This window comes from Njordella calcicola, from assembly GCF_056494125.1.
On sequence record NZ_CM151396.1, the window covers coordinates 6,170,850 to 6,228,520 of the forward strand.

Consider the following 57,671-nt stretch of genomic DNA (forward strand, 5'->3'; position numbering starts at 1 on the left):
GCGTTTTTGTGGCGGCACACGGAGTGTGCCTACTACTTTGGGTTGGCTTAAATGATACCAGGTTGCGAAACGTTGATACCTTTGAGCGACATCTTGAGTGCTTCGGGGTTCGGGGCGACTTCGAACGCTGTTGGGCGGTCGATCAACCCATCGTCAATCAACTGCTTGAGACTCATTGTAAAGTCCTGCATGCCATCGGCCGCACCGATCCGAATCGCGTCGGCCAACTTTTCATCCTTGCCTTCCAGAACCAGTTTTTTGATCATTGGGCTAAACGACATGACTTCGCAAGTCGGTACGCGTGAGACGCCTTCCTTGATCGATTTGAGTAGTTTCTGCGCGATGATGCCCTTCATGTTAAAGGCCATCGCATTGCGGATCGCGGTATGCATCTCTTCGGGGAACAAGTCCAAGATACGGCCAATCGTGGTCGGAGCACTGGAGGCGTGGATAGTACCGAAAACCAAGTGACCTGTTTCTGCCGCATGGATCGCGGTCATAAAGGTCTCTTGGTCACGCATTTCACCGACCAAGATAATGTCCGGGTCTTCGCGAACAGCGTGCTTCATCGCAATCTCAAAGTCTTTGACGTCCACGCCGACTTCCCGTTGGTTGATCAAGCACTTATCTTCGCTGTAAACGAATTCGATGGGATCTTCTAGCGTGAGAATGTGTTTGCGATAGTTGCGGTTAATCCAGTTCAACATTGACGCGATCGTGGTACTTTTGCCCGAACCAGTCACACCAGCGAGTAACACCATCCCTTGGTCGAACTTGCAGAAGCTCTCCATCACCGGTGGCAGATAGAGCCCTTCGAAGTTTGGGATGAAGTTATTGATACGACGAGCGACTAAGCCTGGGCGACCAAGCTGCTTGAGCATGTTGACGCGGAATCGCCAGTTCTCGCCTTCGACTTCAACGGTGTACGAAAAGTCCGCGCCGCCTTCTTCTTCAAAAATACGTCGGTTGCGTTCATCCAGCATGGGGATCAACAAACGCACCATCTCTTCGACATCAATGGCCGGTCGATTCAGCGGACGCAGGTCCCCTTTGACACGAACGATTGGCGGAGATCCGACTTTCAAGTGCAAATCGCTGGCCTCGGTCTTCACCGCAGCACGAAATAGTTTATCGACCTCCAGTTCCTTTTTGGTCTGGAGCAATTGACTGGCCAGACGGTCGGCGGCGGAAATTTGCGGACGAGATGCCTCGATTGTTGCCATTGGTTAGCTTCTACTCCGTGAACGCGAAAGGATAGATAAACGGCGGAACGAAAGGGTCGCAAGGATGAGTCGACTTCGGAATCATTGTAGACAACGAGCGAGAATTCGCCCAGATTTTCCGTGAAATCCTATGTCATAAAACAAACTTCGGTTCAGTTTGGCGCGGCAAAAGCTGCCTTAAAGTGCCAAGTTGGCCTTCCAAGGGCTCTATAACTGCGAAAACAAAACCAAACCAGCCGCTGGACATTTGCAGCGGCTGGCAGGAATGGTTGGGTTAAGCATCGAAAGGGCTTGAAAATCAGGCCGACAATTTCTCGCGGACCTTTTCAAGCAGTTTCTTGGTGGCCATGATCCCTTCATAAGAATCTCCCGGCCCCTCAAATTCAACCCCGACGTAACCACGGTAGCCCGCGTCGACCACAATTTTCATGATCTTTTCAAAGTCGGTGGCGGTCTCATTGCCCTGGTCGTCGAAGTTGTACGACTTGGCACTCACACCCTTGGCAAATGGCATCAGCTCGGAGGTGCCAAGGTAGCGGTCATACTCTTTGGACTCGCGACCGCGAGCGATAAAGAAGTTGCCGAAGTCGGGAAGCGTGCCGCAACGTGGATGATCGACTGTTTCCATGACCGTGGCCAACCAACGGCCATGGCTGGAAAGTCCACCGTGGTTTTCGACGATGACATTCAAGTCATAGGTATCGCCGATCTCCGCCAAACGACGCAGGCCATCAGAGGCCAGCTTGATTTGCTCATCATAACTGCCGCTGGACGACGCATTGACGCGAATCGAATGGCAGCCTAATTCCGCGGCCCACTCCAACCACTTGATGTGATTGCGAACCGCCGTGATTCGCTTCTTGGTGTCGGGATCGCCCAAGTTGCCTTCACCATCACACATGATCAAAACATTCTTGACGCCTGCGTCCGAAGCCTTCTTCTTCAAATCGGACAAATAAGCCTGATCGCGGACAACACCTTTGTAGAACTGGTTGACGTATTCAACCGCTTCGATGCCGAATTTTTCTTTGCTGATGATAGCGAAATCTTTTGGATCCAGCTTTTCTACATCGCCTCCACGCCCTGAACCTAGGAACGCAAAGAATTGGCGATTGAGCGACCATTGTGCGAGCGAGATATCGTAGAGCTTTTCACTCTTCTTCTCTTCTTGGGCCATTCCATGCCGTGCCATGGCCAAACCAGCGGTTGCCAGGGCGGCACCTTGCAAAAAGAATCGGCGATCTAATTGGGGATTCATAGGAGAGGTGGTACCTATCATTAAGGAAGGATGGAATTTGAGGCGAACAGGAAAGTTCGACGGTATGCGCCTAAGGCGTGTATTGTAGTACGAACGATTGCCGCGGCTAGCTTGGCGAAAAAATTAAGCAGGCGGGACGCCCGCGCACCGAAAGACGCCCACGTATCTACGGGGTTTCGGTCTTTTCTTCCGTAGCTGGTTCGGTCGTAGCTGGTTCGGCAGCGGCCTGGGCAGCAGGCGGTGCTGGCGATCGCTTCCTCGCCCGTGTCGTATCGCCCCCCATGATGCAGTGCAAGCCTGTAACCTCGCCGGATTCGTCGGATTGGAAACGCAGCGTCGCCGCCGTATAAGGAAGCTGGAATTCCAGATCGGAATGGGGCACCAAAGCAAAATCGTTGCCGTTAAAGTTCAGCTTCAATGTCCGACCCTCGCGACTGATCTTATATCGCTGCCATTGCCCGCTGCCATACTCGCCTACCAAGCGTTCCAGTTGCTCGGTCGACGGAACAAAGCTCACTGCATCGTAAGGCTGCGTCGGTGGCGGATAAGGGTAATCGGTTAGCTCGCGGACCCAAATGTTTCGATATCGCACAGGATTGCCATGGTCTTGCAAACTAAGCGGAGCTTTGGGGCCAATGTCGCGATAGGCTTGATGCTGAATCCAACTGGTCGGCCCCAGCGGTTGCGTGTGGTCTTGGACCAAAACACCGTTATGCAAGACCGTGATGGTCGCTTTCTCACGCAAGTCACCTCGAGCATCAAATTTCGCCCGGTGGAAGATAATGTCATACGATTGCCACTCGCCAGGCTTGCGCGACGCGTTGACCAGCGGCGGATACTGACCATACACCGATCCCGCTTGGCCATCGGCGTAGGTGCGGTTATCAAAGGAGTCCAGAACTTGAACTTCAAACAAGCCCATCAAAAATACGCCGCTGTTTCCACGGCCTTGGCTTTTGCCTTCTACCTTACTAGGCGCTGCCCACTCAATATGCAATTGCATGTCCCCGAACGCTTGGCGGGTAAAGATATAGCCGCTGCCCGGCACCGATTCCATCACTCCATCGACAATCTTCCATTGCGACGATTGTCCTTCGTTATCGCACCAAGCGTCCAAGCTCTGGCCGTCAAACAAAACGATTGCATCGGATGGAGCGGCCGCTGGAAGATTGGACTCTCCAGGCGTGACTACCGCGGGGGTGGGGCGATCCCAGTCATGGGCCTTCCAGCCAGTGACCAGTTGGCCGTAGACGCCGTGAGTCAATCCAATCGACAAAGCGATGGCAAGGAGTTTCGTTGAGTAATTCATCAATTGATCCGAAAATGGAGAGAACCGTTGCAAAATGGGAGCCGATGGGGCAAAAGCCAAATTCGTGACCCTTGCCCTCCGTACACTATCAGCTCGAACTGGGTCCTGATTGTAATTCGCAACAGGTGCGGTAGAAACAGGAGCTAGCGTTTTGTAATAGTTGGGTTTCGAGGTAAGGGGAGGAAATCGTCATGATGATGGAAGATGTGCTCAAGGCACTGGCGCGGATCGCCCCGCTGCATCTGGCTGAAACTTGGGACAACGTTGGCTTGCTGTTGGGCTGGCGAAACAGCCAAATCGACCGCGTCACGACGACGCTGGATATCACCGATGCTACGTTGCAGGAAGCGGTTGATCGCCAAGCGGACCTTATCGTTACGCATCACCCGCTACCGTTCCGACCAATTCAAAAGATCACCAATCAGGATCTGACCGGTCGATTGATCTGCGAAGCTTTGCAGAATGGCATTTCTGTGTACTCGCCGCACACGGCTTGGGACAACGCGGAAGGTGGCATCAATGACCAGTTAGCCCGGGCAATCGAGCTGGTCGACTGCCAAGCCTTGTCGCCTCGCTCGCAAGATGATCCATTCACCGGTTCGGCTCGCGTTGGCCGGCTTCCTGAACCGGCGACCATCCAGGAACTGTTGGATCGATTGGTAGCTACGACTGGCGTTATCGATGCGCCACGTTCGAACTATGGTCTGCATCACCCTGTCCGCCGCGTTGCGATCTGTTGTGGCAGTGGTGGCTCGATGCTACCGCAAGCCATCGCGATGGGCGCCGATGCGCTGCTGACTGGCGAGGCCACTTACCATCAATGTTTGCAAGCGACCGCCTGCGGAGTTGCGATGGTCATGATCGGGCATCACCGCAGCGAAGCGTTCTCGATGCACACGTTGGCTGATCGAATTGCAGCGGAAATTGAACTGAAAGAAGTCTGGGCCTGCCAAGCCGATCGAAATCGTTTGTAAAGGCTTTATGCGATCTCAACGCTAGTGCTATAACTGCACGACGTCCCTCCTATTGCATCCGATGGCGCAAGGCTGATCGGATGCAACACAAGGGTGACCTGCTGGCAGGACTCACTTAAACAACGGCCGTTTCGCCAAGGACTTCAGCGTCACATTTTCGTTTTTGCAATCTTCGTCGCAGAGCCACTAAACCCAGGCCCGCTGCAACGAGTCCCGTGGTGGTTGGTTCTGGGACGGCGGTGACGCTTAGATTAAAGGTTCCCAAGCTGGTGACTGGTGCACCCAGGCTATCTAGGCCTTGGATGTTGAACACCAAGTCGTACTGGCCCAATTCCGAGAAACCGTAAATGTAGTGGGCATGGGCATAGTTCCCGAAATCAGCGCTGAAGTCTGAAGCGGCTGTTTCGAATTGCATGACAGGATTGTTGAAGGCATCGCGTCGGAAAAGCGCAAACTCGCTTCCCAACGGCTTGGTTGATGCGTCCCAGTCCAACGTCATGCGAAGGGTTGCAAACTGATCGACGGCGACAGTTTGGTTTTGATCGTTTACGACATTCTCGCGGAATCGCATTCGGACTCCCAAGTCGGGGCGTCCAGGTCCTGCAGAAGGTCCAATCGTGAAATAAGTTTGGCTGTTGGCAGAGTCTAGTTGCGGTTGAGTTACTAGCAGGTTTAGGCTGGTGAACGCCCGGTCGTTAGAACTGCCGCCAACACCACCGGGAGGCGAACCGTATGGTGTCCCGCCGGTCCAACCTTGGCCTTCAAGATTGTTGCTCGACGGCCGAAAAACTACGTCAAAAGAATCTGCGGTACTGTTGTAATAAAACGTCAGGTCAGCGCCTCCGCCGAAAAAATTGATGGTATCGGCGAAACCCACCGAAGGCGGAAGAATCGCCGTCGCCAGTATCGCCAAGGTCAGAATGTATCTCGTCATTTAGATTCTCCGCTGGAGGTAGGATAAATGGATGCAGCATGCCACTGCTGTCACTCGAAAAACCAAAAGAGTGCAAATGCATGCCGTATGCACATACTAGAAAGTTGTTTTTCGGTGTCAACTAGTGTGGGGGCCAGAAATCGGCGATTGTGATCAGGCCTAGGACTCGTCCCCGCTTTGTTTCCTACGTGCCGGTTTTGCTGCTACTTGGCAGTTCGGAAAACCGCTCAGGGGGAGCGGAAATCCGAAGACTGTGCTTTTTTGTGCAATAAAGTCCGTGTCAATGGCAATACAAGGAGTAGGTTTTTCTCAGGAGTGCAGCAGCAAAAGCACTTTTCGCCCAATCGGTAAGAACCTCCGCGAGGAAGATGAATGGTACTCGACGAAAACATTGCCGTAGGGCGAGTGCGAGCTGGTGCTGTTCTCGGGCAGGACGTCATCACCGATGACAACCAGATTTTGCTGCGGGCCGGCAGCCAGTTGACCAAAGACGACATCAAGTCGCTTCGGATGCACGGCATTACCGAGGTGGTAATTGCGGATCCTGCGTCCGACCAAGTGGTGGGCGGGGAGGGTTTGCTGCGACGAACGCGGCCAGGAGATGGCACGCGTCATCTTGAAGACGCCTTTCAGCCTGACGCACTTGGTAGCGACCAAGCGGCGGAACTGCTCCAGCAGTATTCTGACGAATCGATCGAGCAGGCTGAAAAGTCGCTGGACGCCGCAAGCGATGCACTGGCACGCGTCATCCATCGGTTATCTTGTAAACTGCCAGTACCAGCGGCAAGTCTAAGTGCGATTTGGATGGACTTCCAGCAAGTGGCACGTGCCGATTCGGCCGTTGCGTTGAGCACTCTGGCGTCGCGCAATATTGATCTGCAGTTGGAATCTCCCAGTAAAGCAATTTTGTCGCAGAGCGTTTTGCGAGCGGGCATTGCATCGGTGATCGCCAGCGAGTCAGGCTTGGATAATACGACCTGCTCGTCGATCGCGACAGCCGCAATGATGCACGACATTTCGCTGCTGGAAGAGATGCGGCCGGTGGTCGAGTCTTTAGCAGCGAACAAATTGTCTTATGCCATGTTGCAACGTGAGCATCCGCTATTGAGCGCTCACTTGTTCTCGGAAATTGACGGTATCAGCGCTTCGGTCCTGACCATGATCCGAGAAGTCCACGAGCAGATCGACGGCAGTGGGTATCCCGGCAAATTGTGTGCGGAGCAGATCAGTTTTGGCGGACGCATTTTGAACGTAGCGGATGCCTATGTGCGTTTGATTTCCGATCCGCACGAAGACCCTTACTTTCCAGCCGACGTCCTAGCGCACTTGGTATACCACACCAAGCAAGGGGCCTTTGATCGCGAAGTTGTTTGTCATTTGTTATCGGCATCCTCGATGTATCCCGTAGGCACCCCCGTCGTTCTTGACGATGATACGGGAGCAACTGTTTATCGCAGTTTAGGGAGCGATTTTACAAGTCCAGTGGTGATGAAGCATGACGGTAATTCGGAAATTGTGAATTTGCGAAACGTTGGCCAGCAGATCATCAAACCTTTGCAAGACGCTCGTCAATTGCGATCGCGCCGGATAAAGATGTCGACGATGTCGAATCGTTTATGGATTCCGGAAGCATGCTTGGTTTAGGCGTCCGGTAGCGGTTGGGTTATCGGCCGGGGATACATCCAAGCGGTTGAATTGGAGTACAATGGGAAGATGTCCTAAGTGAACATTTCTCGTTCACTTGGCCTGAACCAACCGATCCAAACTCCCGCTCACTTTCCAAGAACTGCCATCCATGACCCATTCACGGCGCAACTTTCTTGTCACTTCGGCTGCCCTCTCTGCCTCGGTGGCCTTGCCTTCACCAACGGTACTATCGCAGGCTCAGGCACCCAACTCGCCGGGCAGTCAGCCTGCCAGCAAGGCGAAATTCAAGCTAGGTTATGCTCCGCATGAAGGCATGTTTAAGAATTTGGCAGGCAATGATGTAATCGACCAAATCAAGTTCGCCGCTGATCAAGGTTTTACGGCTTGGGAAGATAATGGACTGCCCAATCGCGAAGTTTCGCTGCAGGAAAAAATCGGAAAGACATTGGACGATCTCAACATGCAAATGGGAGTCTTCGTCGCTTTCGGAAGCTTTGATAAGCCTCTATTCGTAAGACCTGACGAAACTTCGACGGCCATGATTTTAGAAACCATGCGCAAGTCCGTGGAGATCGCTAAACGAGTCAATGCAAAATGGATGACCGTAGTTCCAGGTTCGGTAGACCAGCAGCATGCCGATTCGACTTGGAACAGGTACGGTGGCGGGCGTATCGCTGAGGGATACCAAACAGCCAATGCGATCGATATGTTACGGCGCTGTGCCGAAATCTTGGAGCCACACGAATTGGTCATGGTGCTTGAGCCATTGAACTGGTATGCCAATCATGGCGGCGTATTCTTGCAACGCAGCGATCAAGCGTTTGCGATTTGCCGCGCGGTAAACAGCCCTGCTTGCAAGATCTTGTTTGACATTTACCATCAGCAAATCACCGAAGGCAACTTGATTCCGAACATCGACGCTTGTTGGAGCGAGATTGCTTACTTCCAATCGGGCGATAACCCTGGGCGCAAAGAGCCGGGGACAGGTGAGATCAACTATCGCAAAGTCTTTCAGCACCTGCATGCGAAAGGCTATCAGGGCGTCGTTGGGATGGAGCACGGCAATAGCCAGAAGGGTGCCGCTGGTGACCAAGCCGTCATTGATGCCTATCGTGCAGCAGATAGCTTTTGATAGCCAGATATATTGAGTGACTGGCAGATCAGAAAGGCCATCAATCAGTCCACCGCCCAAGTGAACTATTACGAACGAACATCGAGACCGATTTTGATTTTACCCGACCGACGACTTGGCAGCAGCGATCTTTTTGTAAGCCCAATTGCATTAGGCTTGTGGCCGATTGCGGGGATCACTTCCTTGGGAGCCACCGACGCGGCGAGTATTGCCACGATACAGCAGGCTCGGATCTGCGGCATCAATCATTTCGACACGGCATACAGCTATGGCTTGGATGGGCGCAGCGATCGTGTGTTGCGAGCGGCGCTCGATGGCGACTATCGCGATGTGGTAGTGGCCTCGAAGGTTGGCATGTATTACGACGAGCGAGGCGAGCGACGTTTGGATACGCGACCGGCAACGCTGCGCAGACATACCTGCGAGATCTTGGAGCGACTGGGCACAGATCGGCTAGACCTACTTTATTTGCACTGCGTGGACGCGGTGACGCCGATTGAGGAAAGTGCAGCATGTCTGGCTGATCTACAGCGAGAAGGTTTAGCTCGACATATCGGCGTGTCCAACGTCAACCAAATGGAGTTGGAAAGGTTCACCAAATTTGTTCAACCGGTCGCGTTGCAGTTACCGCTGAACATGCTGCAGCAGGAGGTTTATCGATCGATGGCACCGACACTGGCCAGCGGTCAGATTTCGTATGTCGCGTATTGGGCTTTGATGAAGGGCTTGCTAGCTGGTTCGATGGCGCGGGATCATCAGTTGCTCGAGCACGATCGTCGTCGCAGCTATCCGATTTACCAAGGGCAGGCATGGGAAAAATGCCAGGATTTCTTGGATGTTCTGCGGTCTATTTCGCAGGACAGCGGCTGGCCCGTCGCGAGGCTGGTCTTGGCGTGGACGATTGCGCAGGACGGCATTGGTTCGGTTTTGTGTGGAGCCAAGACACCAGAGCAAATTGCGGAGACAGCGTTGGCCATGGCTGCGCCTTTACCCGTGGATCTGCGAACTAGGATTGACCAAGCACTTGCAGAACATGCGGCTTAAGCTAAAACCAGCACCACAAACTTCACCCACAAGCTTGCTTACTTGCTTGCTCAATTTCCTGTCCGCCCCATCCAATAAGACGTTGCTTTCGAATGAACCTAGCCGACATGCTGCCTATTGCTTCGAAGGTGGCCGGTGTATTGATGGTGATGTTGGCAGGTGCGATAGCTGTTTATTTTGGCTGGTTAGATCGCCATGTGGACAAGTCGTTGGCGTCGGTAATCGCGAACGTACTTTTTCCGGCGTACTTTATTCAGAAGATAGCGGCCGGAGCACCGCTGGGCTCGCTCAATGAGATCTGGTATCCACCGGTGATTGGTTTTGCGACCACTTGTGTCGGTTTTGCGATGGCGTGGTTTGTGATTCGTATGATTGGGCCATGGTTTGGAATCACCAGTCCATTGGTTCAGCGAACCTTTGCCTTGACGACAGGTATCGCCAATTACGGTTACTTTCCGATTCCGCTCTCTGAGCAATTTTTCCCTGATGCATTCCATCCGCTTCTGATCCACAACATCGGCGTCGACATAGCGCTCTGGAGTGTTGGTCTGTTGGTGATCAGTGGCGAGATTCGGCAAGGATTAAAGCGGCTTGTTGGGTCGCTGCCGCTGTGGACCATGATCTTGGGATTAGCTGTCCAGCAGTTAGGTTGGGGGAACTACATTCCCGCGCCGGTGATGCAAACGTGCAATCTATTAGGTCCTTGTGCGATCCCTGTGGGCTTGATGTTGGGCGGCGCGATCATTGCGGAGAATTTCAGTGCCGTGAATTGGCGGCAGCGAGCTTCGATTTTAGGGCTGGCCTCGGTCGTGCGTTTGTTGGTCTTACCTATCCTGTTTTTGCTGACGGCGCGTTACGTTCCGATGACGAATGCATTGGATCAAGTCCTTTTGTTGCAGGCGGCCATGCCGGTAGCCACATTCCCGATTGTCATGACGCGATTATATGGCGGGGATATCGACACATCATTGCGGGTGGTGCTGGGTACATCAGCACTTGGAATCGTGACGATCCCGATTTGGATTGCGGTTGGCTGCTGGTATTTGGGGGTGCAGCTTAGTTAGTGTCGAAAACGCACGTTTCAAGGCAACTTGTCGGAAAACTCGATTGAATACGTTGACGACTCGCTATTGGACTGTTTCTTCGGCAAGCAAGAGGTGATAGGATAGTAGGTGTAGGCGGCAAAAATCAAAGCTTGGAAATGGGAGTTCGCTCCTCTATTTGAACATCAGAATATGGTGAGGCATTAGAGCGGGACTTCCAGTTTGGACAACGACAACCTCGAACTGACCGAAATCGATGAAGCCGCCTAAAGATACTGAAAGCATTCATCTGTGGCTGCGCGCCGCAGGCATGATCGATCTCGTGCAAGGCGAGACCTACTTTCTGGCGTTTCAGAGTTTGCCGCTGGATGCAGAAGTCTATGCCCAGCTATGCCAGCGGCTGCCACCGATCTTGGCATCACTCAGCGATTCACTGGGAAGCTTTCGAGCGTTTCAAGCGTACGTGGCGAGGCATGTGGATGATGCGGCCGAGTTGTCGGAGCTACTCAATGAATTCCGTCGGCTGGAGAAGCTGCTGCGAGCGTTTGATTTAGGTTCGGTCGTTCAAAACTGGCTGATCCAGCAAGAGGTAACACTTCGACGAGCCGACGGATTGCCTGCTCTGGCGGACTTTACTGTGCAGGTGGAAGCGGCCATAGAAGCGGCAGCCGCTGGTGATGCCGGGCGCGGTTCGGCCGCTCGGAAAGTGCTGCAGATCCAGCGTTCAATGCTTATCGATATCGCCATGGAGCAACTTTACCAGGGCGTATCGATCGAGCTATCTTTGCAGCGGATCTCGTTGCTTGCCGACACTATTATTCGATGGTGTTATGATCGCTGCTATCAGTCGCTTATCCAACGTTTTGGAGTACCGCAACGAGAAGATCGCAGTGTGGCTCGAGCCGCATTGATGGGTGGTTTAGAGCTAGGTGGCCAAGAGCTAAATCTTGATACGCCGATTCAACTGATGTTGTTGGCAGATTGCGCAGGAAAAACCAATGCCGCACGATCGATCAGCAACCGACAATTCTTCGAGCGATTGGTACACGACATCGACGACATGCTGGGCGGCCCTGATCAACGCAATCGGTTGTATGCTCTCCGCTGGACGGTCTTGCCCAATGCATTTAAATCGATGGTGCAAGATTTCGATGGAGCATCTCAGTACTACGATACGAAAGGTCGGACTTGGGAACGACAAGCATCGATCCAGTTGCGTACCATCGCTGGCGATAACGAGGCTGGTGCGGCGTTTGTCAGTTCGTTGTATCCGTGGATCTATCGTCGATACATTGTCGCAGCGGATGAGGCTGGCGTCGGCGTGTTGACACGTAAAATCTTGCGACAACTTTCGGGCCGCGAGTACTTGCGCTGGGATGATGCGAACCCTGCTCAGGGCGTGCAATTGATTTCCAAGACGGTGCATCTGTTGCTATTGACCTATGGGCATCAAACCGACGCTCTGCGGACGTTGAATACCTTCGATGCCATCAGAAGTTTACAGCAGCATAAGAAGCTGACGGATCAACAGGCGTTGTCGCTGCAGGAGAATCTACGAGCCTTTAATCAGCTAGTTTTGGAATCGAATTTGGACAAACGCCCCAGTAAAGAAGGTCGTTTCCATTATCGTCGCCAACGCAATGCTAAAACGTTTGAAGCCACAAAGAACACACTGTTCGATGTCTTGCTGGACGAGCAACCAGCGGCTAGTTGGCCAGCGGAAGAATCCGATTTGATCATGGACCCCTCGCCTCCTAAAGCGTGGGTGGCTCACGTCTTGCGAGAGTATAACATCGATGATCCGCAAGCGACGTACGATTTGTTATCGCAAATGGGGGAAGAGGAGCTATTCTGTCTTTCAACTCGTCAGTGTCGCTATCAGTTTGCGCAGATTGCGCCCGCGCTACTAAAAGTGGTTTCCGCCACGCCGGCACCGCTCAGCACACTGCATAACCTGAATCGAATCGCTCAATCATTGGGCGGTAAAGCGGTCCTGTGGCAACTGTTCCTCAAGATCCCGGCGACGATGAATGCCATGGTGCGATTGTCTGCCAGCAGCCCTTACTTGACCAATCAGTTGACACAATCGCCAGGGATGATCGATGAGCTGGTCGATTCGCTCTTGCTGGGGCGTTTACCATCGCATGCTGAGGTCCACGGCACGTTAGGCAAGCTGGCTAAACGCGAAAGCAACACCCAAACGATCGCGGAATTCAAACGCGCTTTTATGCTTCGAATTGGAATCCGGCATTTATTGAATAAGTCAGATTCCAAAGAAACGCAACTTGCTTTGTCGGAGGTTGCCGATGCGATCGTAACGAAGCTGTCAACGAATTACTGGAGTGAAAACGACGGCGTAAAAGTCGCTTCAATGCACTCGAGATTGGCCGGGCGCTATGCCATCTTTGCGATTGGTCGTTATGGCGCACGGCGCTTGAATTTTCGAGATCGATTGCCAATGCTATTGGTCTATCGCGCTGATGATTCTGGGTCGATCAATGACAGTGGTTTGATGGTACAGCATGTTTACGACAAGCTGGGTCAGTCGATTTTGCAGCAGATTCAATCCACCTCGGTAGGAGATCGCATGTACGAAGCGCAGTTTCGTTGGGGGCCCATGCAAGGGCGATCCCAATTAGCGCTTTCGCGACAAGATTTGATGACGATCTTCAAAGAGGCCTCGATTGTCGACAAAAGTGCGACAAGAACCATGCGGTTGATTGCAGGTGATATCGGGTTTGCCGAGTTGGTTATGACAAACCTCGATTCCCTGTGGACAAGCGCTGATTGGTCGGCGGTCGTCGATGCGTTGAAGTCGGCTCGCGATCGAATGCGGCGACGTTCGGCCGACGATCGCAAATCGATCGCTATTGAGCAACGTCTGGCAGAATGCAGTGAGTTGCTGATTCAGTTGCGAGCTTTTGGGAAGGAGCGAACGGAATATGCCACCGAACAAGTCGCCGTAGAGTTAAAGGTAGGCGAACTGGAAGTCGCATTGCAGCTAGTTTGCAAGTCTTCATCGACTGAGCTTCGCAAAGATGTCGATAGCCAGCGGCGATTGGCTTACTTTTTATCCGACAAGGACTGGAATGCGGTATTGGATCGCGTGGAAGGCATCGAAAACGACGTCGTCAAGCTGTTGGATAGTTTTCTTTCTGGCGCTGTGCGTCAAGTTCAAATGCCGGTCTCTCAAACGGGTTCTCGCGATAGTAATCTTTGCCTTTGAGCATCAGCCACAGCGACGATAGCAGATAAGCGGGCACGAAAAAGATTCCCCAACGTTCGTACTGACGAACATGCACCATTTCATGTTCAAAGGTCCGCTGGAATGTGCTTTGGTCGGTCGCCAGAATAACATGGCCAAACGTGATCGCAGCCGCACCTCCGGCAATCGGTGCCCATCTGAGCAAGCGCTGGACCTGGGGCCCATAGCACCCCAACACGCCTTGTTGAATGACAATTCTCGCGCCGCTAGCGCGAGCGAGACTTACCACCCCCAGCGCAAGCAACGACCAGGGACTTGCCCAGAAATAAGCCAAGCCGCGGAGAACCAGACGTACCACAAGCAGCTACCTGAAGAGGAAAACAGAACCATCGAAGTCGCGATTATGCCTGTTGTGACACGGATTTGTCGAGCCACACGGATTGGAATTCAAGCGAACGCGGGCTTTTTCGTTTTCGGCCCGCGGAAAATGGTCTAGAATATTGGGATAGTTTTGACGGAATCCGAAACCTTCCTTCCTCCTGACTAGGCGGTCATTTGAATCCGATCCGAGTGCCGTGCTCCAGTTGCGGCGGAAAGCTTGTCATTCGCTCCGAGAAATTTCTGGGGCAAGTCGTCACATGCCCTCGTTGCAAAGGGCCCGTGCAAGTCCCTTCGTCGTTGGATGCCAAAGCGTCCCCTGCGAGTTTGCCGTTAGACTCCCAAGCGTTGACATCGGTCGATCTCGACTCGCTCAATCCCGACCCACCAGCGGCTGCGTTGGGGGGCACTGACCGTGAAGCTCCGCCCGTCTTTTCGGAAGCGCTAACGCGGGAATTCGATGGCGTCGATGAAGCGCTGAGTGCGGCGTCCGGTTTTGCTCCTGAGCAGTTCAGTGCGAGCCGCCAAGAGGCTGCAGGCGATGTCGCTGCGACGCCGTCGGCGATCGAAATGGGAGATGTTTCCGCAGCCGATCCAAGTCAAGTCTGGCAAACGCCTGCATCTCAGCGCCGCCAGGTTTACTTACTAGCCGGTTTAGCGATCTGTATCTTTGCAATTTCTGCAGTCGTGTTGATTGCCTTTTTGAGTTCAATGCGAAGCAGCACTCAGCCGGTGGTTGCTCAAAACGATCAAGCTCCCGATCCTGCCGCAGAAGTGGCCACACCGCCAGCAACAAGTTTGCCAGAGAACCCGCCAGCCAACAGTGAAACTGCGGCTGGTGCAATCGAGCCCGCGACTCCTGCTGCGGACGTGGCCACGCAAACTCAACTGGACGCTAGCCCCACTGCGACCAGTGGTGAGGAAACGTTGGCTCCGGGTACTGTGGGCAACGACAGCCTTGACGTCCAAACGCAAACGCAAACGCAAACGACGTCGCCGGCAGTCACGACGGGACAAAGCTTAGATCAACTGCCAGCCGATGATCCTTTGAAATTCTTGTTGGGCCCCAAGCTTGATCTCAACGTTGACCCAACCGCAGCTCCACCATCGCCGGAGAATCAAGCCGCAGTGAGCCAAGACGTGCCTGAGGAGCTGAAGAAGTATGCGGGCCTGTTTGACTTGGGCAGTTTGCCGATGCTGCCAGAGACAACGATCTTGAAGCCAGACGAAGTCGATGGTGGCAAAGTCGGAATGGAGCAAGTTGAGATTGGTGCCTTGTATCATCCTGATCCAGCAGTCATGCCCATTTGGGACGAGATCAAGGGGACACAGATCATTCGCCTGAGGATTCCAGAGCTGCCGTTGCTTGAGACCCTCACCACGCTAGAGAGTGCCTTCGGTGCACCCTGCGATTGGGACTTGGCGGCCATTCGCATGCACCACATCGACTTTGCAAAGCGTGTTTCGGGACAGTACGAAAACACCACGTTGGAAGCGGTCTATTTGGATTTGTTGAGTCAATATGATTTGACGTTGAATTCATTACCGGGCTTGCTCCCCAGAATCGTACCGCTGGCAAGTCCGACTGATACGCTGCTAAACAAGATCGACTTGGCACCATGGTTGGCCAACGACGCAACAGCGGAAGCGTGGCTGAAATTCTTCCAAGCGTTATTTCCAGAGGCATCGCAGCAGCTCAGCCTGCAAAACAGCGAGTTGACCATTTCGGACGATCTGAGCGGTGAAATTCATCGCGAGGTTTTGGACGTCATCGCTCAGATAAAAGGTTTGCGGATTCCTGAAACGCAAGCAAGTGGGGAAGACCAAGCTGTCCCGCTGGATGATTCACCCAGCTTGGCGATTGTCGCCCAATCGTTGCAGAAGCTAGGCCAACAGCATTTTGCGCGACGTCGGCCGGTGCCTTTGGTCTTAACTAAAGCGGCGGAAGAGTTCGGTTTGTCGATGATTATTGACTGGAATGAGTGTTGGCAGCATGGATTGACGCCGCAGGCATCCACGGTGGTGCTTACAAAAAATCGCACTTTTGCACAGGTGAGTCGTTTTATCTTGGATGAATACGCGTTGACCGTAGTTGTCGATACTCTGGGGCGGTTGGTGCTAACAACGCCGACGGCTCAGCGGCAGATGATCCATTACCAGTTGATCAAGATGCCCGATGAAAGCAACGTTGCAAAAGTGCGGCAATCGCTGCTGCCCCTGTCACCGATGGATGACCAGGGCCGAGCGACGCTCAAGGTCATCGCGCTGCCTGGTCAGCGATATTCGCAATACTGTGTCGCGAGGATTTGTGCTCCCTCGGTGGCTCAACTTTCCGATCCTAATTTGTCCGCAGCCTTGAATCTTTCTATTGCCGATTGAAGCAAATGCAAGAATAGATCATCATTCTCAAGTTGTTTGTCGTCTTCTTTTTACGCTAACTAGTAATTGTCAGGTTTGCCTAGTGTCCAGTCCGTCACGTAGCGGTGTTTTTGAACAAGCCACAGACCAACGCTTGATCGCCTACGGCGAAAGCATCTCATTTGACTATCGGCTTTATCGGCAGGACATTCGAGGCTCCATTGCGCACGCACGGATGTTGTGGAAGACGGGAATTTTGCAAGAGTCGGAATTCGTTGCGATCGAGAAAAACTTGCTAGAGATTCAAGCGGAGATTGATGCTGGCAAGATGGAATTTCGAGCCGAACTGGAAGACATTCACATGCATATCGAACAAGCGTTGATAGATCGCTTGGGAGATGTGGGACGCAAGCTTCATACGGCGCGAAGTCGTAATGATCAAATTAGTACAGATATTCGCTTATGGGTACGTGAACAATTCGACTTTGTTGATAAACTATTGCGAGAGTTGCAGCTTGCGTTCCTGCATCGATGCGAGAAAGACCATGATGTGGTCTTGCCCGCATATACGCATCTGCAACGAGCTCAACCGGTATTGGCTTCCCATTACTGGTTAGCTTATATAGAAAAGTTCGCGCGAGATCGAAGTCGGCTTGCCGATTGTCGTCGACGATTAAATGAGTGTCCGTTGGGAGGAGCAGCCGTGGCCGGTACCTCCCTTCCAATCGATCGACGACAAACGGCTGCCGAACTCGGCTTTGCCGCGATTGCTGCCAACAGCATCGACATCAGCAGCGATCGCGACTTTGCTGTAGAAGCGGCGTTTGTGTTGGCGATGATTGCGGAGCATCTCAGCACTTGGAGCGAAGAGTGGATTATCTGGTCCACGGTCGAGTTCAATTTTATTCGCATGCCACATCAGTTCTGCACGGGCAGTTCTATCATGCCGCAAAAGGTCAACCCCGATACCTTGGAGTTGACACGAGGCAAAGCGGCCCGTGTGATCGGCAACTTGCAAACATTGTTGATCCTCATCAAATCCTTGCCGCTGGCTTACAACCGCGATCTCCAAGAAGACAAGCCGCCGTTGTTCAATTCGTTTGACACCGTCATTGCCGCGCTCGAGCTAGCGGAGCCGATCGTTCGTCAGTCGGAATTGCAGCGAGAATCGATCGCCGCGCGTTTAGAGGAAGGTTTTCTCGACGCCACTACGCTGATGGAACAACTGATCAAGTTGGGCATGCCGCAACGGACAGCTCACCATCATGTCGGCTCCCTGGTCGGTTTAGCCAAAAAGCGGGGAGTCCGGCTGGTCGACTTGACGGATGAGGAGTTTTTGTCGGTTGAGCCGAATTTGCGGCCTGGAGACCTGCGGAATTCGCTTGGCGTACGCGGGGCGGTTCAAGCGTATCAGTCGCTGGGCAGTTCGAATCCGCAGCAGGTGCAGGAACAAATCGCTCGTTGGACAAATTTATTGACCAAGCCGGATTTGGTTAACTACAATTTGACGTAAACGATCTGCAGTGGCGGGTTTGGCTGGATGAACGTTGGTTGATTGGAACGATAAATACCAATAGCCCAGCCGCGCTTGTTTCTTGCCAGCTCGTCAGACTTCCACGCTCTCAATTTTTGCCTGCCATGCAAGACCGCTGTAATTCGCAAAATGGTTTCAATTTACTCCGGTTCTCCGAGGCTTTTTTGCCGAAGCGATGGCTGAGGCTGTGCGGCTGCTCGGCGTTGGCCGCTGGGCTGTTGAGCTTTCATGCTGCCGCGCAGGCTCAGGACGATCCGTTTGGTTCCGGGGATGCCTTCGGCGCTCCGACCGATTTTGACGCGGGCTTTGATGCCGCCCAGCCTAGCCCCCCACCCACCCCCAGCGGTTCGGCCAATCAAGCCGCGCTTCCGGCCAACGCAAATATCGTCGTTCGCATGTTGCGAGAAGATCCGCCGCAAGGACTGATGGAAATTGCGCGAGCGGTGCAGTTGACATCTCGCCTGAAAGAATGGGGAGAAGTGGCTCGCTACATGGACCAACTTGCTCCATTGGTAACCTCCGCCGCTCAAGCCGAAGCGCTGACGGAATCCTATGGCAGCGATCTGTGGTTGAAGCTAGCGGTCGAGCGAGCATTGACGCAACCGCAACGCGACTTAGCCGTTCGCATCCTGGAACTGGTCAGCCAAACGCGCACCGCGCCGCAGACCATCTCGCAAGCACTTGCTGGCTTAACAGACTCTGCTGCCGTGGAACGCAAACGTGCGGCCATGCGGCTGCAACAAGCGGGCGTTACTGGCCTGGATGCGGTTATTAGCGCCGTGGGGGCAGGCCAATTGACGCCCAGCCCAATCGTCGTGGATTTGATCGATTCCTTTGGTCAATCCGGAGTCAACGCTTTATCCGCTGCACTGAACACAAACGACCAAGCTCAACGCAATCGGCTACTGTTTGCCTCTACCGCATTCATCGGTAAAGGCATGTTGCCTCAGTTGTCACTGGCAATCCATGATCCCGCCGTCAATCCCGAGGTGCAGTCGGCGATCGAGGACCTGATACGGTCTAAAGGGCGACCTGTCCCCAGCGTCAACCAAGCCCGCAGCTATGTGGGGCAAGAGATCGGACGCTACTTGAATTTATCCAAGACAGTTCCCAACGATGGTGTGACCGAAGACCTAACGCCTTTGTGGTTGCTTGATCCGAAAGGACAAAAGTTGCAGTTGGCACAAGCGAACCCAGCGGTCTATTACCTTCAGAAGGCCGCTGAAAAATCGGTCGCACTGTTGCGTATGGAAGACGTGGTCGACGATGCCGCCGTCATTGCGGCCGTTGCGCTGCTTCAACGTGATTATGCTGTCCAGCAGTACGTGCGACTAGATTCGATCAATCTGAGATCGGCCTCGCCGCTCGGAGAGCGAGCCGAAATGTTTGCCACACGTCAGACCGATCGGGCTTATTGGGTCAGCGTCTATCGAACAGCCGTCGTGAATGGCTTCCATGCCGCCGAACTGCGAGCGTTGCAGCAGTTAGGCACCATGTCCGCCGAGAGCCATCTGCATGGCGATGTCACCAGTGTACTGCTGGAAGCTGCCGCGTCGACGGTACCAGCGGTTCGCTATGCGGCTCTGGAGATACTGCTTCAATCCAAGCCGCTTCAGACGCAACCGCAAGTCGTCCACACCTTGGCGAAAGCAAGGCAAAAACAAACGCAATTTGTGGGCTTTCCCACCGCCCTGGTGGTGGGAGGGTCGCCGGAACTGCGACAAATCGCAATCGATCAACTGTTAGAGATGGGAATTGAGTCGCTGGAAGCGTCCAGTGGCCGCGAAGCTGTACGTCAGATCCAGCGGTTTATGCCGCTGGAATTCGTGCTGGTCGTTGACCGTGTGTACGACATGTCGCTTTCGGAAACCGTCCAGCGAATCGCCGCTTACCCCGCGACGGCTTCCATACCGTTGGCGATCTTAACCCCAAATTTGACGGATACAGAGTTGGTCGTGCTAAATCAATCACCAGGTTTGGTGTATGGCACCTTGACTCGGTCTGAAAATTACATGGCTAGCGTAATTAAACGAATGAATTCGCTGGCAGATATTCCCCTGCCAAGCCGATCCGATAGACTAGTGTGGACTGGTATGCTCAGCGAGCCACAGGCGGAATAAGGAAAACGGCTGGCAGAGCGACCGGTCGCCCAAGTAGAACAGGGCAAGTCAGTTATTGAATCCAGGTCAATCAGCCGTTGAGCGTTAGCTCACGGTTTCCAAGAGAACCGATGCTAACGCATTCCGGCTAATCGCGCAGACTGAAAAACTGACTTGCCCTGCCAAGTAGATCCAGCCCCGAGGCGGAGCTTTGTTTCAAGCTTCGCATTCGTATTCCGCGATTTCGTGTTCCTCAGTTGAAGTTGACGCTTGCGTGCCTAACCACGGTTCCTTCGATAACGATTCTCATCAAGGGAGTCCCATTGCGGGGATCATCGGTAATAGCCCCGCGATGCAGGATATCTACCGACTGACGCGCCGCGTGGCCCAGACCAATGCCAACGTCTTACTGTTGGGTGAAACAGGGACCGGCAAAGAGTTGATTGCCAACGCCATCCATTGTCTGGGGAATCGCGCTGGCGGACCTTTTGTGAAAGTGAACTGTGGTGCGCTAAGCGAAAGCTTGTTGGAAAGCGAACTATTCGGCCACGTGAGAGGTGCCTTTACCGGAGCGGTCAATCATCGAGCGGGTCGCTTCGAAGCTGCCCACAGTGGCACAATATTCTTAGACGAAATCAATAGCACATCGTTGCATCTTCAAGTCAAACTGCTGCGAGTGTTGCAACAAAAGCAATTTGAACGCGTCGGCGATACCACAACCATCACCGTCGATACACGCGTCGTGGCCGCCAGCAATCGCGATTTGATGGAAGAAACGCGAGCCGAACGTTTTCGCGAAGATTTGTACTGGCGTTTGAACGTCGTCCCGATCGAAATCCCGCCGCTGCGCAAGCGCCGCGAAGACATCCCGCTGCTGGTCGCGTATTTTTTAAAGTATTACAGCGAACTAAATCGCTGCTACGTGGTCCATATCCAGGAAGAAGCCCGCCGAGTGCTTCAGGATTATCACTGGCCCGGGAATGTCCGCGAACTGCAGAACTACGTCGAACGAGCGGTCGTCATGGCCGATTCCGACGAGTTGACGGTCGATCTGTTACCGCCCTACGTCTTGGGAGGCAATCAGAAACCTGCGATGACTTCCATGCGAGCGATGGACTTGGACACACTGACCACCGAACTGGTCAACGAAGGCATTCGAACCAGCCCGACCGACGCGGAAGACCTTCACCCGCGAGTGGTCAATCGGGTGGAACGAGAGCTAATCTTGCAAGTACTGCAGCAAACCGGCTACGTGCAAACCAAAGCGGCCACGCGTTTGGGGATTAACCGCAATACCCTACACAAGAAAATGAAAGAATACGGGATCGAGGACAACGGACCACCTGAATCGTGAAAAGTGCCCCGTGCCGCTGCCGAATTTCCGTGATTGTCACTTTGGTTTCTGCGGGAAGTCGACTAAATTTAAGGCAACTCGTTTAACCGTCCGCTGTAGGCGTACGCGACCGGCAACTCGTTTAACCGTCAGGCGTACGCGACCGGCAACTCGTTTAACCGTCAGCCGTAGGCGTACGCGTCCTCCATTACAACTCGCGTTTTCCTTGCAGGATACTCGCGGATTACTAACCCCCTCGCTCCTTTAGATTTAACCCACAATGGCTCAATACGACCTGCCCTTCGACGCTTCCGCACTCCAACGTATCGCACAAGACCACCCCACGCCATTCCATGTGTACTGGGAACCGGGAATTCGCCAGCGCGTGCGAGATCTGCAGCAGGCCTTTCATTGGAACGAAGGTTTCCAACAGTATTTCGCCGTAAAAGCGACTCCCAATCCGAACATCGTCGCAATCATGTTAGAAGAAGGTTGCGGCACCGATTGCTCCAGCGTCGCAGAGTTAGTGATCAGCGAGCGGCTGGGGATTTCCGGTCACGACATTATGTTTACTTCGAACAATACGACCTACGAAGAGTTTGCGGAAGCGACCAAGCTAGGCGCGATTATCAATCTGGATTCGCCAGTTCATATCGACGACATTGCACGCTTGCCGGAACTGCCCAGTTTGATTTCCTTCCGTTACAACCCCGGTGCTGAACGCCGTGGCAACGTCATTATCGGCGACCCACAAGCGTCTAAGTTCGGCAGTACCCGCGAGCAGATCTTTGAAGGTTACGCACGATGCAAGGAGCTGGGCATCGAACGCTTCGGCCTGCATGCCATGATCGTCAGCAACGAATTAGAAGTGGGCTCATTGCTGGATACCGCCAGCATGTTGTTCAAACTTGCCGTTGAAATTTACGAGAAGACGGGCGTCAAAGTAGAACTGATCAACTTGGGTGGTGGCATCGGCGTGCCTTATCGTCCTGGCCAGCAGCCTGTGGATCTGAATGCTTTCGGCAGTGGCGTCAAAGAGCTGTACGAGCAGATTTTGGTTCCTGCCGGATTGGCACCGCTACGCATCTTGATGGAAAATGGTCGAGCGATGACGGGTCCGTTTGGATATTTGGTCTCACGCGTGATCAACAGCAAGCAGACTTACAAGGGCTATGTCGGCGTAGATGCATGCATGTCGAACTTGATGCGTCCTGGCATGTATGGAGCTTATCATCACATCACGGTTTTAGGCAAAGAGAATGCGGCCCATGACCACGTGTGTGATGTCGTAGGCTCTTTGTGTGAGAACAATGACAAGTTCGCCATTGACCGTCCTATGCCGCAGGTAGATCGGGATGATCTGGTGATCATCCACGATGCGGGTGCTCACGGACATTCGATGGGTTTCCAATACAATGGTCGTCTGCGATCGGCCGAATTCTTGTTGCAAGAAGATGGCAGCTACCGTCAGATACGACGTGCAGAAACCTTAGACGATTACTTTGCAACCGTCGAATTCCCTGCACCGGTTGAAGCTCGCTCCACCGCATCGGCTTGCTGATCTTGCTATCACGGTTTCTGGGCTGTGAATTGATTAGCCGCTGGGCGTTAGCCCCGGTTATTCAAGGAAACCGGGGCTAACGCCCGTCGGCTAATGGTGCTTAGGTTAGTTAACCAATAAACTCACCGCCTTTCCGCGTAGATCCCAAGTGTATATTTCAAATCGCTAGGGTTTGATGTGAGAAGTATGCATCGAACAACCGAGTTGCGATTTAAGACTACTTCCATTTCTCCATCAGGGTTTCGACCAGAATTTCGCGTTTCAAAGCGATGCTTTCGAACTCAGGCCACTGCAGCTCATCTTCATTGAATTGATGCCAGTGAAACTCGACTGTTTCGTCGGTATCTTGGAGACTCCAGTCTTTCGTAAGCGGAACCTGTTGTCTGTGGAAATTCTTTCGCACTATTTTTTTGGGGCGGTCCACGAGTCGATAATCGTCAAAGGTGGTTTCGCTAAATAAACGCGTGGTGACTATGCCGTTTGCCTCGGCATGCAAGTTGCCTCGAAATGATAGAGTTCGACCGGGAGCGATTAACGTCTCGCTGTTAATGTTTCCAAAAGCCGATGATTGCCTCGTGAGCACCAAGACACCATCAGGTCGGCGGCGGATAGACTGGGAACTGGGGATAGCGTGCTGTTTTGCTTGTTCAAGGTATGCTGAGCTTGACAGTTTACTCGTGCGCGGAAAATAGTCAGTTGCAAACTCGACACGCGGAACTTCGGACACGTCTAAGAATCTCCAGAACTCGTAAGGTCCACTGACGGGTTTTCCATCGTAGATAACCGTCGCCGTTCCGTCTATTTGATTTGCCGCATGCTCGACCAGCAATTGATCAGATAGGGCTTCGCGAAATGCGCTACGAACTCTATTATTGCCTTCGCCTGCCGGTATAAGAAACGCTGGATCAAGTTTATCGTTTGGGTCTCGGCTGCGCACTATTCGTCGCAAGATAGTGCATCGCTCTGCATCGTAATCGAGCCAAATGCGATAGAACGTTTTTTGCTCGAGGATAGTCTGAGTATTACTGTCTCCTTCTGGTGTTGTAAGAACCGTCGCCCGATGACGGATGCTGACCTCAAAATTCCGATACGAAAGCATCATGGCTTCGCTTCCTCTAGCAAGACTCTCCTCGATATCAGATTTATCAACCTGAGCATGAATTGGTCGTATTGATGATAAAAACATGCAAACCGCTAAAAGAGCAATTGAGCGCATGACTAGCCTCATACCACATTTCGTGAGTTACAAATACGGATCAACAACGAAGAGTTACTGCAAAGCGCAGGCGAAAGTGAGCGTTAACTCGTCAAAAAAATAGAACCCCAACATTCACTCGATACACTTGACCATCGACGTTCACGACAACGACGCCCTCCTTTCCCAGCTCGTGCCTCTTGATTTCCTTATTCAAACTGACAAACAAACGATAGATACTGCGATTGACATGGACCGCCTTCACCTCGACATCGGCCTTCGCCAGCCCCTTTAATTCCACGTCTGCCGATACCGCTGGCAGCAAAGTGCGATCCTGCTTCTTGAGGCCAGCCATGGCCTGAAATTTGTCGCTAGCAAACTGCAGATCCATGATGGCATAACTTTCAAACTTCTTGGTGGACTCATCGAACTGGAACACCAATTCCAAGGGCGATATCTTGATGGGTTCGTCTCTGACAATGTCGACAATTACTTTCTGCTGCGGTTGGCCCTTATAAGGCGAATGCAATATCAGCTCACCCACACAGCCTTCGGCTGGAATCTTTTCCACGTCAATGGACAGTTTAACCACTGGACTCCCTTTCGAATCTTTGGCTATCTCGGCGATCGTGACGGGCAACGTCTCCGAGGTCTCGATGCGTACTTGATTGAGCAACTGCATATCGCTCAACAAGAACGCTAACTCTTTCACTTTATTTGAGCCTCCGTCGCTATTCTTCGGCACTCCGATTCGATAATTGCTGGCTGGAAATTTTGCGACTCGCCCGAACGAAAGGGAGCAATTGACATAGATCTCCTCGTAGGCACCGCGGCATTGAATGGGCAACACAATCGTCTGCGTCAGCGATTCTGCTTTCAGCTCCGTCAATTTGATTTTTACTTTACCAAACTCGCCAGGTTTAATCGGGGCACGCGGCAACTGCACATCCCGGCACTTGCAACCCGTGACGGCGGTGACCAGATGAAGTTCCTGAGGACAACGATTTTCGAGAATCAAATCAATCTCCGCTGGGTGATCCAAAGAGACATCGGTGAGATCAACCGAAGCATTAAAGACGAGATTGTCTGAAGGAAAAACAATCACCGATGCACGGTGTTGTTCATAGGACTCTGAAGCATCATCGGTGGGCGTTTCGGCCAGCAGCACTGGCGTTAGTGCGCTTTGCCCACACCACAACGTCATCGCCATCGCAAATCTTCCAGTCCATCTCAGCAGCATGATTGCACCTCACCGAGCTAAAAGAGACGCAATCCAAATGAGGCTGCGTGAGGCAGACACGATATGTTCTACCCGCCTTGCATTATAAAGTGTGTGTGTGTGTGTGTGTGTGTCAACAACTTTTTTCACGTTTTTCGGAAGGCCCGCTCAGCCTGGTTCTCTTCAATCGACCAACGCTGTCGGTAAGATCCAGCACTTACGCTTGATCGACCTGTCTTCACGAAAACGCTGGTAAAAAACTTCGGCGCTCATAAACTGCAGTGGTTCATGAACTCGCTGGAGCAATTACTACGCTGCCAGATTTTAGCCTATACTCATGACGAGCATAAATATCGGAATTCGAACATAACGCGTTTTAGACGGAGGCGATGATGGTGCGCTGGGTGTTGTTTCTTGTGCTGTTGTGTTGGACTTCCCGTCATGTATCTAATGCGCAAGGCCTTATCTTCATCGACACATCTTTCGAGAACGCATCGCCATTACATTACCAGATTCAAGACGATGGTGTCGTCCAAGTCTACTTGATGTATGACCACGAGCGGAACTCTACCAATCGCGCCGCTGGCCATTGGCATTTTGGTGTAGAAGGAACCCCTAATACGACATTGACGCTGGTTCTCAACAACTTTTACAACGTGTGGAACGGCACTCCGGGATTTCCCATCTCGGATAAGACCATTATGTTCCATTCGACAGACGGCCAGCAGTGGACCGCCGCCGACACCGAGTTGCTGGACGGTAAGGATCGAGTTCAATTGGAAGTTCCGATTGGCCCCACGGGCAAAACTTATGTCGCCAGATTACCGCCCTACCGCATTTCCGATCTTGACAAGTTGCTGCAGGAGATTGCCACGCATCCTCAGGTGAAAATCACTGACATTGGCCATACGGTTCAGCACCGCCGGTTGGAGATCATCCAAGTTGGTCCCGATGATGCGCCTCATAAGATATTCCTGCGAGCTCGAGCTCATCCTTGGGAGCCCGGCGGCAATTGGGTGCTGGAAGGCATGGTGCGCCACCTACTAGAATCTTCGCCTCAAACTGACTACTTCGAACGCTTTGCGTTATACATTTTGCCGATGGCCAACAAGGACGGTGTTGCCAGCGGTCGAACTCGCTTCAACATGCTTGGTCGTGACCTGAATCGCAATTGGGATGTCCCCGCGGATAAAGCCCTATGCCCTGAGAATTACTACCTAGAGCAATGGCTGAACAAGACGCTAACGGACGGTAAACGGCTCAAGCTGGCAATTGAATTACATAATGATGAACGAGGCTTGTTGCATATCAGTCGCCCCAGCGGGATTGATTTGGAATCATATCTAGCACGCATGAACCGCTTCGAAACTTTGCTTCGTGATAAGACTTGGTTCCGCGAAGGTTCAACACAAGCGAGCTTTAGCAATCCGGGCTCTTTAGGCGAAGGCTGGCTGGCTCGATTCGGCACTGACGCTGTGGTCCACGAGCTCAATTGCAATTGGATCGAAGGCTTACAAGCTCATCCATCCAATGAAAATTGGAAGCTTTATGGACGGCAGCTATGCGATGTTTTCTATGAGTACTGCGAATGGTAGGAACGTTCCTTGCTTGCAGCGGCAGGACTCATGCGGTTAGCAACCAATCCCATTGCGAAGACTGGGCACAAGGCCCAGTTTCGCGTCTCAGTCTGCATTTTGGGAGGAATCCACTCATGGCTTCGGACGGAAGCAGCCCAAGCATTTTAGAAAATCAGTTGTTGTCCTGTAGGCCGGAAAAACAAACAAATCCTCTGCTGGTACGTCGGCAACCTGGAAGTCAAAAGGCTGCGATTATTCAAACGGTAGTATCATCTGACTCATGTGTGAGTCCTCGTCGATCGAATCACCTTTCGAATTGCGTTTTGCAAGTTTCGCTGGTTTGGATTTTGCCAGAGCTTGGACCACAAGTTCGGCTCGAATCGCTCGCTCTGCCAGCAACGCCGCAACGCTGGCTGGTGTCGTACTGTTGACCGTGCGTTCCAGTAATTGTTGCGTGGGTCGCATCCGGTATACTTTCTTGGCATTTTCATAAGCCAATTCGCACCATCGGTCATGCTCCATCATTTGCACCAGTTTGAGCCAGTTACCGCTGCTTTTCTGAAAACCAAATCCCTTTAAGCTGAGTTCCGGGAAGAGGCGATGCATCGTTTGGGCCAATCTTGAGATGTCGATGTACTCTTCATTAGTGACTTCGATCATACGCATCGACCATGAGATTGCATCCAACAAGCGATCGGCCAAATGTATTGCATCGCTGGAGATTGGCACTTTCGCCAGCGTCTCCTTCGGAACTCGAGAATTCGCGATCTGCCCCCTGGCCGCTTCACTGTTGGAGCCAGCGATCGGCGACGGCGTTGCTTTCCGCTTAACTTCTCCAGCGGCCGGCGACGAGCCCAGCAGGATCAGATCGTCACAGGATGCCCGCAGCAGTGCACTTGCGCTGCTTTGCTTGGCGACGAAGACGACTTGGCGATTGAGTTCACGCAGTCTGGACGCCAACTGTACAAAGTCGCTATCGCCAGAGACCAACACAAAAGTTGAGATGTAGTTCTTGGTAAACGCAATCTCCATGGCATCGACGACCAAACGTATATCCGCTCGATTCTTTCCGCGTGGTGCCGACGGTAACTCAATCAAGTCGATTCCAAGCCGCAAAAGATCATGTTTAGCGGCAGAAAATCGGCTCCAGTCACCGTACGCTCGCTTGATCAAGATTCGCCCGCGAGCAGAGAGCGCTGCAAACAAGTCACTGATCGCGATGTCCGCTGAATGGACATTCTCATGATCGATTAAGACCGCTATTCCTTGCTCATCTGACACTGAAACGTCCATGTCTGCATCTCGCGCTTTGAGCCCATCCAAAAAGGGGTCTGACTCTTTCGCCTCTAAAGGGTCAGACCCCTTCTCAGTTGGGCGTTTAATATGATTGAAAGAATTCACGAATCACTGGCAGTAAATCTTCGTGGATAAGTCCATTGGTGGCAAGCAGACTGCTGGGACAATGACAAGAAATCGTATCGCCAACACAATCGGTTGCCGTGCCGCCAGCTTCTTTCACCATCAAAAGACCGGCTGCCATATCCCACGGCTGCAATTCAAATTCAAAAAATGCGCCATAGCTACCGTCAGCGACAGCGGCCAAGTCCAGAGCGGCTGCTCCAAAACGCCTGATGCCGTGAATGTGGTGCCGCATGAGCGTTTCAATACAGCGCAGGGTAGCCGCCATCGCTTTGTCGCGGTCGTAAAAAAATCCGAAACAGAAAAGCGAGTCTTGAAACTTCGTTTCACTGGACACTCGCATCTTCAGGTGTCCGTTGTAAGCTCCCTGTCCGGCAACGGCGAAATACCAGCTATCGGTAACCGGATTATGAACGACACCCAGTTCCGTCACATCGTCTCGTTGATAGCCGATCGAGACTGCAAATTGCGGTACATGGTGTAAAAAATTAGTCGTACCATCCAGCGGATCTACAATCCATAGTCGCTCGCATGGCGAGGTCGCAGCAAAGGACTCTTCCGACATCAATTCAGAACCAGGATCCGCTTCCAATAACATTTCATGCAGGATTCGCTCGCTAGCCAAATCCGCTTCACTGACAAAATTTGCCCGCCCCTTGTCAGTTACCCTCATATCGCGGCGAAAATACTTCATCAACTCCTGCCCGGCAGTCTGCGCCGCTTTCACAGCCTCCTCAAGCATTGGATGGTCCAAACCGGATGGAATCTTGGGGGTCGTCATGATCAATTTCACTTGCGTACGAGGAGCGGCTAATCCATTGCTACCAAGTCTGAGCCTTTTGCGATGGAAAGTCAACCGGCGAACGTCTGGCAAGGACTTCTATCGCCCTGAAGACAAACCCCCATGCATCGGAGTATACTGATCAAAGTGCACTGTGCTCCCGCCCGCCAACAATCCTCCCGTATCTACTTCCCAATCTGCGAGTGTTTATGCGAAAACCTCTGCCCGCCGCGATCACGGCATCACTCTTGTCGATTATTTTTCTTGCCACACAAGCTCAAGCCCAACGGTTGGAGATTCCTCGTCGACACGACCGACCACCAGGGCCTGCTATCAGCGCTGCCCAAGCTGCCTTAAAAATGTCGGTGCCCGCAGGCTTCCATGTCGAAATCGTGGCCGAAGAACCAGACGTCATCAATCCTGTCGCTATGGCCATCGATGAGAAAGGAAGATTTTGGATCACTGAAAGTTTTGAGTATCCACGCACGTCCCCTGGCGTAGGTCGCGATCGAATCAAAGTGCTCGAAGATACCGACGGCGATGGCAAAGTCGACAAGGTGACCATCTTTGCAGAGGGCTTGAATATCCCATCGGGCATTGCAGTTGGCCATGGTGGCGTCTGGGTTGCCAATGCACCTGATCTACTTTTTCTGGAAGACACCGATGGCGACCTGAAGGCCGACAAGATCACGACTTTATTAACGGGCTTTGGCCGCACCGACACACACGAATTGCCTAACGCGTTTACTTGGGGCCCCGACGGTTGGCTGTATGGACTGAACGGTGTCTTCAATTATTGCGATGTACATTACACAACAGACAATCCCAACTACCGCGACGATCATCCAGGATGGAAGTTCACGTGCGCAATGTGGCGTATCAATCCATGGACCAAAGAGTTCCAAATATTCGCTGAAGGCACAAGCAACCCCTGGGGCATTGCGATGAACAACGTGGGCGACTTTTTTATCTCGGCCTGCGTGATCGATCACCTGTGGCATATTACCGAGGGCGCATACTATATTCGCCAAGGTGGCCCATATCCGCCACACACATGGCCCTTACGCTCCATTGTAAATCATGCGCATCAGAAAGCAGCTTACTGTGGCATCACCTACTATGACAGTGATGCTTACCCTGCAGATTACCGGAATGTCTTATACATGGGCAACATCCACGGCGGTTGCTTAAACGCCGACGTTGTTGAAGCGAAAGGCAGTAGCTACTTTGGAAAACCCAAACCCGACTTTCTCACCGCCAATGACGCTTGGTTTATGCCAGTCGCTCAGTTAACAGGACCTGATGGTTGTTTGTATGTGCTAGACTGGTACGACCAATACCACTGTTATCAGGATGCAAACGCGGACCCTGAAGGCGTCGAACGCGCCAAGGGGCGATTATATAAAGTAGTCTATGACGGCAAAGATCCGTCGGCTAAACGTACTAGGCTGGCACCGCGCGATTTAAGTTCACTGTCTGATGTCCAATTGACTGAATTGCTGGGCAGCGAGAATGGTTTCGAACGCTGGACCGCCCAGCGTCTTTTGGCCGAACGTTCGAATGACGCTTCGCTACAGCCGCTGCAAGAGATCGTGGCTGATCGGAATTTGCTGGAGCGAACGCGGTTGCATGCGCTATGGTCGATCGGTGGCATGAAACCCACCCAGGCTAGCTTACAAACCATCGCCGCTATTGCGGATGCCAGCGAGCCCAGTTTGGCGATTTGGGCCATGCGATTGCTCGGAGATTCCGCATCACAACCGACCAGTCAACACCAGATTGCAGGCTTGGCTGCAGCCAACTCTACCGCTTTTCAAAAGGCACAAAAAGATCCCAAAGTTTGCTTGGAGATGATGACCACTCTGGCGAAAGCTCACAGCCTTTCTCGCCAGCAACAAGTCAGCGGAATTGCCACCCTGGCAGCCTTCCATGCCCACGACGAGACAATCCAACACGTCGCTTATAACCGCCTGCGTCAATTGGCCGATGACCCACAAGCCTTTGCAACGTTGGTCTCGATATACAGCCAAGCTGACGATCTTGGGCCTTATGCCAAGCAATGGGCCGTACGTTTGGTTGAATGGAGTCAAGCGGCTAGCGACATCCCAGCCGAGCAAACCGTCGATTTGGTCAGCGTGCTGTTGAATCATTCAGCGAGCAACACCGAACTTGGCGAGTCCGCTTTGCGTTGGATTCACAAGCTTGCGCTCACGGGGCAACGCGACCAAGCGTTGTTTACTGCGATACAATCACGCTGCTTGAATCAGATCCAAGCTTTGGCCGACAAGAACCGCAGCCTGCAGACAACAGCAACATTAGCCCTCGCCAGTTTAGGCGATGAGGGCGCACTTGAGCGAGTAGAGCAGATCGCGATGAATACTCAGTCCAGTGGTAACAATCGTGTCGACGCTGTGCGTACGCTGATTTCGACTCAGCCCCAGCGCGTCAGCGAGTTGATTCCCTCGATCTTGAACAACCGGGAAATTCCTGTCGAAGATCGCGCCTCAATCATCGACACTCTGGGCACGATGCAAACCAATCAAGCGGCTCAATGGCTAGCGTCAAACTTTGCCGATTTGGAAGGCAACTTGCAACCGCGAGTTATCGAAGTGCTCACCCAGCGGCCGACCTGGGCTAGTCTCCTGCTGCAGCAAGTGGCCGCTGACCGCGTTCCCAAAGATCGCTTCAACCTCAATCAACTGCGCCGATTAGCTACTTTTCAAGATAAAGAGTTACAAAGCCAAGTTGCTAGCTTGTTCGGCAGCATTCGCGAAGGTAACTCCGATCAACGCAATCAAGTGGTCAATCGCATGCGTGATATGCTGGGCGGTATGCCCGGTGATCCATTTGCTGGTCGAGCGGTCTTCAAACGAGTGTGTTCGCAATGTCATGTTATCTACGGCGAAGGCTACAACGTAGGCCCTGATATCACTCGCAATGGACGCAACAATTGGCAGCAGTTGATCCAAAACATTTTTGACCCATCTGCCGTGATTGGGCCAGGCTATCAAGCTGTTCTTGTAATGACGGAAGATGGTCGGGTGCTGACTGGGTTACCAACCGAAGAGACGGAACAATCCATCTCACTGAAGATGCAGGGCGGCAAAATCGAAACGATCAATCGCATGGACATCGAAGAACTCAAACGCAGCGACGTGTCGCTGATGCCGGAACAAATCGAGAACCAGATGACCAGCCAAGAGATCGCGGATTTGTTCGCGTTTCTTGCACTCGACAAGCCACCCGAGGACGACTCTGCAATTCTACTTTCCGGCGCGCCACCTCATCGAATTCGTGAAACGAGCAAGCCTTGAGTTCCACCGGCAAGGGATCGCATCCGATTGGTCTGACATCGGCCACTTTTTTAGTGGTCGCCAATATGATTGGCGCTGGAGTTTTTACGACTTCGGGATTCTCGCTCGCCAGCCTCGGGTCGCCGGTCTATGTGTGGCTAGCCTGGTTGGTTGGAGGAGTGGTTGCGATTTGCGGCGCGATCAGTTACGGAGCCTTGGGAAAGTATTTCCGCCAGTCGGGGGGCGAATATTTGTTTTTGTCGCGGGCGATTCATCCAGCCGCAGGTTTTATTGCAGGTTGGGTTAGCTTGCTGGCGGGATTCACGGGAGCAATCGCGTTTGCAGCAAAGACCTTCCCGACATATTGTCTGCCGCTATTCAATGCGGAACTAAACTACCAAACGCATCGCCCACTGTATGTCGCGGTGTCGATTGCGATGATCGCGGTGGCAGCGAGCGTCCATTCACTGCAGTTCAAGTTCGGTTTACTCACACAGAATACGCTGGTTGCGATCAAGCTAGGGCTGTTGGCATTGTTGATCAGTCTGGCTGTCTTTGTCCCCACCGTCGAATACTCCTCGGGCACGTTGGATGTGGGGGCCTTTGCGGTCGCTGTTATGTGGATTTCTCTGAGCTACACTGGCTATAACGCAGTGATCTATGCAGCATCGGAGGTCAAGGATGTCGAGCGAACGTTGCCGCGAGCAACGATGCTTGGCACGTTGTTGGTGACTGCGATTTATCTGCTGCTCAATTATGTGTTTGTCTTCAAGGTCCCTGGAGCGATCGTAAGTGGTCAAGCCGACATTGCCGCGTTATCGGCAAAGCATATTGGAGGGGTTTGGTTAGAGATATTGACGCGCGGAGTGATTTCGTTGGCCACATTGACGTCGATCTTTGCGATGGTCATGCTGGGACCGCGTGTTTATTCGTTGATGGCCTATGACGGTTGGTTGCCGCGTGTCTTGCGACGGGCATCGAGCCCAGTGGCGATTTGGTTTCAAGCGTTGCTGGCGATCGCGATTGTTCCATTTGTTTCATTCCAAGATTTGCTGAGCTATCTAGGATTGACACTCTCGCTGTGCGCGGCGCTTAGTGTTTGTTCGATCTTTGTGCTGCGTTATCGTGGCGAGCAAGTATATGTACCGCTGTGGCCCTTGCCGCCCTTCTTGTTTATTGTCGCAACCGTCGTGTTCACGACGACTTCGGCTACCGTCAACCCTATCCAAGTCCTTGCGGCTCTGGGCACCATAGCGGTGGGGCTCATCACGTATCAATTGATCGTCAAACTGCGGCCAACCCCGGCGGCAAATGAGTCGCCGTCTGAGCCGAAATAGTGTTTGCTAGTACTGCGGCAACCCCTTGTTGTTCTGCAAAATCAAGCCGCTTTTTCTGGCAATTGAGCGACACATGCATGCAACTGGGTGTTCAACTCGTTATAGTTTAAGGTTGTTCCAATCGCTACGAGGCAAGCTTTGTGTTTGGTATAGGCATGATTCCATCGAGACTTGATCCGACTACTCACGCATTTAATCTTCGTGGTCTGTTCGCACTTTGGGTGGCTAGTGCTTGTCTATGCTTCGGTCTGTTTAGCAACGGTTTCGCGGCGACGTTCCAAGAAGCCGAGCTGCTTTTCCAAGCGGGTAAGTACGAAGAGTGTGCGGAGATCTGCCAAAGCGAAGTCGACCAGCGGACATGGAATTCGCGTTGGACGTTGCTGCTGGTTCGCTGCAAAATGGAAGTTGGCCAATATGAAAAGGCGCTCGCAATCTACGAAGTGGGTCTTGAACGATTCGGCGATGATTTGCGAATCCGGCTTTTGGGTCGCGATGTTTATAACTTCAACAACCGGCCGCTGGATGCCAGGAAGCAGATCAATCAGATCACGGAGTTGGTCCAGCGGATGCCGTGGCGTTATAACGGCAGCGACGATCTTGTGGCATTAGGTCAGTTGCTGGTCATACAAGGCGAAGATGCAAGGCAAGTCTTAGAGCTATGCTACGACCGCGCTTTGAAGCAAAACCCATCCAATCTGGAGGCTCTCATCGCGAGTACGCAATTGGCATTGGACAAGGCTGATTATTCAGTCGCTGCACAAACGATCGAGAAAGCGATCAAAGTCCAACCCAATTTCGCAGAACTCTATTACATGAAGGCTCGCGCCTGGGAAGAAACGGACAGCAAGCAAGCGGAAGCCGCGTTGCGCAAGGCCATCGAGCTAAACCCGCGACTGGTGGAAGCACTATTGATGGCGGCCGAAGGGCTGATCGACGGGGAACAATTGGATGAGGCGGAAGAGATCATCGCAGAAGCTTTATCGGTCAATGCGAAGTATCCCAACGCTTGGGCCTTGCGAGCCGTGATTGCTCATTTGCGAGGCGATTACGAGACAGAAGGTGAGCATCGCAAAGAGGCCCTGAAACCCTGGAAACTTAATCCGGAAGTAGACTTCATTATTGGTTCGAAATTGTCGCGTCACTATCGCTTCGAAGATGCTGTCCTCGCACAGCAACGAGCGTTGCAAATGGACGCCTCCTATCAACCATCCATGTTTGCTTTAGCGCAAGACTTGCTGCGATTGGGTCGTACCGAAGAAGGCTGGAATGTGCTGGCGGCTGTTCGCAGTAACGACCAGTACAACGTGGTCGCTTTCAATTTATCACAACTCAAAGAGCGACTTGAAAAGTTTACCGTTCTAGAAGCGCCAGGCTTGGTGGTACGCATGGAGGCTCGCGAAGCGGAAGTCTATGGGGCCGCGGTCATCGATCTCCTTTCGCGAGCTCGCAGCAAGCTATCTGAGAAATATCAGGCCGAACTGCGAGAGCCCGTGTATGTAGAGATATTTCATCGTCAGCAAGACTTTGCCATTCGTACCTTCGGTTTGCCCGGCGGGGCAGGCTACTTGGGTGTCTGTTTTGGACGTTTGATTACGGCTAATTCACCTGCTACAGGCGGCGACAATCCAACGAATTGGCAATCGGTGTTGTGGCACGAATACTGCCATGTCGTAACGCTGCAGAAATCCAATAACCGCATGCCTCGCTGGTTAAGCGAAGGGATCTCGGTGTACGAGGAACGCGAGGAGAATAGCACGTGGGGGCAGCCGATGGATCGCCATTATCGACAGATGATCCTGAGCGAGGATTTTACGCCGATGAGCGAACTGAGCAGCGCGTTCCTCAGCCCGAAATCTGGCATGCATTTGCAGTTCGCTTATTTTGAATCGTCATTAGCTGTTCAATTTTTGATTGAGCAGTACGGATTTGAAAGTTTGCTGCGTGTGTTGGATGATTTAGCTTTGGGGTTGCCGATCAATACGACTCTTGAACGTCTAACCGGTTCATTGAGCATACTGGATGAGCAGTTTAAAAATTTCGCACATGCACAGGCCAAAGCGTACGGCGCGAAGGGCGACTGGACTAAGCTTGCTGCGGCTGACGCGCCCGACCCATCAACCGCTGACCCAGCGTCTACCGCTGCAGCACGACGCTCAACAAGCATAAGTATCGACACCGTTAAAGATTTCTTGCAGGAACATCCGACCAGCCCACTGGCCTTGCGAGCCTTGGCAGAGTATTCGTTGTCCGGCGGCAATTTCGAAGATGCCAAGGGGTACTTGATTCGATTACAGGAGTTGGAACCCAACGACGCAGATTTCAATGGCGTCTACGCCATGTTGGCCAAGGTATACGCAGAATTAAAACAACCTGAAGAAGAACTGATCGCGTTACGCAAACTGGCAGAGATTTGCCCGAATCCGCTGGCCGTTCTAGAGCGGTTGGTAAAAATTGACCAAGCCAACGAAGACTGGAATTCCGTCGACCAGCTTGCTGCGAAATATCTAGCCGTTCAACCGATGAAGGCGTTGCCTCATGATTGGGTGGTCGCCTCTGCACAAGCTCAAAACAATATTGCGATGGCCAAGCAATCGTTGCACGCGTTGTTGCAACTCAAGCCGCTGGACCCTGCAGAACTCCACTTTCAATTGGCTCGAGCGTATCAGGACAGCGAAAATGCAAAGGCGAAACGCCAAGTACTTCAATCTTTAGAGCTTGCACCGCGTTACCTTGAGGCCCTGGCATTGTTAGAACAACTTACAGAATCCGAAGAACCTACGTTGAATTCCGAACCGGAAGCGGACGCTGGGCTTTAGAATGAATCGCACTCACGCAACTCTGTGCGCTGAAATTCAACGGTAGTTTGGAGCACCCCCGCCTATGAAAAAACGATCCGTCCTACTATTAACGTTTCTGCTATTGGCCGTGACGGTCACCGCATTTGCGCAACGCCGTCGTGGAGGTTGGCGTACTAACGATATTTCCGACCCATACGCTCGCAATGGTGTTCCGCGGTGGGATATCGACCAGGCATTTCCCAGTGACGTGTTTACTTTTGCGAGGTTGCGATACAGTTCCTTTTACGGTCGCAGCCGTGGCGGGGATTGGGCCACCGATTACCCTGACAGCGACCTGAATTTCTCGCTGCGATTACAGCAACTCACTTCGTTGAAAGTGAATCCTGATCCAGTGATTGTGGATTTATATGATGAGCGATTGTTTGACTATCCGTTTCTGTACATGATCGAACCAGGCGGGCTTTTTTTCGAAGAAGCCGAGGTCGTAAAACTACGACAGTACTTGCAAAACGGTGGCTTCATGATGGTTGATGACTTTTGGGGGGATGAAGAATACGCCAATTTTGAACGCGAAATCAAACGGGTCTTTCCAGACCGAAAGATCATCGAAGTCCCATTGGAACATGAAATCTTCCACTGCGTCTATGATTTAAAAGAGAAGCCACAAGTGCCTTCGATCAATGCTGCTGAAGCGGGGCGCTCGCAAGGCATTACTTGGGAACCACGCTGGGATTCGGACACTAGTATTCCACATTACCGCGCCATCACAGATGACGATGGAAGGATCATGGTTTTCATTTGTCATAACACGGATTTGGGTGACGGCTGGGAACGCGAAGGCGAAAACAAATGGTACTTTGAAGAGTTCTCTGTCAAAAAATCCTACCCCCTTGGCATAAATATTGTGGTCTACGCGATGACGCATTGATCGGTAATCCATCATGCGTTGATTTCGCTGAACCATACCCCTCCCCCTTTTAAAATCGTTTTCGAAAGCAATATCCGTGAGTGCAGTGCTAGGCAACTTAGAAGAACAAGCAAGACTGATCAAGTTGGTACGGGATTCCCGTGATCGCATTAACCAAGAACTTTCCAAAGCTATCGTTGGCCAGCATGAAGTAATCGAGCAATTGCTGATCTGCTTGTTCGCGGGAACGCACTGTCTGATAACCGGTGCGCCGGGATTAGCTAAAACGCTGCTTGTGCGGTCTGTTGCCCAGATCTTTCACTTGAATTTCCAGCGGATTCAATTCACGCCCGACTTGATGCCAGCAGACATTACGGGCACAGAAATTCTGGAAGAGCATGAAGACGGTCGCCGTCGGATGCATTTCGTCAAAGGTCCAATCTTTGCCAACGTCTTGCTTGCCGACGAGATCAATCGTACGCCGCCGAAAACTCAAGCAGCCCTGCTGGAGGCGATGCAAGAGCATCAAGTCACCGTGGCGGGGCAACGCTATGCGTTAGAAGAACCCTTCTTCGTGCTGGCGACACAAAATCCGATTGAGATGGAAGGCACGTATCCTTTGCCAGAAGCCCAACTCGATCGCTTCATGTTCAACGTATATATTGACTATTTGCCTTTCGTAGATGAATTGGAAGTTGTCTTGCGAACGACGTCACGTTCCGCGGAAACGATTGAACCGCTTTTCAGCGGCGAAGACGTACTCAAATTCCATAGCCTGGTCCGCAGTGTACCGATCGCGGAAAAGGTCGCTGGCTATGCAGTCCGATTGGCTGCCTCAACGCGTCCCAACCGCGAAGGCACACCGGCGTTCACCAACGAGTGGATCGCGTGGGGGGCCGGACTTCGAGCGGCTCAAATGCTGGTCTTGGGGGCAAAGGCCCGGTCGCTTCTACAAGGTCGATCACATGTGGAAATCGAAGACATCCAAGCTCTCGCGCAGCCGACACTGCGGCATCGCTTGATTCTCACTTACAAAGCAGAGGCACAGGGCGTTCGCATTGAAGAGTGCATCGAGCGCTTGCTCAAAGAGGTCAAGGCTTAATCGCATGTCAGATGCTGTCAATCAAGCGAGAACCGCAGACGCCAGACAATTTGGTCAACTAGATCCCGCTGCGCTGTTGCAAATTAAAAATCTTCAGATGCGGGCGAAGCTAATTGTCGATGGCTTTCAAACCGGTTTGCATCGCAGCCCGCTGCATGGATTCTCCGTCGAGTTTGACGAGTATCGGCCTTATGTGATCGGCGATGACCCTCGAAACCTTGACTGGCGGTTGTATGCTCGCAGTGATCGTTACTGTGTGAAGAAGTATCAGGACGAAACTAATCGTCGCTGTTATATTTTGCTGGACTTGAGTCGATCGATGTCCTATGGCTCGATCGGTTACACCAAGCTTCAATATGCGCAAACTATCGCCGCCACACTCGCTCATTATTTATGGCAGCAGCGCGATGCAGTTGGCTTCGTCGCTTTTGACGCAAAGGTTCGCGATTTCATTCCAGCTCGCCGACGGCATGGCCAGTTGCAACGGATCACCGCCACCATCGAATCTCAAGTTGACGGCGACGCCACACGGCTTGATTTGCCCCTACAGCGGATTGCGGAATCAATCGCATCTCGCGGGCTAGTTGTCTTGATTTCTGATTTTCTGGCACCACTGGACCAACTGCAGCTACCCACGAATTTGGTTTGTGCTCGCGGGCAAGAAGTTTGTTGTATTCGAGTGCTGGACCCGGGCGAAATCAACTTCAAACCCACTGCAGCCGTAACCTTGCGAGATGCTGAATCTGGGCGGCTGATGTATATCGATCCTGCCATTGCGACTAAGCAATATCAAGAACGCTTCGAAGCGCATCGACAAGGCTTGGTAGAAATGCTGGACGCCTCTGGAGTCGAACTATTGGAGTGGAGCACCGACAAGCCGTTTGCTGAACTGCTTACCCAATGGCTGGCGGCAAGGCAGCGATCCGCCACACGGCTCATTCGACGCTCTCGCAGCAGTGCAGGGGGGGCTCGATGAATTTTCTCGCTCCGCTGTACTTGGCAGCCTTAGCTGGTTTGGCTGTACCGCTGGTACTGCACTTGATTCGCAGGCAGACGAGGCAAGACGAAGTCTTTAGCTCACTGATGTTCCTGTCGCCATCCCCGCCAAGAGTCAATCGTCGCAGTCGGATCGACAATTGGCCACTGTTGCTGATGCGTGCAGCCGTGCTGGGACTGGTTGCCTTCGCTTTCGCGCGTCCATTCTTGCCCGCTGCTGCAGATGTCCCAATTGACACCGCAACTCGACTGAGAATCATCTTGCTTGATCGCAGCGCTAGCATGTCGCGTGGCGATTTATGGCAGCAAGCCATCGCAAAGGCGGAGTCTTCTGTCAACGATCTGTCAGAAACCGATGCGATTGGAATCGTTCTGTTCGATCAGACGGCTGAAATCCTGCTGGCTCCTGAACAAACCGAAGCCTCCGAAAGCACAGCCTCTAAACAAGCAGCCCTGGAACTGCTTGGTCGATTGAAGGCCACGGGACCGACATGGCTAGGTACCAATCATGCCACCGCACTCCAGACAGCCATCGATCAGTACGAGGGCTATCGTTCCACGGCGGCTTGGAATCCCGGCGCATTATGTGAAGCGATTTTGATCAGTGATTTGCAAGTTGGCGAGGGCGTTGAGCAGTTACGAGCAATGCAGTGGCCTGAAGAGTTAACCTTAGTGGTCTCCGCGGTTCAACCTTCCATAAAGTCCAACGTCACAGCAACTTTGTTGGGGAAACTGGATGCCAGCGGAGAATCGGTAAAGCCCAACAGCACAGCGTCGACGCCGGAAACCAATTCGCGTTATCGAGTTCGAATTGAAAGTGATCCCCAAGCTAGCCCATCAACGATCGCGCTGGAATGGATTTCCCAGGAAGCGGGCTTGCGAGAGAAAGTCGTTGGCACCTTTGATGTGCCACCGGGACAATCGCGAGTTATCCAAATCAACGGCCCAAGCTTTGAAACAGGAAGCCTGCAGTTGACCGGCGATGAAACGACGTTTGAAAACAGTTTTTACTTTTATCAGCCAAAGCCAAAACCAAGGCAGATTGTTTATATCAGCGACCGTAAAATCGAGGCCGACGGGCAAGAGCTAGGCTACTTCCTAAAGAAGATCTCATCGGCGTCGGCTTTGGACTTACCCAGCGCTGACGTCATCACGACATCAGAGGCTGAGTCGAAATTGACCAGCGACGCACTGCCTGCTTTGGTGGTCGTCAATAGCGACGTCAAAGCGGTTTTGTCTGAGCGGTTGGATGCTTACGTCCGCGCGGGAGGAAAGCTGTTGCTGGTGATCGATTCGCTGCCTGCTCAACCGGATGAACTCGACCAGTGGTGGAAGCGCACGTTTGATGACGAATCCGTAACCATTGCCGAAGCGTCCGTAAAGGACTTTCTATTGTGGCAGAACGTTGACTTTCGCAATCCCATCTTCGCTCCCTTTAACGATCCTAAATCGAATAACTTTGCCAAGATCCATTTTTGGAAAGCGAGAGAACTGTCGCTGGCGGAAGAAGACCGATGGCAACGCATTGTGTCCTTTGATTCTGGTAAACCGGCCATGCTGCAACGACGCCGTGGCGATGGTTTGGTTTACGTACTAACCAGTGGGTGGCAAGTTACCGACTCGCAATTGGCGTTGTCGACCAAGTTTGTTCCCATGCTGTTAAACATGATCTCGCGTCCCAGCGAATCGACCATCCCGGTCGCGTGGACCGTGGGGCAGGCGATTGACGCAGCAGAACTCCAGGAGATCGCTTCGATTCGTACGCCCGATGGCAAGGATGAAAAGATTGATTCGCAAGCCTTCACGCCGATGATGCCTGGCCTATACCAATGCACTTTGCAAGACGGTTCCACTCGAACAACAGCCGCCAACTTAGTGCGCAGCGAATGCCGTACGGTCACTTTGGGAACCGATCAGTTTGAGCAATATGGAATTAAGCTAGATAAAATCAAGGATCGAGAAAGCTTGGTCGCAAGCGCTCGACAAATGCGCAACACAGAACTAGAAGCCAGCCAACAATGGTGGCGTTGGCTATTGGTCGCGGGCTTGGCGTTGATTGGATTAGAGACCTTGTTCTCGGCACGTGGTAGAACAACTGCTTTGGAGAGCTAGTGGATATGACTGATAAAGTACAATTGAAACTTTGGCAAGTGCGGCAGCGAGTAAACCGTATTCGCATGCGATGGGCCGCTGCAATACTTGCTTCGATCTTGTTAGCGCTGGGCAGCGTGCTCTTTTGGCGACAACGTGAAGCGTTGCTTTGGAATCGGGATTTCCTGATTGGCATCATTGGCTTTTGCCTTGTGTGGCTACTGGCTGCCCGGTTGATGATCCGCCACTACGCTCCGTCGTCAGAAGCGCTGGCGAAACTTGTAGAGCAGCGATATCCCGATTTGCGGCAATCTTTGGTGACTGCCGTAGATCCGCAAGCTCGTCTCTGGGGCAACCCGTTACTCAGCCGCGAGGTGCGGGAGCGCTCGTTGCAACATGCGAACCGTCATTCTTGGACAAGAATTATTTCACTCAAGCAACGCGTTGCACTAGCTGTTATGAACTTGATGCTATTGTGTGGCTTCGGCGGGCTTGCGTTCTTAATCTCGACTCGACCTGCCAGTGGTCGCCTAGGTGGTTCCAACACGGTCGCTTCACTGGAGACTTTAAGTGGCATGAAGATCGATCCGGGCACGGTGGAAGTAGAACGCGGTAGCTCGATCACGATAGCAGCCACCTTCGGCGATTCAAGCCCACTGGATGTGCAGTTGATTGTCAGCCCAGAGCCCACTGCCGATGCGCCGACCTCGCAGTCGTTGATGACCCAGCAGTCGGCTTCCATGCGACGCGCGCTGAAGGACCCGATCTATTCTCAATTGATTTCTGATATTCGCAACGACTTGACTTATTTTGTTAAATTCGACGGCGTGCAGTCCGATTCGTATCGCATCACCGTCTTTGATTATCCGGAATTGGTCCGATCCGATGCGAATTTAAAATACCCCGCATACACGGAACTGCCAGATAGCAAAATTGAAAACACCAAACGCGTGCGAATGGTGGAAGGAACGTCGCTGCAGTGGAAGTTGTTCTTGAACAAAAACGTCGCGGTATGTCGCGTCATAGACGAAAATGGAGAGATTATCGATTCGCAAACGACGGATGATCCGCTTGTTCGGACAATTACGATGTCGCCGCAAAAGTCCTCCAAATGGAAGGTTGAATTGCAGGATGAGCGTGGGCGCTCAGCCAAGTTAGACAGTCTTCTACATGTAACGGTCACCCCGAATTTGCCGCCGACCATCAAACTGACCGCAGGTGCCGATCGCAGTGTTTCACCACTTGAAGAATGGGTTGCGGCCGCGGATATCGCTGATGATTATGGCATCGTTCAACATGGAATCAGTTACACCTTTCAAGACCAAGAAAAGGAACTCAGCTACCAAGTCGCTCAATTGAAGAAAGCGAGTTCACAGAATCGATTCGATATGGAATCGCTGCAGGCCAGTCCAGATGACTTGCTGACTTATTGGTTTTGGGCTGAAGATTATGATTCCGATGGCAATTTACGAAGGACTACTAGCGATTTGTTCTTCGCAGAAGTTCGTCCCTTTGAAGAAATTTTCCGCCAAGGCCAATCGCCTAGTAGCCAGCAACAACAGCAGCAACAACAGCAACAATCCAATGCGGGTCAACAAGCCGAGAAATTGCTGGAGTTGCAGAAGCAGATTATTTCCGCAACTTGGAATTTGAATCGTCGCGAGCGAACAGAGAACGAGTTGTGGCAAGCGGACATCGAAACGCTGGTGGATTCGCAAGGCACAGCTCTCGTGCAACTGACGGAACTTAAAGGCGAACTACAAGACGCGATCAGCTCAAAAGCTGCAGATGAAGCCGACGCGGCTATGGAAGCGACACTCGTCACGCTCAAAGCGACCAACCTTGAAAACTGGACGCCCAGTTTGACGAAGGCACTTACTAGCGAACAACAAGCGTATCGAGCATTGCTGAAGCTGCGAGCCCGCGAGCATGAGATTGTCCGCTCACAGCAGCAAAGCCAAAGCCAGTCCAGCAGCGCATCAGCCGCGCAGCAACGCCAACAAATCGAACAACTGCAACTGGATCAAGAACAAGATCGCTACGAAACGCAATCCCAGGCAAGCCAAAGTCAACCGGAAGCAGCATCCGCTGAACAAGATGCACAAAAGCGACTCAAGGAGCTGGCTCAACGCCAAAACGATTTGAACGAACAGATCCAGCAACTGGAAGCAGCCTTGCAACAGGCGGCTACAGAACAAGAACAACGTGATGCGCAAGAGCAGTTGAAACGACTGCGAGAAGCTCAAGAAGAGTTATTGCGTGACACCGATGAACTGCTGGACGAAATGAACCAATCGCAAACGTCCGAAGCCTTGCAGCAAGCAGCAGAACAAACCCAGCAATCGCGTGAATCGCTTCAACAAGCCACCGAAAGCTTACGCGAAGGCAAAGCTTCGGAAGCTTTGTCAGCGGGCACCCGAGCACAGCAGTCACTGAACCAAACGCAAGAAGAACTGCGGCAGAATTCGGCGGAGGCTTTGAGCGACTCGCTACGAGAATTACGTTCCCAAGCGAGGGAACTAGTTGAAAAGCAGCAACAAGTTCAAGAGACGATGCAGGCTCGCGGGACGACTAGAGAGTCGGCTGGCCTGAGAACAGAAACTTCCAAAGAGGATTTGCAATCGCAGATCCAGCAACAGCGTGAGTTATTGAAGGAGCTTCAAAAATCTCTCCAAGACACGGTCCTGCAAGCCGAGCAATCGGAGCCATTGGTGGCCGACTCGCTATATCAAACTTTCCAGGAGACCCAGCGCGAACGATTGGATGAGAAGTTGCAAGGCCAATCCATCTTGATGGATCGCGCGATGCCAGAAGAAGCCCAACGATTGGCCGACGAAAGCTTGGAAAAGATGCAAGCTATTGAGCAGCAGATCTCCAGTGCCGCCGGCAACGTGTTGGGCAGCGAGATTGCTGACTTGGAACGAGCCGCTGCCGACTTGCAAAGACTGCGGCAGCAGATCGACCGTGAGTTGGGACAATCGCGACCAGAGGCCAATCGCCAATCTAGCCAATCCGACGATGACGAACAGCCAAGTGCGGAACAGGCCGGTGCTGAACAGGCCGGTGCTGAACAGGCCGGTGCTGAACAGGCAAGTGCTGAACAGGCAGATTCTTCAAGTGCAAACCAAGACCAACCAGGTCGTGGTCAACAGCCCGGCTCGGGGCAGAACCGTAGTGGACAAAACCCGCCGGAACAAGGTGATACACCGGAGAATCCTGGGTCAGGTGCAAACGCAAGTGAGGCTCCGCCGTCCGGCCAGCAATCTGCTACCGCTGGCCAGCCGGGAGGCTCTCAACCTGCGAGCGATTCGCAAGCGGAACAGGCGGGGCAACCTTCCCAGCGCGGGGGGGCTCGTTCCCAACAGGGCAACCCATCGCAGTCAGGGAACCGCCAGGCCGGTGGGGCGGGCGGGGGCGGGTTGTTAAATCAATTAGAACAGTTCGCTCAAGAGCAAGCGGCCGCATCGGAGCGACCTTTGACCGGCGAAGCCTTCCGCGACTTCAATAGCGCACTGCGAGAAGTTGGGCAACTATTGGAAAACCGGGACGACCGAGCTTTGGCGGAAGGAATTCGGCAGGCCGCTCGTCAGATGCGATCTGAGTACACGCGGCATGCGAAGGAACCGCAGCAAGAGTTGGTTGACAAATTGATTGCCAGTCCGCTGGACGAGTTGATTGATAAGGTCGGTTTGGAACTGCAACGCAAGCGGGCGGGCAACACTGCGATTGTTCCCTTAGATAATGATCCAGTACCTCCGGGATACGATCGCGCCGTTCAGATTTATTACGAGAACCTCGGCTCAGGACGATAAAGTCAAGTGCTTAACGGAATTATTGAATCATCGCTACTGGTGAGTGCCCTGGTCTTCAACCGACCAGCTTGGTGGCCGTGGGTGGTTGCTGCGATCATCCTGCTGCTGCTGATCATGCTGTACAACTACGCGTCGCATCGGATGCTGAATCGACCTGCCACTTGGCTCGCGATGTTTCTAAAGCTGTCGGGGTTTGCGTTGGTTGCCATCTGCTTGTTGGAGCCGATGAATTCTTTTGAATGGCCGAGGCCGCAAGAGAATGTCGTGGGTGTATTGCTGGATGCTAGCAAGTCGATGACGATCGGGCTAAGCGACAGCCAACTGACAACGATCCAACAAAACACGTTGCAGACGGATGCGTCTTGGCAACGCCGCGTGGCTCAGGATTTTGCCGTGCGACGATATGCTTTTGGCAGCCAGTCCAATGCGGTCGAAGACCTAGCGGCGATTCCTTTGGACCAAACGCAATCGAATGTCGGCCAAGCGATCCGCTTGTTCGAAGAGCGTATGCAACGTCAACCGATTGCTGCGATGTTTCTTTTCACCGATGGCAATGCAACGGACGCTGCCAGTTTGCAGTTGATGATCGACCAATGGGATTCAAGTCAAGCCAAACAACGGTATCGCATCTACCCGGTACTTCTACGAGAGCAGACCAAGCTGGTCGATTTGGGAATAACACAAGTCAACGTGGCGGTGGCAAATTTCGAAACTTCACCGATCAGTTTTGACGTACGGCTAGCGGGGCAGGGTGTGCGTGGAGAGTCCGCGGTGCTCCGTGTGCTGGATGAAGCAGACAAGGTAGTGCTTGAACAAAAATTTGAGCTACCGAAGGAGCGCGATGAGCATAGCGTGCAATTGCAATTCCGCGCCGTGAACTCCGGTGTCCAACGCTATCGGTTGGTTGCTCGTTTGGCCGCTGAATCGCAGTTGCCCAACGATGCGACTCGAACCAAGGAAGCTACGCTCGACAATAACAGTCGCTATGTAATCGTTGACCGTGGGACGGGTCCCTACCGCATCCTGTATGTCTCTGGACGTCCGAATTGGGAGTTCAAATTCATTCGACGAGCGTTAGCAGCGGACTCGGAAATGGACTTGGTCGGATTGATTCGGATTGCAAAACGGGAAGCCAAGTTTGCGTTTCGAGATAATAAAGTTGGCGATACCAATAGTCTCTTTGAAGGCTTTGAAGACGACCCCGATGGGCTTGCCGAGCAAGCGGACGAAGCCGTGTTCACTCGACTGGGAGTCAAGGATGCAACGGAGCTAAAGAGTGGCTTTCCCACGATTGAAAGCGAGCTGTTTGCCTTCCATATGGTGGTGATCGATGATCTTGAAGCTGACTTTTTCACCTCCAGCCAACAGCAATTAATACGTCGATTTGTCAGCGAGCGAGGTGGAACGGTATTGATGCTAGGAGGCACCGAGGCCTTTCGTGGAAGGAATTTTGCTTCCAGTTCATTTGCGCAGATGATGCCTTTCTACTTTTCGTCCGAATCGACTTCTATGCCGTTCCAAAAATTCCAGCTCACACGCGAAGGCTGGCTGCAACCGTCACTGCGAATCAAGGAGACGGAAGCTCAGGAACGCGCTCGATTGGAAAAGATGCCTGTTTTTCAATCTGCCAACGTACCCAGCGGAGTGAAGCCTGGCGCAATTGTTTATGTGCAGGGGGAGAGCCCCGCTGGCGAAGAAAAGCCGCTGCTGGCAACGCAGCGATTTGGGCAAGGCAAGACCGCAGCGTTACTGCTGAGCGACTTCTGGCGATGGGCGATGCGAAATCCTACGCTGGACGAACCAAATGAGTTGGACGCAGTACTGAACTTGCGAAAGCCACAACCGCCACCACCCAACGAAGCCCTGATCGCATGGCGGCAAATGTTTCGGTGGTTGATCACCGATGTGCCTGCGAAATTTGAAGTTCGCATTCCTGTGGAGATGCCAGCTACTTTGGCGGCCGGTGTGGATGCTAAAACAATCGACGTTCGTGTTCGCGATGAAGAATTCAAACCCCGTGACGACGCCAATATCAACTTGACGGTACAAAATCCCGACGGAAATGAATTTGAACTTTCGGCGCGACCCAGCGACGCAGTTGCTGGTAGTTTCTTGGCTGAAGTTTTTCCGACCGCCGATGGTGCTTATATCGTCCATGCCAAGGGGACGGACGCTTCTGGAGAATCGCTTGGTCAATCGAGCGCAGGATTCGTGATCAATCGCTCGGCAGACGAATTTGCGAGCTTGCAACCGAATTTATCTTTGCTGGAAAGCCTTGCCGAGAGAAGTGGCGGTAAAGTCTTGCGACTCAACGAGCTTGATCGCATCGCGGAGCAGTTGCCTTTTATGGACGTTACGCAAACCGTCCGTCGAGTCGAACCGATGTGGCACCAAGCTTCCATTCTTGGCTTTGCATTTTTGTTACTAATGAGCGAATGGGGCTTGCGCCGCTGGAGAGGACTGCCATGAGTTGGTCGAGTTGCAGATTACCACTGTTGATTGTAGGCGTCCTGGTTTTTGAGGCCATGCTTCCGCGTCTGGCAGTTGCCGATCAGCAAGACGCTGGCGAGACCAAGCGAGTCATAATCGTTGTTGGTGCTGGTGGAGAGCCGGAGTATGAGCAAATGTTCCGCGAGGCCGCCGAGAGCTGGGAAGAAGCCTGCAAAGCGGCTTCGCGTGAATACGAATTGATTGGGCTCGATACTCGCGAAAACGATGCGGCTGATTCCAGCGACCGAGATCGACTGCTGGATGCATTAGCCAAATGGGGTAGTCTAGACGCGCAGTCCGATGCTTGGCTGATCATGATTGGGCATGGTACCACCAGTCGTCAAGCTTCCAACTTCAATCTCCGTGGTGCTGACGTCTCGGCCAAAGACGTCAAGGACGCGATCCAAGGGGTTGCAGCCACGACCGTGGTGGCGGCCTGTTTTTCCACCAGTGGTGCTTGGGTTCCTGAATTGGCGCATCCTAACCGTTTGGTGATTGCAGCGACCAAGAGCGGCGCGGAGTTTAATGTCAGTCGTTTTGGTAAGTTTTTTGCCGAATCCATCAATGACCTTACGATTGATTTAGACCATGACCAAGAGGTCTCCTTACTAGAGGCATTTCTTTCTGCTAGTCGACGCACAAATCGTTTCTATGAAGACCAAAATCGATTGGCGACCGAGCATGCGATCCTTGATGACAACGGCGACGGGAAGGGTACTCTGGTTGACTTTTATGATGGTTTGAGTGTCAAGCCAGCCGGTGGCAAAGACGGACCCATTGATGGTGCGGTGGCCAGGAAACTCGCTTTCGTTCGAAACAGCACGTCGCTGCAGCTTACGGCAGAGCAACTTGCACAGCGAGATGTGTATGAAGCACGTATTGAAACGCTGCGAAAACGAAAAGCAGCAATGGATGCCGATGCTTACTATGATGAATTAGAGAAGATTTTCTTGCAATTGAGTGCTGTGTATCACAACTCGCTTGCGGAAGATTCATTGCCCTAGGGATGGTTCTGCTTCGGAGAGATACCTAGCTGGCTTGCCGCTGCTGTGCAGGCTATAATTCTTGGCAGTGATTCTCTCTCAAACCAAAAGCAGACCTCCATGTTCAAACAGCTACTGATCGCGATTGTTCTAGCCGAGTCATTTTCTCCATCCTTGTGTTTTGCGGAAGAAGTGTCCGGCGGGCAAGTCGCTGGTGTGACCGCATCGACAGCACCTTGGCAAGTCTTATTTGATGGCAGTTCGCTGGATGGTTGGCGAAACTACAAAAAAGACACGGTCAGTGATGGCTGGAAGATTGTCGACGGAGCATTGACGCGCGTCGGCAATGCGGGCGACATCATGACCAAGGAGCAGTACGGAGCATTTGAACTCAAGCTGGAGTTCAAGATTGCTTCTGGCGGTAATAGTGGAGTGATCTACCATGTCCAAGAAACCGCGTCGACGCCATGGCAAACTGGGCCTGAGATTCAGATTCAAGACAACGTCGCGGGCCACGATCCACAAAAATGTGGTTGGTTGTACCAATTGTATCCCGCTGAAACCGACGCCACCAAACCGGCTGGAGAGTGGAACGAGTTGCACGTTATTATCACTCCAGAAAAATGTGTACACTACGTCAATGGGGTGAAGTATTGTGAATATGTGAAGGGCAGTGACGATTGGGACAAGAAGGTTGCGGCCAGCAAATTCGCACAGTTCGAAGGGTTCGGCAAACCCACATCTGGCTATATTTGCTTGCAAGATCACAATGATGAAGTCGCCTATCGCAATATTCAGATACGCAAGCTGGACTAGCGGTCCCTCGTGCTTTCTGGCCGTGTTGAAGCTATACTAAAGGTGTGGGTCTGGAGCGACCGGACCCTACCTTGCCTTCTTTTCGCTTACTATCTCCTGTGACCAGTTCCTCCAGCCATGTCGATCTCCATGATGCCGCTCAGGAAGAAGTTGAACTTCACGAAGCGGCAGTGAGACGCTGTGCTTGCGGAGCGAATGTGGCAGTCTCCCAGGATATCGCCACCGCTTGTACTCAATGTGGCCACGTTTTTAATGCCGCCTCTCAAGTGGCTGATGCGATTACGATGGACGTGGGTCAGGAGAGTAATGACCCGGACGATCATCATAATTTCTCAACCTACGCCGGTCCCACGTTCCATTCGGGTCAGCTATCGGGCGTGATGATGGGTCACTTCTTGCTGGAAGATCTATTGGGATCGGGCGGAATGGGAGCCGTTTATCGGGCGCTAGACACATCACTACAACGTTATGTCGCGGTGAAAGTGATCAACGAAGTCAAATATGGCAGCGATCAACAACCTTTGACCTCGGCGATTGTCCGCGAAGCAGTTGCGCAAGCCAGACTGAATCACCCCAACGTTGTCACCATCTACTATGTAGGACGTACATCAGCCGAACCGTTTTTGGCAATGGAGTTGGTACAAGGTAAGACTTTGCGAGAGCGGTTAGCTGGTGGCCCGATTCCATACTCCGATGCAATCCGAATTACGATCCAATTAGTTCGAGCTCTGGAGCATGCTTCCAGAATCAATATCGTGCATGGCGATATCAAGCCGAACAACTTGTTGCTGGATACTGCTGGGAATGTCAAGCTTTCCGACTTTGGACTGGCGAGATCAACGTTAGAAAGCACCAATAATCGACCGATTTCGGGGACGCCAGCATACATGGCTCCAGAGTTGGTAAAATCGCAGGAGGTTTCGATTCAAAGTGACATGTACGCTGTTGGGATCACGTTGTTTGAAATGATCTTTGGTCGGCTGCCCTTCACCATTGAAGGCAACTCGGTACGCGATCATCTCAATGCGCATGCGACGCAAGAGATTGAGTACCCCGAACCATGGCCGGTTGAACTGCCGGTGGAATTGAAGGAAGTGGTCAACAAGCTGTTAGCCAAAGAAGCGTCGCAGCGATATGCCAACTACGTTGAGTTGTTAAACGACTTACAGCGTATTCGACCGGTGAGCACCACGGTGGCGGGCATCGCGTTGCGCGCGGTCGCGTTCGCGATTGACCAAGCGATCTTGTTGCTGGCATTTGTTCCGTTCGCAATTCCGATTTACGTTTCGACTTTGCAAACGCCCCCGTATGCAGCTTATGGCAATGCGTTGCGACCTTGGAATTGGTTATTTGCGTTGTTGTCGCTATCGGTGCCGATCGTTCACTTTACGATGGTGCGTTATGGTCACCGAACACTGGGGCGATATCTATTTCAGCTACGGGTAACGGAGCAGCATGGATTGGTGCTACCTCGTAAGCGGTCATTTCTGCGCGGATTGATGCGTAACGCGACGGCTTGGCTGACTCCATTGGGATTGTACTTTGGAATCTACATTGATGTGGCCGATGAGCTCATGTATGTCGTGATCCTTTTGATCTTGCTGATTGAGGTAATTTTTACGGTTAGCTCCAAAGACCGCAGGTCGTTGCATGACTGGATTTGCCATTCGCGGGTCGTCTTGGATTCCAAGCCTGAGCGACAAAAGCTTGGGGCAGATTCTGGCAAAGACACGGTGACCGACCGGCTCAATGTTTCAGCGCAAGAAACGTTGATTCAAATCTGAACAATGGGCGATCTTTGCCTAGAAAGCCGCGTATTCCGGGCATAGAAACTCGCCAGACAAGCGACTCAACGCAGGCGGAAAAGTCACCCCATTTTGTAAAGCTCGGCAGTTTTGGGTATTTGCGGAAAAATCACCCTGGTAGCTCAAGCGCTCAGCGACAGTGTACCGATAGAAAAAGCCGGAAGAGCATAAGTCGCTCCAAACGGTTCGTTGTGAAATCGAAATTGGTGCATCCGACTTAAGCTTGCAGAACAGTGGATGGACGCTATCAGCAAATTACTTTGCTGACCATTGTTCGATAGGGAGAGACCAGTGGTTGCTGGTCGATCACAGTCACTAAGGAAGTGGATCTTTAGATTTAATGAGAAGTTTGATGATCTGCGAGACGGTTTACGAAGTCGAGTCCAGGAGCTATCCCGCATAGCGAATGAATTCAAAATGCCGCGCCGGTTGGAGGGCGCTTTCGGCGGCGGCTTCGTGCGCCGAAACCGGACTCCTAACTATGCCGTAGTGGTTGTGACTCCGAATGACTCAGGTTCAGCGTTCAAATCATAAGGGAGATGATTGTCGATGAAGTGGAACATAATTGTTGGGTCGATGGTCCTGGGCGTTAGCCTTGCCAGCCAAAGCTTCGGTTTTGGTCTGTTGGACCGTATGCTCGGCGGACACGGCTGTGGATGCGCAAGCACCTGCTGTGATACATCCGTATGCGAGCCATCATGTGGAGTTGAAATGGCAGGTTGTGGCGCTGGCCCAAGCTGCGGATGCGAAATGGCAGCATGTGATCCATGCGCTTCTGCAGCTCCAAGCTGCGGTTGCGAAATGGCTGCATGTGATCCATGCGGTGCAGCTCCAAGCTGTGGTTGCGAAATGGCTGCTTGTGATCCTTGTGCAGCTCCAAGCTGTGACAGCGGATGCAAGAAAGCTCGCACTCACAAACCTTTGTTGGGTTTACTGAAGAAACTACACTCGAAGAAAGCTTCTTGTGCAGCTCCTAGCTGTGGTTGCGAAATCGCAGACCCAAGCTGCGGTTGCGAAATGGCTGCTTGCGGTGCAGATCCAAGCTGTGGTTGCGAAATGGCTGCTTGTGATCCTTGTGCTGCTCCAAGCTGCGGTTGCGAAATCGCTGCTTGTGATCCATGTGCATCGGCTTGCGACAGCGGTTGCGGCAAGAAGCGCGTTGGATTGTTGGCCAAGCTGTTTGGTGGCAAGTGTGGCAAGTCAGCATGCGATGCATGCGATGCTTGTGACGTTGCTTCCTCGTGCAGCTCTTGCAGCTCGTGTGGATCTGCTCCAGCAGCAGCTCCAATGGCTACGCCAGCACCAGTAGTTGACCCAAGTGCATACTTGAACAGCAAGCGTCGAGTCATTCAAGCTAGCAGCACGACCATCCGCTAGTTCGCGACAAGCGGACCGGCGGCGGTGCGATTCGCAAGAATCGTTTGCTAGCTCCAGACAGACGTCGATGAACAGCCCGCTAAGCTTTTACGAGCGAAGCGGGCTGTTTTTTGTTTTGCTTTTCCATTTTGGCGGGAAGCTTGACAGGCCCAACCGTTAGAGTTAATCTTTCGGTTCAAACTCGCGGGGAATTAGCTCAGTTGGGAGAGCGCTTGCATGGCATGCAAGAGGTCATCGGTTCAAGTCCGTTATTCTCCATTACTTACGTAAGTCGGTCCCCTAAAAGTCCCCTACACGGGATTTTGTTCACTGTGCTGGGACCAGACGTGTCAAAGGTTTTGATTACCCTCTATTGCGGAGGGTATCATGAAAAAACCATATTTTCGCACGCGGCTGAATTGCTGGTACTTCAAAACTGAAGACGGCAAGGAAATTCGGCTGGATCCAGATGAAACGACTGCATTTGAAATGTGGTCCGAGTATCGCGGATGTCTAAAATTCGCTGGTGAGACCGCAACGGTCGCAGGTCTATTGACAGAGTTCCTGGAGTACATCGAGCCTCAGGTGTCGGTAGAGCGGTACAAATCGCTAACCTACTACGCTAGCCTGTTTGCGGAAGACCACCCGGAAATGAAGGCCAACGCGATCACTCCGGCCATCGTCACCAAGTGGCTGCAGGAGCCGAAACCGGGCCGAAAAGAAGGCAGCTCGATTTCCTGGAAAAAAAATTCCCAGCGACAAGCTGCCGCGATGCTTCGGCGAGTTTGGAAGCGAGCGAAGTCCAAAGGCTTCATTCGGGAGGATCGACTCGTTGACCTGAAACTTCCCGAGATTGAATATCGCGATGAGGTAATCGACTCCAGTATTCATGTGAAGCTCGTTTTGCACTGTTTGGAGAGAAAGGAATCGAAGCCCTTTGCGCTCTACCTGATCGCCAGTCGCTGCGGAGCTCGGCCCCAGCAGATCCGAGAAGTCACGGTCGATAAAGTCGGAATGAATTGCACTTGCTGGGTTTTCAAGAGTCACAAAACGGCAGAGAAGGTCAAAAAGCCGTTGATCGTCTACCTCAGTCCATGCCTTCAAACCCTGACGAAGATCCTATTAAGATTTAGAACCAACCATCTGTTTGTCAACCAGCAGGGAAACCCCTGGAAGAAAGATACAGTCGTCCAGAGGTTCGATCGTTTACGGACCAAGCTGGACCTTCCCGCGAACACAGTCGCGTATTTGTATCGCCATGCGTTTGCAACAGATGCACTGGTGGCCGGTCTCAATCCGGCAGTAGTCGCCGAGTTGCTTGGACACAAGGATACGCGAATGCTCGTCGCCGCTTATTCTCACCTAGAGCACCATAATCCGCATCTGATTGAATCTGTGGCAAGGATGCGGAAGAAAGGCTAGGAGCTTCAGATCGCCGAAGCCCGCGAGGGGTTCAAATAGCTGCAGTGATAGCTCGTTTGTCGTTACCCAAGTGTCGAAGAAACCCCTATACTACAATAATCTGGCACTTGTGCTTGAAAATCCAGATACTTCTGCGACACTTGAAATGCTCCGTTACTCGAGCACTGAATGATGGCGAAACGAAAGACGAAAAAGACGGCAACCCTCAAGTCGCGAGCTAGACCGGCGTACCAAGTCTTTGTTAGCCATGCTACAGCGGACAAGTGGATCGCAACGACTTTCTGCGAGAAGATTGACGCCACGGGCGCGACTTCGTTCCGCGACGATCGGGACATAAATGGTGGTGATAGCATTCCGCATTCGATACGCACCGAAATCCAAGTGTCACGCGAATTGGTGGTCTTGCTCACACCCGACTCGATCGAGCGACCGTGGGTCCTCCTCGAGGTTGGGGCCGCGTGGGGCCGAAGAATGGACTATCGAATTGTTCCGGTACTTTGCCATGTCACCTTTGACGCGATTCCGGATATAATTGAGGGCAAGAAGGCGTTTCACATCAACGACTTTGACAAGTACCTCACCGAATTGAAGCGTCGGGTGAAGAAATGACCGCTACAGCAACTCCCACATACGACGTTTTCGTTTCACATAGCTTGCGAGATCGTGATTTTGCCGCAGATGTTGCCGACAGACTTAGGGCTGAAGGTCTTCAACCATTTCACGACGCGAGCGTCCCAAGCGGGAAAGAGATTAGCAAGGTTATTTGGGATGCGCTTGCAGAATGTCATGCGTTCGTCGTAATCGTCTCCCCGGATTCTGCACCTGATGCGATGGGAATGATCGAATTGGGGGCTGCGACAGCCTGGAATAAGCCAATCTTTGTCCTGCTAAACGGTCCAGCGACAACACGGGTACCCGCCGCGCTTGAGGCTTATCAAGCCTATCCTCGCAATCGCATTGACGAGGTCTTGACCCAGATACGCCGAAACTTTGAACCCCTCACAGATGACGATCGCAAAGTGCTAAAGGAAACTTATAGCGACCTCGCAGTACCAGCAGATCGCCTCAGCCAGTCGCCTCGCGAACTTCAACAACTCGTCGAGATGTACAAAGAGAGGACAGGCAAACAACTTTCGGGGACTCGTTTACTATCGGAACTGCTGCGAATGCGAAAGCAAGCGAAGCTCCCGCGGCTAAGCCCAATACGGCGCAAAACAAATCCGTGAACCGGAGCACTAATTCACGCGGCAACTGAAATCAGAGTCTCCCGTTCGTGCCCGGTTACGGCAGACGTTCTATCTAATGAGTCATCAAACGGAATGACATCCCTACCCGATAAAACTGAAGCTATTGTCAGGAATCTGGCACGACTTTATGCCCTAAAACGGCAGTTGTCCGTCGTTGAGTTGCTAGTTCGGTCAAATGCGGAGATGGTCCAGACTTTCTGCGATAACTGGAATGGCGGAACATACGGCTATACACTGAAACTCCATGCTCCAGCTCACTTGTACTCGGCCGTCGAGGAACAGATTCCCGACCTTGAACGCGAATTGCTAGAACGAGCTTCTCCACTTTTGCGTGGCTTCGAAAACGAGTCGCTTCAATCAATCCTTATCACGGTTGAGCTTGAGGCAGATGCTTCATGGCGCGAGAACGCAGCTAAATGGCTCGAACAGCAAGAAGCGTCGGTTCCTGTCCAATCCTCTTTGACGCAATATGATTTCTTTCTTTCGCATGCAACCGAAGACAAAGAGATTTTTGCGCGTCCACTTGCAACTAAACTTCGAGACCGTGGTGCACTTGTTTGGTTCGACGAGTTTACTCTAACCATAGGTGACAGTCTCCGGCGCTCAATTGATAAAGGCCTAGCAAAATCCAGATTTGGGATTGTAGTACTTTCACCTTCGTTCTTCGCCAAAAACTGGCCTCAGTACGAGCTTGATGGACTCACTGCAAAGCAAATCATGGGTGAAAAGGTGATTCTTCCTATCTGGCACGAAATTGAACGTGATGATATTGTGAAACATAGCCCTCCGCTTGCAGATATGCTCGCGTTTACGACGACTTCCATGACCGTTGATGCAATGGTTGCTGAACTTATCGGACTAATACGCACATCATAGACAAAACTGAATAATGCGTTGCACCGAAGAAAACTAGCGATTTGTTCTTTACTTCAACATCAAACGCGGCGACTGAGTTACCGCTTACCCTCAATTGTTCGCGATTGATCGCCTGCGAATTGATCTTAATCGCATCAGACTAATGACTGGTAGTTTCGGTGCATCAACGTTAGGGGCAAGGACCGCTTGTTGATTGTTCATGAATTCTTCGATCCATTCGCGTTTGGTTCTGAATTCGCGTTTCTTGCTGCCTGGAGATGCGTTAAAGCCACGTAGCAATCCACGCGAGATGAGATTGCGCACGTGTTCAGGCGAGCATTTGATGATGATGCTGGCTTCTTTGGCTGTTAAGACTTGGTCGTTGTTGCTCATGCTTGGTTAAACTCTACAGTACGAATCCTTGGCGGTGTCGTCTATCCTGCTACTCTTCTGATTCTGTACCTGCTGGCTTTCTTCGGTACAGCCCATAGATCGCACTGGAGACGCCGCTGCCATGACTAGTGATGTCGCCGATGACCGACCAAGGTTCGACGCGTTTCTTCTTGGCAACACGTTCCGCATAGTCACACATGGCTTGCAGCAGGCCAATCTGGTCGGTCAGCATTTCGCGAAACTTCTCCTTGTTTCCGCGCAGGCCATTGAGCGATTCCTCGATTCCATCAGGGGGGGCAAGCTTCTTTGCTAACTCGGGTTTCCATTCCAATGTGTCGGCATCGGGGTCGCAGACGTTGTCGATTAGGATCTGACAGCCTAGCACCACTCTCGCCCATGCAGCATCGACGCCTGTTGGACCAAAGCGACGCCCCCAGAGTTCGCGAAGCTTTTCGACAAACGCTGCATCGGTCAGGTCGATCGAATCCTCTTCAACTTCTTCGTTTTCTGGCGTGTGAGTGCCATAGTCCATGAACTCCTCCATCATTCGAAAGAACTTGATCATCCGATCGAAGTCTTCTGTGGATGCTTTCGCCATCTTCATGAGCGGAACTCCCAACTGGATACGAAACCACAAAGAAGTCCAAAACATGCGGGAACCTGGACATACGTGCTGCCAAGTAATTGAAGATACGACGCGATGAACGCGTAGCATGGTAGATGCCTTGTCATTCTGCAAATCCTT

The 57,671-nt window shown here is 52.4% G+C and carries 41 protein-coding genes and 1 tRNA gene; 30 read left to right on the top strand and 12 right to left on the bottom strand.

Translation table 11 applies throughout. From position 1 onward, the window contains the following. Window positions 1-47: 47 nt before the first annotated feature. From SH302x_RS23760 to SH302x_RS23770, 3 genes are all read right to left on the bottom strand, one after another. Entirely contained in the window at window positions 48-1,223 is a 1,176-nt protein-coding gene (locus tag SH302x_RS23760; RefSeq protein ID WP_479365358.1) for a type IV pilus twitching motility protein PilT, read from the bottom strand. A gap of 298 nt (window positions 1,224-1,521) precedes the next feature. Continuing rightward, complete coding sequence (locus SH302x_RS23765) at window positions 1,522-2,481, bottom strand: sugar phosphate isomerase/epimerase family protein (protein WP_479365359.1); 960 nt, start codon at window positions 2,479-2,481, stop codon at window positions 1,522-1,524. Between the two features lie 166 nt (window positions 2,482-2,647). Next, window positions 2,648-3,790, bottom strand: a complete 1,143-nt coding sequence (locus tag SH302x_RS23770; RefSeq protein ID WP_479365360.1) for a 3-keto-disaccharide hydrolase — start codon at window positions 3,788-3,790, stop codon at window positions 2,648-2,650. 191 nt (window positions 3,791-3,981) lie between these two features. Here SH302x_RS23770 and SH302x_RS23775 point away from each other — a divergent pair, with 191 nt between their 5' ends. After that, on the top strand, window positions 3,982-4,764 hold the full coding sequence (locus SH302x_RS23775; RefSeq protein ID WP_479365361.1) for a Nif3-like dinuclear metal center hexameric protein: 783 nt from the start codon (window positions 3,982-3,984) through the stop codon (window positions 4,762-4,764). Window positions 4,765-4,879: 115 nt separating this feature from the next. Here the strand turns inward: SH302x_RS23775 and SH302x_RS23780 are convergent, their stop codons facing one another. Then, a complete protein-coding gene (locus SH302x_RS23780) occupies window positions 4,880-5,698 on the bottom strand; it encodes a PEP-CTERM sorting domain-containing protein (protein WP_479365362.1) in 819 nt (272 codons plus the stop codon). Window positions 5,699-6,070: 372 nt separating this feature from the next. Between SH302x_RS23780 and SH302x_RS23785 the strand changes: the two genes are divergently transcribed. From SH302x_RS23785 to glnE, 5 genes are all read left to right on the top strand, one after another. Next, window positions 6,071-7,342, top strand: a complete 1,272-nt coding sequence (locus SH302x_RS23785) for an HD-GYP domain-containing protein (protein ID WP_479365364.1) — start codon at window positions 6,071-6,073, stop codon at window positions 7,340-7,342. A 151-nt stretch (window positions 7,343-7,493) separates the two neighbouring features. Continuing rightward, complete coding sequence (locus SH302x_RS23790) at window positions 7,494-8,477, top strand: TIM barrel protein (RefSeq protein WP_479365365.1); 984 nt, start codon at window positions 7,494-7,496, stop codon at window positions 8,475-8,477. A gap of 93 nt (window positions 8,478-8,570) precedes the next feature. Then, window positions 8,571-9,521 carry an aldo/keto reductase gene (locus SH302x_RS23795; RefSeq protein ID WP_479365366.1) on the top strand — a complete coding sequence of 317 codons (951 nt, stop codon included), beginning with the start codon at window positions 8,571-8,573 and terminating at the stop codon, window positions 9,519-9,521. Window positions 9,522-9,613: 92 nt separating this feature from the next. Next, complete coding sequence (locus SH302x_RS23800; RefSeq protein WP_479365368.1) at window positions 9,614-10,585, top strand: AEC family transporter; 972 nt, start codon at window positions 9,614-9,616, stop codon at window positions 10,583-10,585. Window positions 10,586-10,820: 235 nt separating this feature from the next. Further along, on the top strand, window positions 10,821-13,790 hold the full coding sequence (glnE, locus tag SH302x_RS23805; protein WP_479365369.1) for a GlnE family protein: 2,970 nt from the start codon (window positions 10,821-10,823) through the stop codon (window positions 13,788-13,790). Here the strand turns inward: glnE and SH302x_RS23810 are convergent. Continuing rightward, a complete protein-coding gene (locus SH302x_RS23810; RefSeq protein WP_479365371.1) occupies window positions 13,696-14,127 on the bottom strand; it encodes a hypothetical protein in 432 nt (143 codons plus the stop codon). The two genes, glnE and SH302x_RS23810, sit on opposite strands and share 95 nt — an antisense overlap. A gap of 302 nt (window positions 14,128-14,429) precedes the next feature. On the opposite strand from SH302x_RS23810, the gene SH302x_RS23815 reads away from it, so the two are divergent. The 5 genes from SH302x_RS23815 (at window position 14,430) to SH302x_RS23835 (ending at window position 23,032) form a co-directional block, all read left to right on the top strand. Next, window positions 14,430-16,526, top strand: a complete 2,097-nt coding sequence (locus tag SH302x_RS23815; protein ID WP_479365373.1) for a hypothetical protein — start codon at window positions 14,430-14,432, stop codon at window positions 16,524-16,526. A gap of 82 nt (window positions 16,527-16,608) precedes the next feature. Next, window positions 16,609-18,018, top strand: coding sequence for an argininosuccinate lyase (argH, locus tag SH302x_RS23820; protein WP_479365374.1), 1,410 nt, complete (start codon window positions 16,609-16,611; stop codon window positions 18,016-18,018). 125 nt (window positions 18,019-18,143) lie between these two features. Further along, on the top strand, window positions 18,144-20,159 hold the full coding sequence (locus tag SH302x_RS23825; protein ID WP_479365375.1) for a PleD family two-component system response regulator: 2,016 nt from the start codon (window positions 18,144-18,146) through the stop codon (window positions 20,157-20,159). 313 nt (window positions 20,160-20,472) lie between these two features. Then, on the top strand, window positions 20,473-21,492 hold the full coding sequence (locus SH302x_RS23830) for a sigma-54 interaction domain-containing protein (RefSeq protein WP_479369312.1): 1,020 nt from the start codon (window positions 20,473-20,475) through the stop codon (window positions 21,490-21,492). Window positions 21,493-21,751: 259 nt separating this feature from the next. Further along, the gene (locus SH302x_RS23835) at window positions 21,752-23,032 is read left to right on the top strand and encodes a diaminopimelate decarboxylase (RefSeq protein WP_479365376.1); all 1,281 of its coding nucleotides are present in this window, start codon (window positions 21,752-21,754) and stop codon (window positions 23,030-23,032) included. A gap of 217 nt (window positions 23,033-23,249) precedes the next feature. Here SH302x_RS23835 and SH302x_RS23840 read toward each other — a convergent pair whose 3' ends face one another. Together SH302x_RS23840 and SH302x_RS23845 are read right to left on the bottom strand one after the other, a co-directional pair. Continuing rightward, entirely contained in the window at window positions 23,250-24,134 is an 885-nt protein-coding gene (locus SH302x_RS23840) for a hypothetical protein (protein ID WP_479365377.1), read from the bottom strand. A 205-nt stretch (window positions 24,135-24,339) separates the two neighbouring features. After that, the gene (locus SH302x_RS23845) at window positions 24,340-25,467 is read right to left on the bottom strand and encodes a DUF1573 domain-containing protein (RefSeq protein WP_479365378.1); all 1,128 of its coding nucleotides are present in this window, start codon (window positions 25,465-25,467) and stop codon (window positions 24,340-24,342) included. 368 nt (window positions 25,468-25,835) lie between these two features. On the opposite strand from SH302x_RS23845, the gene SH302x_RS23850 reads away from it, so the two are divergent. Continuing rightward, window positions 25,836-27,041, top strand: coding sequence for a M14 family zinc carboxypeptidase (locus SH302x_RS23850; RefSeq protein ID WP_479365379.1), 1,206 nt, complete (start codon window positions 25,836-25,838; stop codon window positions 27,039-27,041). Window positions 27,042-27,275: 234 nt separating this feature from the next. Here SH302x_RS23850 and SH302x_RS23855 read toward each other — a convergent pair whose 3' ends face one another. Both SH302x_RS23855 and SH302x_RS23860 read right to left on the bottom strand, forming a co-directional pair. Then, window positions 27,276-28,424: an NYN domain-containing protein gene (locus SH302x_RS23855; protein WP_479365381.1), complete on the bottom strand. Its 1,149-nt coding sequence runs from the start codon at window positions 28,422-28,424 to the stop codon at window positions 27,276-27,278. Beyond that, window positions 28,402-29,223, bottom strand: a complete 822-nt coding sequence (locus tag SH302x_RS23860; RefSeq protein WP_479365382.1) for an inositol monophosphatase family protein — start codon at window positions 29,221-29,223, stop codon at window positions 28,402-28,404. Before SH302x_RS23860 ends, SH302x_RS23855 begins: the two co-directional genes overlap by 23 nt. Before the next feature lie 209 nt (window positions 29,224-29,432). Here SH302x_RS23860 and SH302x_RS23865 point away from each other — a divergent pair, with 209 nt between their 5' ends. The 13 genes from SH302x_RS23865 (at window position 29,433) to SH302x_RS23925 (ending at window position 52,590) form a co-directional block, all read left to right on the top strand. Further along, complete coding sequence (locus SH302x_RS23865; protein ID WP_479365383.1) at window positions 29,433-32,537, top strand: PVC-type heme-binding CxxCH protein; 3,105 nt, start codon at window positions 29,433-29,435, stop codon at window positions 32,535-32,537. Next, window positions 32,534-33,853: an APC family permease gene (locus SH302x_RS23870; protein WP_479365384.1), complete on the top strand. Its 1,320-nt coding sequence runs from the start codon at window positions 32,534-32,536 to the stop codon at window positions 33,851-33,853. Before SH302x_RS23865 ends, SH302x_RS23870 begins: the two co-directional genes overlap by 4 nt. 155 nt (window positions 33,854-34,008) lie before the next feature. Continuing rightward, a complete protein-coding gene (locus SH302x_RS23875; RefSeq protein WP_479365385.1) occupies window positions 34,009-36,669 on the top strand; it encodes a tetratricopeptide repeat protein in 2,661 nt (886 codons plus the stop codon). Window positions 36,670-36,733: 64 nt separating this feature from the next. Then, a complete protein-coding gene (locus SH302x_RS23880; protein ID WP_479365386.1) occupies window positions 36,734-37,579 on the top strand; it encodes a DUF4159 domain-containing protein in 846 nt (281 codons plus the stop codon). Window positions 37,580-37,655: 76 nt separating this feature from the next. Then, complete coding sequence (locus SH302x_RS23885) at window positions 37,656-38,660, top strand: AAA family ATPase (RefSeq protein WP_479365387.1); 1,005 nt, start codon at window positions 37,656-37,658, stop codon at window positions 38,658-38,660. 4 nt (window positions 38,661-38,664) lie between these two features. Next, complete coding sequence (locus tag SH302x_RS23890) at window positions 38,665-39,636, top strand: DUF58 domain-containing protein (protein ID WP_479365388.1); 972 nt, start codon at window positions 38,665-38,667, stop codon at window positions 39,634-39,636. Further along, complete coding sequence (locus SH302x_RS23895; protein ID WP_479365389.1) at window positions 39,633-41,768, top strand: BatA domain-containing protein; 2,136 nt, start codon at window positions 39,633-39,635, stop codon at window positions 41,766-41,768. Before SH302x_RS23890 ends, SH302x_RS23895 begins: the two co-directional genes overlap by 4 nt. A gap of 5 nt (window positions 41,769-41,773) precedes the next feature. Beyond that, window positions 41,774-45,559: a hypothetical protein gene (locus SH302x_RS23900; protein WP_479365390.1), complete on the top strand. Its 3,786-nt coding sequence runs from the start codon at window positions 41,774-41,776 to the stop codon at window positions 45,557-45,559. 6 nt (window positions 45,560-45,565) lie between these two features. Continuing rightward, window positions 45,566-48,028: a hypothetical protein gene (locus tag SH302x_RS23905; RefSeq protein WP_479365391.1), complete on the top strand. Its 2,463-nt coding sequence runs from the start codon at window positions 45,566-45,568 to the stop codon at window positions 48,026-48,028. Continuing rightward, entirely contained in the window at window positions 48,025-49,053 is a 1,029-nt protein-coding gene (locus SH302x_RS23910; RefSeq protein WP_479365392.1) for a hypothetical protein, read from the top strand. The genes SH302x_RS23905 and SH302x_RS23910 overlap by 4 nt, the downstream gene beginning before the upstream one ends. 99 nt (window positions 49,054-49,152) lie before the next feature. Then, window positions 49,153-49,848 (top strand): 3-keto-disaccharide hydrolase, encoded by a 696-nt coding sequence (locus tag SH302x_RS23915; protein WP_479365393.1) that lies wholly within the window; start codon window positions 49,153-49,155, stop codon window positions 49,846-49,848. A 98-nt stretch (window positions 49,849-49,946) separates the two neighbouring features. Next, on the top strand, window positions 49,947-51,632 hold the full coding sequence (locus SH302x_RS23920; protein WP_479365394.1) for a protein kinase domain-containing protein: 1,686 nt from the start codon (window positions 49,947-49,949) through the stop codon (window positions 51,630-51,632). 589 nt (window positions 51,633-52,221) lie between these two features. Then, entirely contained in the window at window positions 52,222-52,590 is a 369-nt protein-coding gene (locus SH302x_RS23925; protein ID WP_479365395.1) for a hypothetical protein, read from the top strand. On the opposite strand, the gene SH302x_RS23930 is transcribed toward SH302x_RS23925, so the two are convergent. After that, window positions 52,565-53,002: a hypothetical protein gene (locus tag SH302x_RS23930; protein WP_479365396.1), complete on the bottom strand. Its 438-nt coding sequence runs from the start codon at window positions 53,000-53,002 to the stop codon at window positions 52,565-52,567. The genes SH302x_RS23925 and SH302x_RS23930 overlap by 26 nt on opposite strands. A 213-nt stretch (window positions 53,003-53,215) precedes the next feature. Between SH302x_RS23930 and SH302x_RS23935 the strand changes: the two genes are divergently transcribed. The 5 genes from SH302x_RS23935 to SH302x_RS23955 all read left to right on the top strand — a co-directional run bounded on the left by SH302x_RS23935 (window position 53,216) and on the right by SH302x_RS23955 (window position 56,554). Next, window positions 53,216-53,288, top strand: a tRNA-Ala gene (locus tag SH302x_RS23935). A gap of 108 nt (window positions 53,289-53,396) precedes the next feature. Then, on the top strand, window positions 53,397-54,431 hold the full coding sequence (locus SH302x_RS23940; RefSeq protein WP_479365397.1) for a tyrosine-type recombinase/integrase: 1,035 nt from the start codon (window positions 53,397-53,399) through the stop codon (window positions 54,429-54,431). A 168-nt stretch (window positions 54,432-54,599) separates the two neighbouring features. After that, entirely contained in the window at window positions 54,600-55,040 is a 441-nt protein-coding gene (locus SH302x_RS23945) for a toll/interleukin-1 receptor domain-containing protein (RefSeq protein WP_479365398.1), read from the top strand. Further along, window positions 55,037-55,657, top strand: coding sequence for a toll/interleukin-1 receptor domain-containing protein (locus tag SH302x_RS23950; RefSeq protein WP_479365399.1), 621 nt, complete (start codon window positions 55,037-55,039; stop codon window positions 55,655-55,657). Before SH302x_RS23945 ends, SH302x_RS23950 begins: the two co-directional genes overlap by 4 nt. A gap of 348 nt (window positions 55,658-56,005) precedes the next feature. Continuing rightward, window positions 56,006-56,554: a toll/interleukin-1 receptor domain-containing protein gene (locus tag SH302x_RS23955; RefSeq protein WP_479365400.1), complete on the top strand. Its 549-nt coding sequence runs from the start codon at window positions 56,006-56,008 to the stop codon at window positions 56,552-56,554. 90 nt (window positions 56,555-56,644) lie between these two features. Here SH302x_RS23955 and SH302x_RS23960 read toward each other — a convergent pair whose 3' ends face one another. Then, window positions 56,645-56,926, bottom strand: a complete 282-nt coding sequence (locus tag SH302x_RS23960; protein ID WP_479365401.1) for a helix-turn-helix domain-containing protein — start codon at window positions 56,924-56,926, stop codon at window positions 56,645-56,647. A 49-nt stretch (window positions 56,927-56,975) separates the two neighbouring features. Then, complete coding sequence (locus SH302x_RS23965) at window positions 56,976-57,530, bottom strand: hypothetical protein (RefSeq protein WP_479365402.1); 555 nt, start codon at window positions 57,528-57,530, stop codon at window positions 56,976-56,978. Between the last annotated feature and the right edge of the window lie 141 nt (window positions 57,531-57,671).

What these genes read in the sequence shown, in the direction of transcription:
- SH302x_RS23770 (WP_479365360.1), bottom strand. Translation starts at nt 3,790, where the DNA reads ATGAATTACTCAACGAAACTCCTTGCCATCGCTTTGTCGATTGGATTG.
- SH302x_RS23950 (WP_479365399.1), top strand. Translation starts at nt 55,037, where the DNA reads ATGACCGCTACAGCAACTCCCACATACGACGTTTTCGTTTCACATAGC.
- SH302x_RS23940 (WP_479365397.1), top strand. Translation starts at nt 53,397, where the DNA reads ATGAAAAAACCATATTTTCGCACGCGGCTGAATTGCTGGTACTTCAAA.
- SH302x_RS23775 (WP_479365361.1), top strand. Translation starts at nt 3,982, where the DNA reads ATGATGATGGAAGATGTGCTCAAGGCACTGGCGCGGATCGCCCCGCTG.
- SH302x_RS23890 (WP_479365388.1), top strand. Translation starts at nt 38,665, where the DNA reads ATGTCAGATGCTGTCAATCAAGCGAGAACCGCAGACGCCAGACAATTT.
- glnE (WP_479365369.1), top strand. Translation starts at nt 10,821, where the DNA reads ATGAAGCCGCCTAAAGATACTGAAAGCATTCATCTGTGGCTGCGCGCC.
- SH302x_RS23965 (WP_479365402.1), bottom strand. Translation starts at nt 57,530, where the DNA reads ATGAAGATGGCGAAAGCATCCACAGAAGACTTCGATCGGATGATCAAG.
- SH302x_RS23825 (WP_479365375.1), top strand. Translation starts at nt 18,144, where the DNA reads ATGCAAGACCGCTGTAATTCGCAAAATGGTTTCAATTTACTCCGGTTC.
- SH302x_RS23790 (WP_479365365.1), top strand. Translation starts at nt 7,494, where the DNA reads ATGACCCATTCACGGCGCAACTTTCTTGTCACTTCGGCTGCCCTCTCT.
- SH302x_RS23910 (WP_479365392.1), top strand. Translation starts at nt 48,025, where the DNA reads ATGAGTTGGTCGAGTTGCAGATTACCACTGTTGATTGTAGGCGTCCTG.
- SH302x_RS23960 (WP_479365401.1), bottom strand. Translation starts at nt 56,926, where the DNA reads ATGAGCAACAACGACCAAGTCTTAACAGCCAAAGAAGCCAGCATCATC.
- SH302x_RS23800 (WP_479365368.1), top strand. Translation starts at nt 9,614, where the DNA reads ATGAACCTAGCCGACATGCTGCCTATTGCTTCGAAGGTGGCCGGTGTA.
- SH302x_RS23765 (WP_479365359.1), bottom strand. Translation starts at nt 2,481, where the DNA reads ATGAATCCCCAATTAGATCGCCGATTCTTTTTGCAAGGTGCCGCCCTG.
- SH302x_RS23780 (WP_479365362.1), bottom strand. Translation starts at nt 5,698, where the DNA reads ATGACGAGATACATTCTGACCTTGGCGATACTGGCGACGGCGATTCTT.
- SH302x_RS23860 (WP_479365382.1), bottom strand. Translation starts at nt 29,223, where the DNA reads ATGACGACCCCCAAGATTCCATCCGGTTTGGACCATCCAATGCTTGAG.
- SH302x_RS23865 (WP_479365383.1), top strand. Translation starts at nt 29,433, where the DNA reads ATGCGAAAACCTCTGCCCGCCGCGATCACGGCATCACTCTTGTCGATT.
- SH302x_RS23875 (WP_479365385.1), top strand. Translation starts at nt 34,009, where the DNA reads ATGATTCCATCGAGACTTGATCCGACTACTCACGCATTTAATCTTCGT.
- SH302x_RS23850 (WP_479365379.1), top strand. Translation starts at nt 25,836, where the DNA reads ATGATGGTGCGCTGGGTGTTGTTTCTTGTGCTGTTGTGTTGGACTTCC.
- SH302x_RS23945 (WP_479365398.1), top strand. Translation starts at nt 54,600, where the DNA reads ATGATGGCGAAACGAAAGACGAAAAAGACGGCAACCCTCAAGTCGCGA.
- SH302x_RS23845 (WP_479365378.1), bottom strand. Translation starts at nt 25,467, where the DNA reads ATGCTGCTGAGATGGACTGGAAGATTTGCGATGGCGATGACGTTGTGG.
- SH302x_RS23840 (WP_479365377.1), bottom strand. Translation starts at nt 24,134, where the DNA reads ATGATGCTTTCGTATCGGAATTTTGAGGTCAGCATCCGTCATCGGGCG.
- SH302x_RS23785 (WP_479365364.1), top strand. Translation starts at nt 6,071, where the DNA reads ATGGTACTCGACGAAAACATTGCCGTAGGGCGAGTGCGAGCTGGTGCT.
- SH302x_RS23900 (WP_479365390.1), top strand. Translation starts at nt 41,774, where the DNA reads ATGACTGATAAAGTACAATTGAAACTTTGGCAAGTGCGGCAGCGAGTA.
- SH302x_RS23880 (WP_479365386.1), top strand. Translation starts at nt 36,734, where the DNA reads ATGAAAAAACGATCCGTCCTACTATTAACGTTTCTGCTATTGGCCGTG.
- SH302x_RS23915 (WP_479365393.1), top strand. Translation starts at nt 49,153, where the DNA reads ATGTTCAAACAGCTACTGATCGCGATTGTTCTAGCCGAGTCATTTTCT.
- SH302x_RS23895 (WP_479365389.1), top strand. Translation starts at nt 39,633, where the DNA reads ATGAATTTTCTCGCTCCGCTGTACTTGGCAGCCTTAGCTGGTTTGGCT.
- SH302x_RS23930 (WP_479365396.1), bottom strand. Translation starts at nt 53,002, where the DNA reads ATGACTCGACGCTTGCTGTTCAAGTATGCACTTGGGTCAACTACTGGT.
- SH302x_RS23835 (WP_479365376.1), top strand. Translation starts at nt 21,752, where the DNA reads ATGGCTCAATACGACCTGCCCTTCGACGCTTCCGCACTCCAACGTATC.
- SH302x_RS23760 (WP_479365358.1), bottom strand. Translation starts at nt 1,223, where the DNA reads ATGGCAACAATCGAGGCATCTCGTCCGCAAATTTCCGCCGCCGACCGT.